The 57,671-nt window shown below is 42.5% G+C and carries 46 protein-coding genes and 3 pseudogenes (1 of these 49 running past the window's edge); 31 read left to right on the top strand and 18 right to left on the bottom strand.

Annotation, left to right across the window (positions count from 1 at the left end; all coding sequences use genetic code 11):
• Positions 1 to 420: 420 nt before the first annotated feature.
• Positions 421 to 986, bottom strand: a pseudogene (locus LRL21_RS46935) (YdcF family protein).
• A gap of 174 nt (positions 987 to 1,160) precedes the next feature.
• Complete coding sequence (locus LRL21_RS30655; protein ID WP_338044703.1) at positions 1,161 to 1,400, bottom strand: diguanylate cyclase domain-containing protein; 240 nt, start codon at positions 1,398 to 1,400, stop codon at positions 1,161 to 1,163.
• Between LRL21_RS30655 and LRL21_RS30660 the strand changes: the two genes are divergently transcribed.
• The 10 genes and pseudogenes from LRL21_RS30660 to LRL21_RS30705 form a co-directional block, all read left to right on the top strand.
• Complete coding sequence (locus LRL21_RS30660; protein ID WP_240419743.1) at positions 1,385 to 1,540, top strand: hypothetical protein; 156 nt, start codon at positions 1,385 to 1,387, stop codon at positions 1,538 to 1,540. The genes LRL21_RS30655 and LRL21_RS30660 overlap by 16 nt on opposite strands.
• A gap of 2 nt (positions 1,541 to 1,542) precedes the next feature.
• Positions 1,543 to 1,854, top strand: coding sequence for a transporter permease (locus LRL21_RS30665; RefSeq protein ID WP_240419582.1), 312 nt, complete (start codon positions 1,543 to 1,545; stop codon positions 1,852 to 1,854).
• A gap of 407 nt (positions 1,855 to 2,261) precedes the next feature.
• Positions 2,262 to 3,797, top strand: a complete 1,536-nt coding sequence (locus LRL21_RS30670) for an extracellular solute-binding protein (RefSeq protein ID WP_240419583.1) — start codon at positions 2,262 to 2,264, stop codon at positions 3,795 to 3,797.
• A gap of 115 nt (positions 3,798 to 3,912) precedes the next feature.
• Positions 3,913 to 5,007 carry a mandelate racemase/muconate lactonizing enzyme family protein gene (locus tag LRL21_RS30675; protein WP_240419584.1) on the top strand — a complete coding sequence of 365 codons (1,095 nt, stop codon included), beginning with the start codon at positions 3,913 to 3,915 and terminating at the stop codon, positions 5,005 to 5,007.
• Between the two features lie 61 nt (positions 5,008 to 5,068).
• Entirely contained in the window at positions 5,069 to 7,405 is a 2,337-nt protein-coding gene (locus LRL21_RS30680) for a helix-turn-helix domain-containing protein (protein WP_240419585.1), read from the top strand.
• 54 nt (positions 7,406 to 7,459) lie between these two features.
• Positions 7,460 to 8,428 carry an ABC transporter permease gene (locus LRL21_RS30685; RefSeq protein ID WP_240419586.1) on the top strand — a complete coding sequence of 323 codons (969 nt, stop codon included), beginning with the start codon at positions 7,460 to 7,462 and terminating at the stop codon, positions 8,426 to 8,428.
• A gap of 18 nt (positions 8,429 to 8,446) precedes the next feature.
• Positions 8,447 to 9,325, top strand: a complete 879-nt coding sequence (locus LRL21_RS30690; protein ID WP_240419587.1) for a carbohydrate ABC transporter permease — start codon at positions 8,447 to 8,449, stop codon at positions 9,323 to 9,325.
• A gap of 40 nt (positions 9,326 to 9,365) precedes the next feature.
• Positions 9,366 to 10,493, top strand: coding sequence for a galactonate dehydratase (gene dgoD / locus LRL21_RS30695; protein WP_240419588.1), 1,128 nt, complete (start codon positions 9,366 to 9,368; stop codon positions 10,491 to 10,493).
• Between the two features lie 108 nt (positions 10,494 to 10,601).
• On the top strand, positions 10,602 to 11,342 hold the full coding sequence (locus LRL21_RS30700; RefSeq protein ID WP_240419589.1) for a YheC/YheD family protein: 741 nt from the start codon (positions 10,602 to 10,604) through the stop codon (positions 11,340 to 11,342).
• Positions 11,343 to 11,529: 187 nt separating this feature from the next.
• Positions 11,530 to 11,834, top strand: a pseudogene (locus tag LRL21_RS30705) (YoaP domain-containing protein); the annotation flags it as partial.
• Here LRL21_RS30705 and LRL21_RS30710 read toward each other — a convergent pair.
• The 3 genes from LRL21_RS30710 to LRL21_RS30715 all read right to left on the bottom strand — a co-directional run bounded on the left by LRL21_RS30710 (position 11,812) and on the right by LRL21_RS30715 (position 14,699).
• Positions 11,812 to 12,414 (bottom strand): YdcF family protein, encoded by a 603-nt coding sequence (locus LRL21_RS30710; protein WP_240419590.1) that lies wholly within the window; start codon positions 12,412 to 12,414, stop codon positions 11,812 to 11,814. The pseudogene LRL21_RS30705 and the gene LRL21_RS30710 overlap by 23 nt on opposite strands.
• Before the next feature lie 335 nt (positions 12,415 to 12,749).
• Positions 12,750 to 12,851: a diguanylate cyclase gene (locus tag LRL21_RS46940; RefSeq protein ID WP_420832508.1), complete on the bottom strand. Its 102-nt coding sequence runs from the start codon at positions 12,849 to 12,851 to the stop codon at positions 12,750 to 12,752.
• Between the two features lie 24 nt (positions 12,852 to 12,875).
• Entirely contained in the window at positions 12,876 to 14,699 is a 1,824-nt protein-coding gene (locus tag LRL21_RS30715; protein WP_240419591.1) for a carboxypeptidase-like regulatory domain-containing protein, read from the bottom strand.
• A 265-nt stretch (positions 14,700 to 14,964) separates the two neighbouring features.
• Here LRL21_RS30715 and LRL21_RS30720 point away from each other — a divergent pair, with 265 nt between their 5' ends.
• Both LRL21_RS30720 and LRL21_RS30725 read left to right on the top strand, forming a co-directional pair.
• Entirely contained in the window at positions 14,965 to 15,633 is a 669-nt protein-coding gene (locus LRL21_RS30720) for a carboxylesterase family protein (RefSeq protein ID WP_240419592.1), read from the top strand.
• 90 nt (positions 15,634 to 15,723) lie between these two features.
• Positions 15,724 to 15,942, top strand: a complete 219-nt coding sequence (locus LRL21_RS30725) for a hypothetical protein (RefSeq protein WP_240419593.1) — start codon at positions 15,724 to 15,726, stop codon at positions 15,940 to 15,942.
• A gap of 57 nt (positions 15,943 to 15,999) precedes the next feature.
• Here LRL21_RS30725 and LRL21_RS30730 read toward each other — a convergent pair whose 3' ends face one another.
• Complete coding sequence (locus LRL21_RS30730) at positions 16,000 to 16,434, bottom strand: retroviral-like aspartic protease family protein (RefSeq protein WP_240419594.1); 435 nt, start codon at positions 16,432 to 16,434, stop codon at positions 16,000 to 16,002.
• Positions 16,364 to 16,624, bottom strand: coding sequence for a hypothetical protein (locus tag LRL21_RS30735; protein ID WP_240419595.1), 261 nt, complete (start codon positions 16,622 to 16,624; stop codon positions 16,364 to 16,366). The genes LRL21_RS30730 and LRL21_RS30735 overlap by 71 nt, the downstream gene beginning before the upstream one ends.
• A 1,236-nt stretch (positions 16,625 to 17,860) precedes the next feature.
• On the opposite strand from LRL21_RS30735, the pseudogene LRL21_RS46945 reads away from it, so the two are divergent.
• From LRL21_RS46945 to LRL21_RS30790, 12 genes and pseudogenes are all read left to right on the top strand, one after another.
• A pseudogene (locus LRL21_RS46945) lies at positions 17,861 to 18,166 on the top strand (TIR domain-containing protein); the annotation flags it as partial.
• A gap of 46 nt (positions 18,167 to 18,212) precedes the next feature.
• On the top strand, positions 18,213 to 19,748 hold the full coding sequence (locus LRL21_RS30740; RefSeq protein WP_240419596.1) for a TIGR02677 family protein: 1,536 nt from the start codon (positions 18,213 to 18,215) through the stop codon (positions 19,746 to 19,748).
• Between the two features lie 21 nt (positions 19,749 to 19,769).
• Complete coding sequence (locus tag LRL21_RS30745; RefSeq protein WP_240419597.1) at positions 19,770 to 20,996, top strand: TIGR02678 family protein; 1,227 nt, start codon at positions 19,770 to 19,772, stop codon at positions 20,994 to 20,996.
• A gap of 11 nt (positions 20,997 to 21,007) precedes the next feature.
• Complete coding sequence (locus tag LRL21_RS30750) at positions 21,008 to 25,120, top strand: TIGR02680 family protein (RefSeq protein ID WP_240419598.1); 4,113 nt, start codon at positions 21,008 to 21,010, stop codon at positions 25,118 to 25,120.
• A gap of 9 nt (positions 25,121 to 25,129) precedes the next feature.
• Positions 25,130 to 26,548: a DUF2399 domain-containing protein gene (locus LRL21_RS30755; RefSeq protein ID WP_240419599.1), complete on the top strand. Its 1,419-nt coding sequence runs from the start codon at positions 25,130 to 25,132 to the stop codon at positions 26,546 to 26,548.
• Positions 26,549 to 27,446: 898 nt separating this feature from the next.
• A complete protein-coding gene (locus LRL21_RS30760; protein ID WP_240419600.1) occupies positions 27,447 to 28,301 on the top strand; it encodes a hypothetical protein in 855 nt (284 codons plus the stop codon).
• Positions 28,294 to 29,547, top strand: a complete 1,254-nt coding sequence (locus LRL21_RS30765) for a hypothetical protein (protein ID WP_240419601.1) — start codon at positions 28,294 to 28,296, stop codon at positions 29,545 to 29,547. The genes LRL21_RS30760 and LRL21_RS30765 overlap by 8 nt, the downstream gene beginning before the upstream one ends.
• Before the next feature lie 293 nt (positions 29,548 to 29,840).
• Complete coding sequence (locus LRL21_RS30770; protein WP_240419602.1) at positions 29,841 to 31,907, top strand: thioredoxin domain-containing protein; 2,067 nt, start codon at positions 29,841 to 29,843, stop codon at positions 31,905 to 31,907.
• Positions 31,908 to 32,249: 342 nt separating this feature from the next.
• A complete protein-coding gene (locus LRL21_RS30775; RefSeq protein ID WP_240419603.1) occupies positions 32,250 to 33,833 on the top strand; it encodes a methyl-accepting chemotaxis protein in 1,584 nt (527 codons plus the stop codon).
• Between the two features lie 19 nt (positions 33,834 to 33,852).
• Entirely contained in the window at positions 33,853 to 34,281 is a 429-nt protein-coding gene (locus LRL21_RS30780; protein ID WP_076228459.1) for a chemotaxis protein CheW, read from the top strand.
• A gap of 15 nt (positions 34,282 to 34,296) precedes the next feature.
• Positions 34,297 to 36,303: a chemotaxis protein CheA gene (locus LRL21_RS30785; RefSeq protein ID WP_240419604.1), complete on the top strand. Its 2,007-nt coding sequence runs from the start codon at positions 34,297 to 34,299 to the stop codon at positions 36,301 to 36,303.
• Between the two features lie 78 nt (positions 36,304 to 36,381).
• Positions 36,382 to 36,753, top strand: coding sequence for an ArsR/SmtB family transcription factor (locus tag LRL21_RS30790; protein WP_076228463.1), 372 nt, complete (start codon positions 36,382 to 36,384; stop codon positions 36,751 to 36,753).
• Positions 36,754 to 36,890: 137 nt separating this feature from the next.
• Here LRL21_RS30790 and LRL21_RS30795 read toward each other — a convergent pair whose 3' ends face one another.
• The gene (locus tag LRL21_RS30795; RefSeq protein WP_240419605.1) at positions 36,891 to 38,804 is read right to left on the bottom strand and encodes a glycosyl hydrolase family 18 protein; all 1,914 of its coding nucleotides are present in this window, start codon (positions 38,802 to 38,804) and stop codon (positions 36,891 to 36,893) included.
• A gap of 219 nt (positions 38,805 to 39,023) precedes the next feature.
• Here LRL21_RS30795 and LRL21_RS30800 point away from each other — a divergent pair, with 219 nt between their 5' ends.
• From LRL21_RS30800 to LRL21_RS30810, 3 genes are read left to right on the top strand one after another with little or no spacing between them, the layout of a single operon-like run.
• Entirely contained in the window at positions 39,024 to 39,563 is a 540-nt protein-coding gene (locus LRL21_RS30800; protein WP_240419606.1) for a DUF309 domain-containing protein, read from the top strand.
• Positions 39,560 to 40,300, top strand: coding sequence for a response regulator transcription factor (locus LRL21_RS30805; protein ID WP_240419607.1), 741 nt, complete (start codon positions 39,560 to 39,562; stop codon positions 40,298 to 40,300). The genes LRL21_RS30800 and LRL21_RS30805 overlap by 4 nt, the downstream gene beginning before the upstream one ends.
• The gene (locus LRL21_RS30810; protein WP_240419608.1) at positions 40,293 to 41,738 is read left to right on the top strand and encodes a sensor histidine kinase; all 1,446 of its coding nucleotides are present in this window, start codon (positions 40,293 to 40,295) and stop codon (positions 41,736 to 41,738) included. Before LRL21_RS30805 ends, LRL21_RS30810 begins: the two co-directional genes overlap by 8 nt.
• A gap of 41 nt (positions 41,739 to 41,779) precedes the next feature.
• Here the strand turns inward: LRL21_RS30810 and LRL21_RS30815 are convergent, their stop codons facing one another.
• A complete protein-coding gene (locus LRL21_RS30815) occupies positions 41,780 to 43,081 on the bottom strand; it encodes a VWA domain-containing protein (protein ID WP_240419609.1) in 1,302 nt (433 codons plus the stop codon).
• A gap of 337 nt (positions 43,082 to 43,418) precedes the next feature.
• On the opposite strand from LRL21_RS30815, the gene LRL21_RS30820 reads away from it, so the two are divergent.
• Entirely contained in the window at positions 43,419 to 44,036 is a 618-nt protein-coding gene (locus LRL21_RS30820; RefSeq protein ID WP_240419610.1) for a hypothetical protein, read from the top strand.
• A 55-nt stretch (positions 44,037 to 44,091) separates the two neighbouring features.
• Here the strand turns inward: LRL21_RS30820 and LRL21_RS30825 are convergent, their stop codons facing one another.
• Positions 44,092 to 44,676 carry a beta-class carbonic anhydrase gene (locus tag LRL21_RS30825; RefSeq protein WP_240419611.1) on the bottom strand — a complete coding sequence of 195 codons (585 nt, stop codon included), beginning with the start codon at positions 44,674 to 44,676 and terminating at the stop codon, positions 44,092 to 44,094.
• 56 nt (positions 44,677 to 44,732) lie between these two features.
• Positions 44,733 to 45,068, bottom strand: a complete 336-nt coding sequence (locus LRL21_RS30830) for an iron-sulfur cluster biosynthesis family protein (protein WP_240419612.1) — start codon at positions 45,066 to 45,068, stop codon at positions 44,733 to 44,735.
• 154 nt (positions 45,069 to 45,222) lie between these two features.
• Here LRL21_RS30830 and LRL21_RS30835 point away from each other — a divergent pair, with 154 nt between their 5' ends.
• On the top strand, positions 45,223 to 46,743 hold the full coding sequence (locus LRL21_RS30835) for a carboxypeptidase M32 (protein WP_240419613.1): 1,521 nt from the start codon (positions 45,223 to 45,225) through the stop codon (positions 46,741 to 46,743).
• A gap of 74 nt (positions 46,744 to 46,817) precedes the next feature.
• On the opposite strand, the gene LRL21_RS30840 is transcribed toward LRL21_RS30835, so the two are convergent.
• The 3 genes from LRL21_RS30840 to LRL21_RS30850 all read right to left on the bottom strand — a co-directional run bounded on the left by LRL21_RS30840 (position 46,818) and on the right by LRL21_RS30850 (position 49,762).
• Positions 46,818 to 47,642: an ABC transporter ATP-binding protein gene (locus LRL21_RS30840; protein ID WP_240419614.1), complete on the bottom strand. Its 825-nt coding sequence runs from the start codon at positions 47,640 to 47,642 to the stop codon at positions 46,818 to 46,820.
• A 65-nt stretch (positions 47,643 to 47,707) separates the two neighbouring features.
• Positions 47,708 to 48,754 (bottom strand): FecCD family ABC transporter permease, encoded by a 1,047-nt coding sequence (locus tag LRL21_RS30845; protein ID WP_240419615.1) that lies wholly within the window; start codon positions 48,752 to 48,754, stop codon positions 47,708 to 47,710.
• Positions 48,755 to 49,762 carry a FecCD family ABC transporter permease gene (locus LRL21_RS30850; RefSeq protein WP_076228863.1) on the bottom strand — a complete coding sequence of 336 codons (1,008 nt, stop codon included), beginning with the start codon at positions 49,760 to 49,762 and terminating at the stop codon, positions 48,755 to 48,757.
• Positions 49,763 to 50,121: 359 nt separating this feature from the next.
• On the opposite strand from LRL21_RS30850, the gene LRL21_RS30855 reads away from it, so the two are divergent.
• The gene (locus tag LRL21_RS30855) at positions 50,122 to 51,129 is read left to right on the top strand and encodes an ABC transporter substrate-binding protein (protein WP_240419616.1); all 1,008 of its coding nucleotides are present in this window, start codon (positions 50,122 to 50,124) and stop codon (positions 51,127 to 51,129) included.
• 93 nt (positions 51,130 to 51,222) lie between these two features.
• Here LRL21_RS30855 and LRL21_RS30860 read toward each other — a convergent pair whose 3' ends face one another.
• The 4 genes from LRL21_RS30860 to LRL21_RS30875 all read right to left on the bottom strand — a co-directional run bounded on the left by LRL21_RS30860 (position 51,223) and on the right by LRL21_RS30875 (position 56,561).
• Positions 51,223 to 53,040, bottom strand: coding sequence for an ABC transporter ATP-binding protein (locus LRL21_RS30860; protein WP_420832510.1), 1,818 nt, complete (start codon positions 53,038 to 53,040; stop codon positions 51,223 to 51,225).
• Between the two features lie 67 nt (positions 53,041 to 53,107).
• Positions 53,108 to 54,874, bottom strand: coding sequence for an ABC transporter ATP-binding protein (locus tag LRL21_RS30865; protein WP_240419617.1), 1,767 nt, complete (start codon positions 54,872 to 54,874; stop codon positions 53,108 to 53,110).
• Between the two features lie 62 nt (positions 54,875 to 54,936).
• Entirely contained in the window at positions 54,937 to 55,419 is a 483-nt protein-coding gene (locus LRL21_RS30870; protein ID WP_240419618.1) for a MarR family winged helix-turn-helix transcriptional regulator, read from the bottom strand.
• An 80-nt stretch (positions 55,420 to 55,499) separates the two neighbouring features.
• Positions 55,500 to 56,561 (bottom strand): FUSC family protein, encoded by a 1,062-nt coding sequence (locus LRL21_RS30875; RefSeq protein ID WP_240419619.1) that lies wholly within the window; start codon positions 56,559 to 56,561, stop codon positions 55,500 to 55,502.
• 426 nt (positions 56,562 to 56,987) lie between these two features.
• Between LRL21_RS30875 and LRL21_RS30880 the strand changes: the two genes are divergently transcribed.
• Positions 56,988 to 57,671, top strand: partial view of an ABC transporter substrate-binding protein gene (locus LRL21_RS30880; protein WP_240419620.1) — the 5' portion only. It continues 330 nt past the right edge of the window; only the first 684 of its 1,014 coding nucleotides appear in the window; it begins with the start codon at positions 56,988 to 56,990; its stop codon lies off the right edge, out of view.

A 57,671-nucleotide genomic window follows, 5' to 3' on the forward strand; every position in this document is an offset into this window, starting at 1 on the left:
TTTTCATAAGTATTATGTCATCCGTACTCATGTCGCAGCTTTCATGAAACGGGTTAATCAGAGCCCTCTTGAATTGATTGATCGGCTACTGGTTCGGGCGTAAAGATTTTCAGTTCAATCTATATAGCAAATACATTTATTCTGAACAATGGGTGTATAGGGGTAGTAATTTTAATAATAGTTATCTTTACTTTGATGAAACGAAAAAAGTTACAAGTATTCAAAATTAATGAATTGTTTTCATAGTCATCACTATAACAATTCCAACCATGTAGCCGAACTCTAGCTAGATGGTTTTTAATTTATTATCTCAAAAATCTTTTACTAAGTGTGACGAATTCATTATCGTCTTGCATTAAGTGTAACTTGGCGGGGGCGTATTTATATATGATTTCTTTCAGATTTTGAGGATATTTGTCGCTATAGGCCCAGCCAATTTTTTAGTCTTTTAAATAATTGTTTATCTTCCACTCCATTAAATCCCAGGGCGTTCCCTATGATTTTAGTATACTCATCGAGAGTAGTGTTCATATTGCGTCTGCTTGAAAACCAATATTTTGAGCTATATGCAGTTTCAGCAGCACAATAAGTTAGTTGGATATCTGAGCCCCTAAAAACACTGTTAAAATTAAATTTGACTCTTCGCATATGATAATCTGATGACACGACTAGAGCGGACTTTAAATTATGTACATTCATAATTTCTAATGAGTATTGTGCATTCGTATGGTACTATCTGCCTTTGTTTCCTTTATGATATGACTTGCAGGGACACCATGTTGAATAATGAATTCGTAGATACCGTCTTCACGAGCATTGGAAATGATTATAGTTGGCGCAAAACCTTCTTTATACAAGGATATTGCTGTTTGAGAACGTTCTTGCCCTCCTCCAGTTAAAACTATTATGGCATCAGACTCTATGGGTCTATCATTAACAATTAAAAATTGCCCTAAAAAAAACAGCGAAATGATTACCCCTATCACTAGTGATACCGCTATAAGTTTCCTGTTTTTTTCATATTTGCAATCTCCTAATAAATGGGTTGATTATTAAGGATATTATCTCATTGAATATTTATATATACAACTTTAGGGAGGAATATGATTAGCAATGAAGCTCATAGTTTATTGGAAGCAGGACAAGATGATGAAATCAATTTACATAAAATAGAAAAAAACTACCACAGCATGTGTGATAGTTACGTGGGAACAACAAGTTCTTCCATTTGCTTTTTCCTGATACAAGGCCTTATCTGCACGTTCGATTAGTTGGTCTAACGATTCTTCTGTGCGTTGTACGACTCCAATGCTGATAGTTGCACGAATGATTTCACCTAGTGAGTTTACACAATGGAAGCAGTCTAGAGATGGGGGCAACGGGCATGGATAGTACAGCAAAAATAAGTTCTCGCAAATGGTTTAAAATGCCTCATACCTTTGTCATATTAATTATTTTGGTTTTCTTTGCCGCGGCACTAACCTATACAATCCCATCAGGGAAATTCGAACGAGTAAAAGATAAAGTGACTAAGTATTAGGGATGTATGTCTTTCAAAATGTCATGAACGTGTTCATTACCTCGGGAACGGGGATGGCTGTCACAACGATGCCGATCATGACACCGCTGTCCGATTTGCTTGGCATAACTCGGCAAACAACCGTACTTGCTTTCCAGTTGGGTGACGGCATCACCAATATGATCCTTCCTACTTCTTCCGCATTGATGGGCAGCCTGGCCGTATCGGTAATTACTTATCAAAAATGGGTAAGATTCTTCTGGCCGTTAATGAGCATGTGGTTTATTATTGGTGCCGTATTTGTCATCGTGGCCAATATTATTAAGTATACCTAAGAGTCATAAAGGCGAATTTTTATTCAATTTGAATAAGAACTCGCCTTTTTACGCGAGCACACTCATTGAAATGAGGAAATATATCACTTGTATAGGAACACATTCCCAAAATGTGTTAATATAAACTGTATAATGAATCAGGTTCAAAATTTTGAACATGACAATTCGTCGCTAACGGCATCCCAATTAAAAATTCTTAAGGACAATTTTTGTAGTAGCTTTTTTCTTAATATTGATTCAAATTGTACTTGGTACCTCAACATGATCTTCAAGCAATCTTGTATAGCAAGACATTATTTAACTACAGTTACACACATCAAAAACTGTCTGTTTCTATTCAAACGGATATGCTTTATTTTTATGAAAGCGGTTTAATCTACTCCTGCCGCAAATTAAAGGGGGGAAAAATGAGTGTGAAACGGAATAAAATAGTGTCTGCATTATTGCCCTTAGGGTTATCCATCTCTTTGCTTGCAGCATGTTCCCAAGAAGGGTCTGCGCCGGCAGCGATTGGAAACACGAATCAGAAAGATAAGAAAGACGAGCCATTAAAAATCAGTATGGCATGGGGGCTGTATAACGAGCTTCCGGATATGAACAACAGTTTTTGGAAGGAATTTAAGAAAAAAACCAATGTGGATTTGGATATTCAGTGGATACCGAGTGCTAATTATCAGCAGAAATTAGAGCTCATGTTGGCAACGGGAGATATTCCAGAAGTTGTTTTGGGGGTAGGCTACAACGTACCTACTTTTTACAAAGCAATTGAGAATGGAATGTTTTGGGATTTAACACCTTTTTTGGGCGATTTTAGCAAATATCCAAATTTGAAAAAAAACAAAGAGACCGGGGTATTCGATTATAACAGAGTAAATGGAAAAATTTACACTCTGCCCCGTATGAGATCACAGGTCCATTCCAGCCTGTTGATGCGTAAGGATTGGTTGGACAATTTGAAAATCCCGATGCCGACGACGCTGGATGAGTATAAGGCTGCTTTACAAACGATTGTCAAAGCCAATCCGACTGGACAAAATCCCATTGGATTAACCACTCACGGAGTATTAGGTGGGGCAAGAGACGTATTTATGCCTGGCTTTGGTGTCTACGACCCAACATACGATAAAGATGGAGGGCTTATCCGCGGATTACTAACGCCGCAGTATGCCGATATGGTGGAATGGTTCCGGGGATTGTATGCTGACGGGCTGCTGCCCAAGGAATTCTCCACGATGAAAGAGCCGCAGTCTCTGGATCTGATTGGCTCTGGTAAAGCCGCGTCCTTGGGATATGTTGTCAGAGCTGACTGGCAGTACACGGAATCGAATAGAAAAATCGATCCGAATGCTCTTGTTAGATCCGCAGTACTAAAGGGTCCTAAAGGCTATGCGATTAATTTACGGTCAAATTTTGCACCAGGGATGTTCATTTCTAAAAAGGTTCCAGAGGAAAAGCTAAAGCGTATTCTTGACTTTTATGAGTCTACGGCTACGGCTGAATTCCTGAAATTTGGTGAATACGGTGTTGAAGGTATCCATTACACTATGGTGAACGGTTATCCCAAGATGACCGAGCTTGGAAGTAAAGAAATGGTCATTTCCAGCTATGATCCTTGGGTCTTGACTTATGACCCCGGCTTTAAAATCAGAAACGTAAACGCACCGCCAGAATTCAATAAAGAAACAGAAAGCCTGGTAAAAGATTGGACGGAAAAGGGGAAGTTGGACCCATTCAGCTACCTCATATCTGATACGTTCAATGATATCTGGCCGAAATATCAGGATGAATTTGATACTAAGACGGTTCAGGCTATCATCGGTAAAATCTCAACAAACGATTTCAGGGCTTATCAAGAACAATTAAGAAATTTGCCCGAGATGAAAAAGGCTTTTCAGGAATTTACTAAATCAGAGAAAGAATTTGCAGCAAATAAAGGAAAATAAACGTGTAATCAGCATAAGGCTAACTGCCAGAAACCAGATTGAAAGCGTTACAGTTAGCTTTATGCTTCCAGTGTATAAATGAAACTAGTAGATCATGCCGAGGAGGACGGAAAATATGAGTAAAATAATAAGTATTGAAACATTTACCACGCAATCGGTCGGTATCGTTCGTGTACGAACCGAAGACGGGTTGGAGGGATATGGTCAAGTAGCATCTTATCATTCAGATATCTCCGCCAAAGTGCTGCACCGGCAAATCGCTCCTTATGTATTAGGCGCCGATTCAGACGATATTGCAAGCTTGGCTGAACGGATTGTGATCGGCGAGCATAAATTCCCAGGTTCGTATATATGCCGCGCTGTCGGAGGCGTGGACACAGCTCTCTGGGATCTCCGCGGTAAACGGGAAGGCAAGAGCGTGTGTGAGCTTCTGGGTGGAAAGCCACGCCGATTATCAGTTTACGGTTCCAGCATGAGCCGTAACATTAAACCCGAGGAAGAAGCCGAGCGATTGGTCCGATTACAGGATAAATATGGAATACGGGCATTTAAAATTCGGATTGCCGACAATTTCGGCAACGATGTCGATCGCTGGCCAGGTCGTACAGAAGCAATTGTACCTACTGTTCGTAAAGCAATTGGAGATGATACGATTCTGCTGGTGGATGCAAACAGCGGTTACACACCCAAAAGGGCGATTGAAGTCGGCCGCATGCTGGAGCAGTACAATGTAGGCCACTTTGAAGAACCATGCCCCTATCCCGAATTGGAATGGACAGCAGAGGTGGCTGCAGCGTTAACGGTTCCGGTATCTGGCGGCGAACAGGATTGCGATTTGGCGCAATTCAGAAGGATGATCCAGATGAAAGCAGTCGATATCGTACAGCCGGATATCTGTTATTTGGGCGGAATCAGCAGGGCGCTGAGTGTGGCTAGGATGGCTGAAGAAGCAGGGTTACCCTGCACACCACATGCGGCCAACCATTCCATGGTGACCTTGTTTACGATGCATTTACTGGGTGCACTCCCTAACGGAGGGCCTTTTATGGAATACAGCATTGAGGAAACAAAGTGGTTGAATGGTCTGTATACTTCAGATCCTTTTGCAATCAGAGATGGAGAAGTGAGCATTCCTGATGAACCTGGATGGGGTGTAACCATTCATCCCGATTGGCTGGATAAAGCCGAGTATACCCTTAGTTCCCCGTAATGTGCATTTGCCGAAGGTATAGCTGACTTGCTAGGTTTCAACGTAGTTTGGAGGGTTCCTAATGGCAATATGGTTGCGTAGAAAATGGTCTGGGATCATTTCTGCTTGGTCTGATATGCGAGGTCATTTTTTCTACCGCCTCATCTGGTTGGGTATGATTTCGGCATGTATTCCGATCATCTTGGCGGGAATGGGTTACTATCAAATTGCAGTCAAGGAAGCTTACCTAAAGACCGAAGAGGAAAGCCGTGTTTCGCTGAAATTTGTGTCGGATCGAATCGATTCCTTATTGGCCGCGATTGAGCTGGAATCGTTCCAATTAGCCTTGGACCCTTCAATTGTAGATTTCCTTTCTGGCTATCGTAATGGAAATGATTATCTCATCAACAAACAGATGCTCGCTGCATTGGACCGAAAAAAACACACAAATGACTTCATCGGGGAAATTCTGCTATATCAAGAAGGCAATAAAATGCTGAATTCGGTATATTACGGGCAAATACCTATTACGAATTATCCCTACATTGAAGATATCGAGTCCGTATTAAGCATGGATTCCCGGGAAGCTCAATGGCTGTATCTGCCGAGATCTGAAAAAAGCGGATACATTACTTTTGTTCGAAGATTGCCGTTGATGAGCGCTGCTAAAGGTATGGATAGATTGATCATTCACATTCGTGTCGATAAGCTGAAAAGTTACATGAACGACAGTTTTTTTTCATTTACTGATAAATCGTTACTTGTGACGGATGCCAAAGGCCTGACTTTATTCCATTCTCAGGGAAAAAGTATTCTGGATACAGACGAGCACCACGATCAAAATATAAAACGAGTTGTAGAAGATCAAAAGTCATCGGACATGTTCCTTGCCACAGGCCCGAATGGGAGTGAGACACTCTACTCTTATCAAAAAACTACCTCGGGACGTATTTATATTTCTTTGATCCCGAAGGAGGCATTTGCCAAACAATTGGGTTGGATCCGCTGGATGACGATATGTGCCGTTTTGATCTTAATCCTTGTCGCGGTGTTATTAACATTTTTCAACTCTATGCGGGTATATAGTCCGATTCAACAATTATTGAAACAGGGCCGAGATTTAAGTCTTGGAACGGAACCAAATCATAATCCAAACGAAATTACTTACATCAAAGAATGTCTTAACTATTTAAACCGAGAAACGAAATCATTATCTACTTATTTAAGAAAAATGGAACCGAATTTGCGTGAACGTTTTTTTCACAAGCTTTTGGAAAAAGGTTACGCGGATCAAAGCTTGTTGCAGAAGGAGTGCTCTGATTTGGGCATCTCTGTCTCCGGAAGCTACATCGTATTGGTTGTTGAGTTGGAAAATGTTCATAAAGAAAAGCGGTTCCTGCCAGAGGACAAAGCAATAATTGGGTTTGCCATAACCAACGTAATGGAAGAACTGCTGGAAGAGTATAAATCATTGAGCGGTTATACCTTTAACCTAAATAAGGGAAACGGTATTGCTGTTGTTAGTTGTACGGACATGTCGCTGCTGGCTAAGGAGTCCCACAAATATGCAATTGCCGTATGCAATGCATTGAATCGATTCCTGAAGTTCAAAGTTTCTATTGGAATGGGTACCGTTTGCACCCATATTTTTGATGTACCGGTGTCTTATCAAGAGGCCTTATTAGCCCTTGAGTACCGTTTGATTGATGATTCCAATCCTGTGCTTTACATTGAGGATTTGGAAAATCCACAAAGAAAGATGGTATCACTCTATCCGCATCAACATGTAGAATCGATGGTTTCAGCACTCCTGTCTAAGGATGCTATAGCGGCAAAGCAGGCGTTAAAATCATTTTCTCAAACTGCCCGTCTTTCCCAATCTCATATGATTACTTATCAATCTTATCATCTGCTTTTGGCTTCCCTTATTCAGTCTGTGGAAAGTCAGGGAGGCAGTATCTTTACTGTATTGGAGAACAATTTGTTTGATCAATTGATGGAGAGAAAGACATCCACAGAAATATGTGATTGGTTTACGGATGTGTGCTTCCCCCTGATCCAAAGAATAACCGCTCAAAACGATCTGAATCAACTAGCTAAGGGCAAGTCCGATATTATGCGTGTATGCCAATATATTAGAGAAAACGTCCAGTGCGACATTTCGTTAACACAATGCTCGGAGATGCTTTCTATGACTCCGCCTTATGTCAGCCGGTTATTTAAGAAAATAATGGGGATTTCGTTTGTAGAATACGTAACGAACTGCAAGATGGAGGAGGCACAAAGGATGCTTCTGGAATCCGATTGCACACTTCAAGAAATTGCGGCAAGTATTGGATATACGGAGCGAAATCTTAGTCGTGTTTTTCATCGCTACATCCATCTGACACCAGGCCAGTTTCGAATCAAGCATCGCTGAATGGCAACTTGTATTCTCTATCCCCCAACTACCAGAAAGGAGTACTAATATCTCATGAAGCATTCGACTGAAGTTCCTTCCGTTGCATCAATGTCCGGAATCCTAAGCCGATATTCTTCGAGCAGGCTATGGAGGCAAATTATTAAAGGGAGATATATTTATTTGTTGGCGATGCCGGGTTTTCTTTTTCTTTTTTTATTCAAATTCGTACCGATGTGGGGACTGCTGCTTGCTTTTCAAGAATACAACCCGTTTAAAGGCCTGATGGGTAGCCAATGGGTCGGTTTAAAGCATTTTACGGATTTACTGAATGATGCCAATTTTTATCGTATGCTTCGCAATACATTACTCATTAATTTGTTCGGTCTCATTTTTTATTTTCCGATTCCTATTTTCCTGGCTTTGATGGTAAATGAAGTCAGGCATGAGTTTTTTAAAAAGATCAATCAATCGATTGTATATATGCCGCATTTTTTATCTTGGGTTATTATAGCCAGCATGACATTTTTCATCTTGTCGACAGATATCGGAATTGTCAATAAACTGTTCACTTCGTTTGGGATAGCACCCATTCCGTTCTTAACTCAATCTCAATTTTTTTGGGGTTTGATCACAGGACAAACCATTTGGAAGGAAGCAGGCTGGGGAACGATTATTTTCCTTGCCGCTATTGCAGGCGTCGATCCACAACGCTATGAAGCAGCGGTGGTTGACGGTGCTACACGCTTTCGCCAGATTTGGCATATTACTCTGCCGGCGATCCGCCCCACCATTGTAGTGCTGCTGATTTTGCGACTGGGTCATATGGCCGATGTCGGTTTTGAACAAATTTTGTTAATGATGAATCCGCTTGTAAGGGAAGTAGGCGAGGTTTTTGACACCTACGCGTATACACAGGGGATTTTGCGTGGCAAGTTCAGCATCGGTGTTTCTATCGGATTATTTAAAGGGCTAGTGGGATTGGTTTTCGTGGTATCAGCTAATTATATTGTCAAGAAATTAGGTTATGAAGGTATTTATTAAGAAAGGTGGGGAGAACCCATGAGTTTTGTGCATAAGAAAAATTTAACGATATTTGATTATGTAAACTACACACTTCTTTTGATCATATCCCTCACCAGTATATTTCCTTTTATATATGTGTTCAGTGTATCCCTGACGGATCCAGCTACCTATATTCCATTCAAATTTTATTTGTTTCCGCAGGACTTTTCACTGGCTTCATACAAGTACATTTTGTCAACTAACAGTTTTATGAATTCGCTGAAAAGCACGATGTTCGTCACTGTCGTCGGTACGGCGCTCAACCTGGTTTTTACGTTCACTCTTGCCTATGCATTGACCAAAAAGCATGTGATTGGAAGGAATTTCATGCTCGGATGCGTTATATTCACCTTGTTGTTCAATGCTGGAATTGTCCCTAACTATTTGTTAGTGAAAGAGTTAGGGCTGCTTAATTCGTATTGGGCGCTGATCTTAAGCAGTTTGACGAATGCATGGACGTTGATTGTGGTGAAAAGCTTTATGGATGCCCTTCCCGAAGAACTGGAGGATGCGGCAAGAATCGATGGATGCAATGATTTGATGGTGTTTTTACGTATTGTGCTCCCCCTTTCTATGCCAGCGATTGCCACGTTTACGCTATTTTTTGCGGTGTCACACTGGAATACATATTTTAATGCATTGATTTATTTGACGGATGCGAAAAAGTGGACGCTACAGGTACTGGTCAAAACCCTCGTCATCGATTCAGAATCGTCGGGGATTGCCGCAGCGGGCTCCGCAGAGGATAAAATGATTCCGCAGGAAACGATTCGGATGGCTGCCGTTGTAGTAGCTATGCTTCCAATTCTTATCGTGTATCCGTTTTTGCAAAAATATTTTGCCAAAGGCGTTATGCTGGGCTCCATCAAGGGATAGGGAAGAAAATCAGTAATCCAAAAACAGGAGGTAGAATAGCATGAAAATTACAAATGTTACATGTATCCGGGCGAATGGTGTATTTGTCAAAATTGAGACGGATGAAGGGATTACCGGCTACGGTGAAGGTTCGAATTTTACTCCTCTAGCAGTTATAGGCATGGTGGAGGAATTAAAACCGTATATCCTCGGGGAAGATCCGCATCGTATCGAATATTTATGGCAGGCTTGCTTCCGTCGTCTATTTGCGAGAGGTGGTCCAGTGACGGGATCTGCAATTTCTGCTATCGATATGGCTTTGTGGGATATTAAGGGTAAAGCACTAAATGTGCCCGTTTATCAATTACTTGGAGGGTTAGCACGCGAAAAGGTGAGATTATACGGACATATCATAGGTAATTCTGCGGAAGAAATAGCCGCAAATGCCAAGAGGCTTGCAGCAAAAGGAGTAACTGCTATTCGCTATCGAGGCTTTCACGATACCGACGATATGGACTTGCATGATCACAAGCGGGCGGTTAGACAGCAAATTGAATATACGGAAGCCATTCGTGCTGCGGTTGGCGACGATGTTGACCTCATTCTTGAATGCCACGGGCGCTATGATCCTGATTTTGCTGTAATGCTTGCAGAAGGTGTTGCGAAGTTTAAACCCCTTTACATTGAAGATCCCATTCGTCACGAAAATCCCCAAGCGTTGGTGAGGTACAGGCAGCATACGAACATCCCGTTAGCAACCGGAGAACGCGGACATAACAAGTATGATTTCCGTGAATTTGTAGTTGACGGTCATGTCGATTATTTGCGACCCGATGTATGCTGGTGCGGCGGCATTACGGAAATAAAAAAAATTGCCGCATTTGCTGAAGTATATAATATTAATGTTGTCCCGCACAATAATTGGGGACCACTCGGGACCTCCGCAAGTGTACACATTTCTTTGGCAATTCCTAACATTACACTGATGGAAGGATTCTGGGTTGATTCCGCAAAGCCGACGGACGTAGTAACACCATGGCCAAAAATAGTGGACGGCTATGCCTACCCGCCCGTTGGTCCTGGACTGGGAGTGGAGTTTAACGAAGAGATCGCCGCTTCCATTCCGCAAAAGCCTACAAGAGTATTGCCCAAGCTGAATGGATTTGATGGATCTGTAAGAGACTGGTAGGGCTCTGCGGTGTCCTTTTATAATAAGTGCCTGTTTTCTTATCAGCCTGTACCCTAAATTATTTGTGCACATAAAATAATCTGGCGAAGATGTAGGGAGGTTGATTATGTGAAAAAGGTTAAGTACAAGATGGGTAAATTAGGGAAACATAATTTCATGAAAAGATTTAATGCTATAAACACTTTCCTGCCTGATACTCGAATAGCCTCTAAATCTAATATAAAAACTATGATAAGATTATACGAATCACTTTATTTAAAACCTGATGAGGGTACCGGAGGTCATGGGATATATAAAATAACAAAAACTAAAAAAGGGTATTCGTTAAGAAGTGGGACTGCCACTAGATATTTCAATTCAATTGATACTTTATATCGTTCACTTCATATATTACTCACTAAAGAAAAGTATGTAGTCCAGAAAGGGATTGATTTGCTAAAACATAACAAACGAGGATTTGATATCAGAGTCATGGTGCAAAAGAACAGAAATAATATATTGATCCCGACAGGTATTATTGGAAGGTTAGCGAAGCCTAAAAAAATAGTAACTAATTATCATTCTGGAGGCACTCCTTTGCCAATAGACAAGTTACTCAAATCACATCTTAAAGGAGACTCTCGGATCAAATATATTAAAAATATGGAATCATTGAGTAAAAAAGCAAGTCATGTCCTTGGTAAAAGTTATAGAAGGAAGCGAGCTTTCGGTGTTGATATAGCAATTGATTCCAAACTGAAGCCATGGATTCTGGAGATTAATACTGAACCTGATATGAGTATTTTTAACACTTTGAAGAATAAAACGATGTACAGGAGGATTCTTGGATACTCTAAAATAAAAGGATAACAGGTTATATTAAACAGTCCGCACGGTTGGTGAAAACCCCTTTTAGTAGACATCTAAAAAAGACTCTAGAGAGCAAGCTGTCGTCGGTACTCAACCGGCGTCAGCTTCTTTAGTTCTCTTTTGTGCAAATCTAAGCTGCAATCGAAAATAGTCAAAATAATTACAATTAGGTTACTTTTCAATACACCACGGAAAACAATTGTTGGAAAAGTGTAAGAAAGACGCAATGGCGCCTGGGATGGATGGTATAGTACATATTATTGGTAAGAAAAAGCTTCCCTACCTAAGCGACAAGAACTACTTCGAACACATGGGTTTTAAGAGGTTGCGAGTAATCGAGGATTTGCATTCCACACTCATCGTATCCAATCTAGAGAAGAAGCTCAAAAGGCTCCTACTGCTTGGACAACCTTTAGTTTGTTTTATAATGGGAGATTTGTTACACACGAAATATTAAGTCCCAACAAGTTTACAGACCTAACCAATTCTTAAGCCTTTTAAATATCTGTTTATCCTCCACTCCATTAAAACCCAATGCATTCCCTATGATTTTTGTATATTCGTCGAAAGTATTGTTAAGATTGCGTCTGGTTGAAAACCAATACTTGGAGCTATATTCAGTCTGTGCAGCACAGTAAGTTAGTCTGATTCCAGAGCTGCTGAAAATATGGTTAAAATTGAATTTAACTCTTCGCATATGATAATCGGATGAAACGACTAGAGCTGACTTTAAATTGTGTTCATTCATAATATTTAGTGTGTACTGCGCATTCGTATAGGTACTATTAGCCTTTGTTTCCTTTATGATGTTACTTGCAGGGACACCAAGCTTAATAATGGATTCGTAGATACCATCTTCACGAGCATTAGAAATAATAACAAGCGGCGCAAAGCCTTCCCTATACAATGAAATAGCTGCATGAATACGTTCCTGGCCGCCTCCCGTTAATACTATAATGGCATCAGACTCGATCGGCTTATCATTAACAATTAGAAATTTCCCTAAAAAAAACAGCACAATAATCATCCCCACCACTAGTGATAACCCTATAAGCTTCCAGCTTATCTTCATAATTATAATCTCCTAATAAATGGGTTAATTGTTAAGAGTATTATCTCATTGAATATTTATATATACAACTTTAGAAGAATATGCTTGGCATTGAAGCTTATGCTATATTGGAAGCTGGACATGATGAGGAACACAATTTACATAAAATAGAAAAAACTATCACAGCAGGTGTGATAGCTACATAGGAACAACAAGATTTCTTCCATTAGTTTTTGCCTGATACAAGGCCTTATCTGCACGTTCGATTAGTTGGTCTAACCTTCCTGTAGAGTTGCATTGGGAATAATGATTGCGAATTCTTCGCCTCCCAATCTTATTAGAACGTCACAATTTCACTAAGTATTTTGAACGATCTGAGACATCTTCTGCAAAACAGCATCACCAGCAGAATGCCCATAGGTATCATTAATTTTCTTAAAGTAATTGTATAAATCCATATTCGCTTAAACATTGTTCCCCTTTTAATGAACGATAAGCGGTTCAATAAGTGAGAGAAACAATTGCAAATCCCTTTTATCGAAGCTGTACAGGTTAGCAGATTGCTTCAAGAAAACCGTGATATTGCTTACATCCAAATGGCCTGTATTCGGAAAATAAACAGTTCTTACGGCAGCATTAACTTCCTCTTGTCTATTATTATCGGTAATTATAATGGTTGTATAATTTGTAGAGTTTTTTCCTGCCATATCTTTGACGCCGATGCCGATACGGGTTGCTGTATCTGGAATCGGTAGTCCCCAAGGCAAAGTGAACTGAGGCACATTTCCTTTGGGGACTTCTCCAATTAGGCTAATTGGTTGGTTGTTACTGTCTAGAAAATAGATCTGATAACTGACGAGGCTTGATTCATCATTAGCTCTGCTCCAAGTTAAGAAGCCATGCAATTTTTGGGGTTGCTCGTCCATATCGAGAAAATTCAGATTCTTAGGGAGCTTCGAACTCGGCACAGTGTTGGTATACATTTTGATAGGAAGATAAGTTGGCGCGCTCTCATTGCCGTTGTTGTCATACGAATATAGAGCAAATTGAGTGGCGCCGCTGGGTACTGGCTGCAAATTATCTAAATAATAAGATAGCTGAGAAACAAATTGGGCCGTAAATATCGTACCGATTGCTTGTTTTTTAGCACCATTAGATGTACTAAAATATAGATTATAGCCTTTGATTGCGCTTCGATCTGAGGGTAGAGTAAAACCAATCTGTCCTGAAATCGTATTCGGTGTAGATGAATATGTAAAGTCTTGATTAATAATAGGTGCAGGAAGGGTAGCCAAATAAGTAGCCGTAAGATTCGTGTCGTCTTGACGATTATCAATCACATTGACAGTGGGGTAAGAATTAAACTCTTCTCCTGCACTATTGACGCTCCCAACTAAGATACTTCCGGTGTTTATTGCAGGGAGTGAATCAAATACATATTGGTACGTCTTGTCTGCGCGTTTGGCTATAGTGTCCCAATATCTCCACGTATTGTCGCCCATTACCCAATAATAAATATTGTACCCGGCCACCAAGCTTTCGTCGTTGGCTCCGGTCCATGAAACAACAGCCTCAATAGAATTTCCGTTAGCATTGTTATCATGGAACACTAGTGATTGAACAGAATGCAAAGTATAGCTCCACAAAGGCGTTGATCGGATATCAATCACAGCCGAGTTGCTGTCGAACAAAATAACACCGATCCGTGTTGCGCCGGAAGGTAACGAAGTTTTTGGCACCATAAACGAATAATAGTTATTGGCATCGGAATAGACGGACGCAATTACGGAACCTATGGGGTTATTCGTATTATCCAGGAACTGAAGCTTCATTTCGGAGTGAACAGGTATTGTGCCGTAGAACGACCATGATACGTTACCCTCAAACTTTGTCACATCCAATGAGTTATTGTAAGCATTGAAGGAAGCAATCCCTTTCAAAGATACATTTGACGTGAGATTGATGGTTTGGTTAAATACTTGACCGGCGGAGAGAATTCCGGTGCTTGTCGGAGAGCTAGCGGTGTAGCCAATTAATGAAGCAGTAACCGTATAAGCTCCAACCTGCAAATTGGATAAGGAAGCCACTCCATAAGTATTCGTTTTAACAGTTACTGGGAATGGGAGCGCGGCTGAGGTAAAAGTCACATCTGCATTGGAGAGTGGAGATCCCGAATTAGATGTAACCGTAATGTCGGCCGATGCTTTAGTTGGTGCGGCGCCATAGACAGTCGGAACGTTGCCCACCAATGTGAAGAACAGCATGAATAAAAAAATGATAGACACTAGATTCTTGATAGCTTTCATGACTTACCCCCACATCTGAAATAATATCATCATAACATAGGTCTTAAGACTTAGTCATTATCATACCGATTATTATTTTGTCGAAATTCGGAAATAGTCAAAATAATTACAATTAGGTCAGTACTACACATTTACGAGCGGTGGTTCGCACTCTATACTAAAGGCAATTCAAGTTGAACACTATTGGTATCGGTAATATCAAGCCTATCAGGAACGTGCTAAATTAAGCAGCAAATAGACTACTCTACGTAAGGAGACAACTTTATTGAAACAGCAAGCATGCAAGCTTGACAAAGAAATAACAAAGCAAGTAAAGCTTGATTACCTGCTTTATTTGCCAAACGGGTACGAAGAAACCAACCGTGAATGGCCGCTCATTCTCTTCCTGCATGGGCGTGGTGAGCGAGGTACGGATCTGAGCCGTCTACAACAATATGGACTCCCGAAGCTAGTCGAGGAACAAGAGGATTTTCCATTTATCGTCGTATCACCGCAATGTCCGTTATACACGACATGGGGTTTAGAAAGTGATGCTTTACTTGCACTGCTTGATGATGTGTCTGCGCGATATGCGGTGGACAGAAGCAGGATTTATTTGACGGGAATTAGCATGGGCGGCTTTGGCACGTGGAATTTAGCAACGGATGCTCCGGCAAGATTCGCTGCCATCGCCCCAATTTGCTCCACAGGACCAACGGAAAAAGTCCATATGCTGAAGGATGTTCCGGTATGGGTGTTTCATGGTGCAAAAGATACAACTGTACCCGTGCATCATGCAGAAGAAATGGTTGAGAAGCTCAAAGCATACGGTGGCAATCCGCGTCTGACGATTTATCCGGAAGCCGATCATGCTGGCTTGACACCCGTTTTCTTCAATATGGAGATTTACGACTGGTTTATGCAGCATAGGAGGAGTGTGTCGAGTTCTGAGTAGGTAATTTTAAGAGAAAAGAGACTAATCGGAGCGTGTTGGATACGCTCCGTTTTTTTGTCTTTGCAGACTGATACTTGTAAGGGGACAGGAATGGAAGATATGGTATCCGAAGCATGGGATCATGTATCTGGAACCTCTTCAATGGAAGCAAGAGAGAAATTGGATTCTAACCAGGAGACTTTAGTCAGTGACATTCAAGATGGTGTGGAACCTTGGTGCTATTTTATCTCCGGCGACTTTTACAACTCGTTTGGGTTTTCTTATCTATTGGGTATAGTTTATTTGTTACCTACCGGTACTGATCATTGATGAGATATTCGTGTGAATCATTAATATGGTTAATTGAATGAGATGCCCTATGTTGAATTATATCTCTAGCTTTAAGTTCCTTAAATCAATAACCGCATTTAATTCCATAAGGATATCCAGACCTAAAAGTCCATTTATATGTCCTTGAGGATCAATTACTCCGAAATCCAGCTTTAATGGTTTTAAAACTACTGATCCTAAGCTTATTCCATCTACCTGCTTTGTAAAAAAATTATGTATACTACCTCCAACTCCATAAAATGAATTCACATAGTCATCAAGCTCCGCAAATATGCCAATATCTTCAACAACATCTGGTGAAAGTATCGTCTCTGCGGCTCCAGTGTCTATAACTATGTTATCAATGACTATGGATTTTCCCCGAAAAAATATTTCCATCGATGTAAATAAAAGGCCGTTTTCAAAGGTTAGGTTGATCATTTTGCCCTCTATATCCGAAAATTTGTTTGATTTGAATCTCGATTTTTTCATTACCCGTATGATAAACAAGCAGATCATCCTTCGCACGAACTAGCTCCCGAGTTGCTTCCTTCTCATCATCAAAAGCTTGAATAACTGCCACATCATCCATATATCTGACTTGGTTCTCAATATGAGATTTTAGAATCTGAAGTTTCACAAACCGATTGGGATACAACTTCCGAACTTCTTCCCATTGCATGGTACAGCCCTCCCTAACAATGAATTGGTTAAATTAATAATAGCATGTAGAAAAATCAAAATACAATGATGAAGATATATTGCAGGAGTGATAGATCTTATCCAAATCAGTAAGTTTTTTAATCTAACATTACGTTAATTCCTTTAGTTAAGGGAAATTTTTGCCACTGCTTATCAATACCTAGACTCAATATGATAGCTTTAGAGAACAGTGAGAGATACTCCGTTTTAATAATAGATGGACCTAAACGACTATATGAAAAAGTGGCTAGAAGAATAGTAGTCTTATGTGAGCAAGCTAATGACTTACGGGGGCTTTGGGATCAGATTAACAAATAAATAGATATAAATAGATTTAGTATTGGCTTTATAAATACAATATTTCTATTATAAGTAAAAAATATATAACAAGTTTAATAAAAAAATTTGAATGACCAAAAATAAATTTTATAGTGATTACAAGCTAAAAATATAGGTAAGAAAGAGAAGTTAGCAGGTTTTAATGCTTCTTTTCAAAGTGAGGGGTAAGGAAAGGAAGTACATCTAAGATTTCTTTTTTCCATTTATAGTATGTGTTGCTCGATAATTTAAGTTCGTTTAGGACTTCAGGGTTTCTCTTATCTGTTTTATAAATCAAATAGATGAGGTCGAGCATTTTTTGTGGGTAATGTTTGTTGTGGAAAAGGTGGGGTTTGTTTAGGCTGATAGAATAAGAACGGCTACAATCCAGGCAGCAGTCTCGTTTTTGTTTCTTTCCATTCCTTTTCGTATTACTACTGCGGCATCGAGGGCAAAGGCTGCGTTTACCTGAGTTAGGATACTGTGAACTTAAGCGCTGGTCCACTTGATCAAGAAACTGCCATGCACGTTTCCGGAGTTCCCTTAAACTTCGTTCAGAGTCACAGATTTTTAAATATTTATTTGCATCCTCATGAAAATCCATCACTTTCACCTCGATTATTGATATGGAAATAATGTCTTTACTTCAATATTATAATAACCATATTATACTTGTGTTAAATTAGAAGAACAAGTAGAGGATGGAAAAATAATGTAGTTTCTTGTAAAATAAAGTAACATTAGTACTTTTGGAGGGAGCCCTATTGAGATGGTTAAGATATTTCTTGGAAGTGCGAATACACCAAGCGCACTTGACGATTTAAGAAAGATAGCAATGCTTATTGAAGAAGTAGAATTCGGTGTAATTCCATGAAATTCCCCAAGGGTATTTCCTCTTGGAAACCATATGAGTGAGAGCTTGGACAACATCTGCAAACAAGTAGATGCCGCAATTCTTATATTCAGTGAAGATAACTACGTTTTGTTTGGCAATGAGTTCAGTTCGCATCCTAAACCTAATGTCCTTTATGAATATGGTCTATTTAAAGGTCATTTGGGTGCTGATCGAACGATCATTTGCAGAAGGGGCTCATTATCAATCCCGTCGGATCTAAGCGGAATAATCTACTGTAATTTGGACAAAGAATACAGGGCAGAAAGAGAACTGCTTGCGTGGTTAAGGCAACTGAGTCCTAAAAAGTAAAGAGAGAAGAACAGGTTGAATTTTTACAAAGAATCAGGAGGCTATTGTGAGTAAAATCCCTAACTTGCAAACGTTGCGCGGCATCTCGGAATTAAAGTATGTAAACGCAGATAACGTTACACGCTATCGGGCAATCATGCGCTATGTTTATCAGCAGTATCAAAAATTGAACTATTGGCTTAAGCCAGAACAGATTTATGAAGGGCTGATGGAATGGAACGTACAAAAAAATTATACATTGGAGCAATGTCAAATTGATCTTGCGCAATTGGCGGATTGGGGGAATCTGACTCCACAGCATGATGGGGAACGTGCGGTAACCGTTGAAGAATATCTTCGTAAAAAGTATCGTTACCTTCTCACTCCTTATTCCATTGAGATCGAACGAATGCTAGAGAGTCTAGAATCCATTCGTGGATATGGGGGTTCGTTGGAACCGACTCTTTTTGATACAATTGCAGATACCTTATTTAAAATCAGAGAGAATGCAGGTATTTATGAGCTTGGTAAAGCTTTGGAATATTGGAAGAAATTATTTAACTCGTTTCAAACATTACATGAAGCATCTGTAGATTATATTGCAAGTCTTCAAACGGGCATGGCTGAGAATTTGATGGTCACAGATGCCTTTTTATTATATAAGGACTCTATCACTCACTATTTACAAGATTTCATACAGGCACTACAAAGACGGTCTTATAAAATTGAAGGTAATTTAAATCAGATAACAGCAGGAGTTCGAGAATTGTTTTTAAATGCAGTAGCAGATGATGAATGGCGGATTCCTAAACTGGAGCAACTATTGCCAAAAGAGCAATACTTAGATGAACTTCAGGATAAATGGAGTAGTCTAAGCAGATGGTTTCTCGGTGATCAAAATTCCATTAGTGATTCTGTTTTACTGGAGCGAGCAACTAAAGAAGCCATCGTGAAGGTAGTACGGAGTGCGGTACGCATTCAGGACAAGAAACGTTCCAGTATCAGCAGGAAGAATGATCTTGATTATTTAGGAAAATGGTTTTATGAAACTCCAGATATTGATACATCTCATAAATTGTCGGCATTTGTATTTGGCCTATTTCATGCCCGTCACCTGCAAGGTGAAGATTCGCGGGGGTCAGATAGTAAAGAAATGTCAATGTGGCAAGAATCCGCAATTCCACGAACAATACGTTCACGAAGCAGAAAAAGAAATGAACGGCAGGATACGGTGGCAGCCATTAACAATAGCGCATTAAAAGAACAATTCAGGAAAGCATTTTTGATTAAACAAAAGCAAGAATTAAAATTTTTGATTCAAATGGTTGATGTTGGAGAAATTTGCATCTCGGAATTGGAACCTATAAAGGAAATAACCAGGCTGCAATTGTTAGGTTGGATTAGTCGTTGTAACGCTTCTGCTAACTATTCTTTTCAAACCTCAGAAGGTATTAAAATCGAATTGGTGCATCCTCCTAACAAGGAACGTGCTCTATTGCTTTGTGAAGATGGCAAACTAGAACTTTTGAATTACCGTTGCAAATTTATGGTCATTAATCATAAAGCTTGGAGTCAGCAGGTTGCTTGGTTTTATGAGCTTTAAAAAGAGGTGGAGGATATGCGCATGGTGAAGATAAAAGTCGGTAAGCTGAGTGCCAGAAGATATCGAATGTATCGTTCAGATCGTAATGAGATTGAGGAAAAAAAACAAATCTGTATGAATGCCCTCTTGAATCGTCCATGGATTGATAAGAAGAAGAATGCTGAAATCTATTACTGGATTAAAGATCAATATTTTGAAATAAAAGATTGGTTCATGCATTATGGGGGCTATTCCATCATTATGAACAGAAATTTTATTAAACTGGATAAAGTTCCGGCTATCGCGTTCCCTTGGATGGGATTTCAGGAGTTTCGTGAACCATTAGATTACGCTTTATTCACCTATAGTCTGTGGTATTTGGAGAACAAAACCGAGGGTGAACAATTTTTGCTGACCCAGTTAGTGATTGAGATCAGGCGATACATGGTCGAACAAGGGATGGATGTGGACTGGGGAAATTATTACCACCGCTTGTCCATGGCCAGAGCGTTGAAAAAATTGAAAAGTTTGAATATCGTTCAAGCGGTAGATGGAGAAGAAGCGAACTGGGCTTTGAATTATGAACATTATGATGTGTTGTATGAATGTACTTTATATTCACGTTACATCTTAAGAAGTTTCCCGGCAGAGCTATCCAGTTATACAAATATGGATGAATTGAAAGACACAATGAATTATGGGAGGGATCCCGAGGAAATAGAAATGAAGAAGAGGCATGATCTTTACCGTCGTTTTTTGTTGGAACCTATATTGCTTAATCATCAGTGGCATGGAGACTTGTCATACCTTCAACATGAAGCTGATTTCTTGATTAATAATTTGAAAACAATGTTTGGTTGGGAAGGGAGCCGCTACAGAGAGGGAATTCTTTTGTTTGAAACCAACACTACGTCAGAATCAGAAACATTTCCAACACAGTTTGCTTTATCAGACTTGGGAATGCTTTTATGCGGAGAAGTTCGCAGTATGGGGATAAACTCTGAACTAAGTATGAAGGCTGAGTTGAATGGATGCTTACGTTTAACCAAAAATGAAATTGAACGTGTACTCATTCATTTAAAAGCACAGTTTGGAGAGTTCTGGACTAACGAGCACAAAAAGATGAAATCGGCGGTATTGGCTGAACAAATATGCAATCATTTGAGTGAATGGGGATTCGGGCACTGGGAAGATCATATGTTTTTTGTATTAAATGGCGCTGGAGGAAGATGGGAAGTTCAATATGGATTAATAGAGCAGGCTGATTAGGAGGACTTGAGGTGGAGCGTTGGCAAATGAACAGGGCTGGAATTCTGAATTTTTGGTACTACGATGAAGAAGAATTTCTTTTTGAACAGGGCAGATTAATCTTACGTGGAACCAATGGATCTGGCAAATCAGTCACCATGCAGAGTTTTATTCCGCTTGTGCTGGATGGGGATAAGAGACCGGAACGTCTGGATCCATTTGGGTCGCGTGACCGACGTCTGGAGTATTATCTGTTAGGTGATACTAATCAGGGCCATACGGATAGAACGGGCTATCTTTGGCTTGAGTTTTATCATCCTGTGAAGATGTTGTTTAAGACGATTGGTATTGGCATTAGGGCTCGTCGTGGTGTGCCACAGCTTGGTTTTTGGGGATTTCTGCTCGAAGATAACCGAAGAATAGGCGAAGACTTTTATTTGTATGATCGAAATCAGTGGCTGGAAGAAGGTAGAAAGGTTCCCCTCCATCGTAAAGCTTTAGAAGAAAAAATAAATTCCGGTGGGCAAGTTGTTCAGGAGCAAAGTGCATATCGGGAAATGGTGAACAAGGCATTATTCGGATTTAGAGAAACGGAGTCCTATAAAGATTTATTAAAGCTGCTGTTGGAGTTGCGAAGTCCCAAGTTGTCCAAAGATCTAAAGCCTTCGTCGATCTATGAAATCCTGAACAAATCACTTCCCCCTCTTATGGAAGAAGAATTAAGCTCTTTATCGGATGTTCTTGAAGATATGGATCAAATTACCGACCGGCTGGATGAACTTCAATTACATGTAAGGGAACTGTCTAATCTTGAACAAAGTTATAACAGCTACAATCAGTTTCTATTAAAACAAGCATCCAATAATGCAGTTCAAAAGTGTGAAGCCTACAAAAAAAGCTTGAGTCAATTAAAACAAGTGGAAAAGCAATTAAAAGAAATAGAAGAGAAGAAAAATAAAATTGTTCAAAAATTAATTGATTGTGAACAACGTCTTGGAGTTGTGGAAGTAGACTTAGAAGTTTTAACCCAGGGTGAGGCCATGGGAAAACAAAGAGAACTGGAACTCAAGGAAGAACAATTACGGGACATTCATAAGCACCTTCAGACTCTTAGAGAGAGAATTGCTTCCGGTCAATCTAAATTGGAACAACTAAAGCAAGAGATTTCAAGATCAGCCGAATCGTTAAGCCAAATTGTAAAAGAACAAAATGAAACGATTGACGAGTTGGAAGACATGGCGCGTATGATCGAGTTTAATGGGCATGATGTTTATCATGGCATTTGGAGTCGTGGTATTCCTGAAGAAAATCAATGGTATAAAAAATGGATGCAAGATCTGGATACTCATAAGAAGCAGCTAATCGCCACTCAACAGACTGCAAGAGAAGAAGGGGAGTCAGAAAGAGCGGCGAAAGAAATGGAAATACAGCTTGGAGAAGTCCTTCAACAACGGCATCAAACTGAAGAAGAGCAGAACATACAAGAGTATAAACTGGAAACAATTAAAGAAAATATGAGAGATGAGTTAGTTCCCTGGTATCAGAGACTGCAGTACTTGCCTGCGCAAGGAGAGCAACTGAGAGAAAGTTTGCGCGCTCTAACTCTACTAAATATTAATAATCGCCAGTATGAACCTGTACGGAGGCCAATTGTCCAAGCCTATGAGCGGCAAAAAGAATCATATATGCAGCAAAAGGCCTACTTGAAGCAAAAAAGAGTTACTATTCAAAATGAGCAACTCAAATTGGAACAGGAACTGGATGAATGGAAGATCGCCAAGGAACCTGAACCTAGAAGAACCGAAAGTAGAAACTTTGCTCGGAAAGAAAGAAGACCTGGCCTAGGGGCACCATTGTATAAAGTATGTGAATTTAGTGAAACTTTGACCGAAAGTCAACAAGCACAACTGGAAGAAACATTAGATCAGGCAGGACTGTTGGATGCGTGGATTCTGCCTGGGGGGCAGGTAGGTATATTCGAACAGCAGAACAATGAAGAAGAAGTCTGGATTCAAATTCAACCTTTGCATCTAGATAAGGCTAAAACACTGAGCACGGTTCTGCATGCCACTCCTACAGAAAAAAGCGGCTTATCAGTAGAAGATATCAATTATGCGTTAAATGCTATAGGTTGGAAGGATCAAAACGATCCATTTAGAAGCTATAGTGAAGCACCAGGAACGTTAATCACAGAGTCAGGACGATTTAATATCGGTCCGTTATCCGGAAAGAACAATTCCAAACTACGTTCTGAATTTATCGGAGAGGCGAATCGTTTACGCACAAAACAATTGGAAATGACCAAGCTGGAGGAAAAAATACACAATTTAAATAGAGAGTTGGAGGACGTTGATCATCAAATTCATATGTTAACTATCAATCAACAAAATATGGATATTGAAATAAATACTTTCCCTCAGGATATTGAACTGCAGAATCAGCTTGAAGTGGTATTAAAAACGACAATTCGTATGGAACATTTAATGGAACATGAGCAAAAAGTAGAGGAACGCTACAAGATAAAGGTATTCGACTGGAGGACTTTGCAAGTAAAATTAATGGAACAAACAGCGGATTGGTCCCGATTAAAAAACGAGTCACAGATTAACCAAGCAATAGAACTTTGTTCCCTCTATCAAGGATGTATCTCCGATTTGTACTCTCAGTGGGGACAGTATCGAAGTACGTTACAGATCAAGGTGAACCACGAAGAGCAGCACATCAGCTTACTCATCTCAGTGGAAGATGATCAATCAGAATTAGAGGATAAGATTATTCAACAAGTGAGACTGACAGCTCAGGTCAAGGTGCTTAGTGAAATCGTTAAAGATATGGGAATTGAGGACATTCACAGACGAATCACAGAATGTAAACAGAAAAAAGATTTGTTAGGCAAAGAAATTCCCCGATTGCGTGAGCTTAAAGAAGAGCAAAATATTCAACTTGGTAAAGCAGAAGGAAACCTCGAAAATTGTCATGAAAAGTTGATTGAAAGCCAAAACCTGCTTAATAATACGCTTGAACAATGGAAAGAGGAAATACGTTTGGGCTTACTGCCTATTTCGAGAAGATTTATTGAATCAATTACAAAGGAAATTCCTTTAGAAGATATAGTGATTTATTGTGAACAAGTTGTAAAAGAGTATGTCAACTTGTTCTCTAATGTTACTCAAGAGCGGATGGTTAATGATTTGACAAGAGAGTTTCATAAATCAAAAGCAAATCTGCAGGAGTATGCAATTGACTTGGATTATGGAGAGTCTGACTCCAGCCGAATTACTATTCTCTCAAAAAGGGATCGCCTCCACCCGATTTCTCCAACCATATTATTAAATGAATTAACTCAACAAATGGAAGAGCAAAAAATTCTGCTAACAGTTAAAGACCGAGAACTTTATGAGGAAATCATCATTGGAAGTGTAGGCAAAGCAATTCGTAAACGAATCCACCGTGCAAAGGCTTGGGTTGAAAGAATGGCTGAATTAATGAAGCAGAGAAATACATCGAGTGGTTTAAAGCTTTCATTAAAGTGGCTTCCTTTAGAACGCAATAACGAAGATGAGCTGGATACAGAAAAATTGGTCAGTCTATTGATGCTAGATCAACATCGTATGGATGATGAACAGATACAACAGGTCATAAATCATTTTCGGACGAGGATCTTACAAGCAAAGCAAGATTCCCAAAGAGAGGATGGATTGCTACGTAACTATATATACTCACAGTTGGATTATCGTTCCTGGTTCGAGTTTAGATTGGAACATATTAAAGGGGACAGAACTAATTATACGGAACTAACGGACCAGAAGTTTAATGTTTTAAGTGGTGGTGAGAAGGCCATGGCGATGTATATCCCTTTATTTGCAGCTGTGTACTCTAGGTATAGTGAGGCTAACTTGGATGCGCCCAAAATAATCTCGTTAGATGAAGCATTTGCGGGTGTGGACGATGCTAATATTCGTGACATGTTTCATTTGCTGACTGATATGGGCTTCGATTATATAATGACATCACAAGTGTTATGGGGCTGTTACGATACCGTGCCAAGTCTGGCCATCTATGAGATCTATAGGCCTAAAGATACAGAGTTTGTTACCTTATTCCACTATCGTTGGGATGGAGAAAGTAAAGTATTAATCGATTAGAGGTGAGCTATGGAACTATTGAATCGTAAAACAGCCAAGCATTATTATTCAGATCCTTTACTTGAAAACTTGTTGAATGCAGTGTTTAAAAAATACAAGGGACAGAACGGTGTAAGAGGGAATGCTCGTTTTATAGTTCAAACGCAGGTAGAAGCCGAAAGATTACAAGATTATTTTGGAGAACGTGTAAAGCAATTCATTATTGTAGGAGCAGAAATTGAAGTGCACTTGACAATTTTTGCTGAAGAATTAAAGCAGGGATATAACTTAACAATTACTGAACTTTATGAACTTTTGCATAGCAAGCAATTGCTCACAAAACGTGAAGAAAAAGACTTGAAATTATCAGCTTGGACCAAACTCTTTGTTAAAGTTGAGCAAGACTTTATTAATAAATTCAATGTTTCTAAAACGGATTTTGACGAATTTGTTCTGAAGACGTTTAACTGGTTTCAAAGATTGAAGAACGCAGAATCCAAGGGTTATATGGTGCTAAAAAACGTTTTTGATCAAGATAAGGGTACGAATGCTTACTGGGATCTGTTAACTTGCTTAAGCGCCTTATGGCAACTATTAATGAGAAAAGAGGAGATGTTTGAAGATAGAGGTATCTCTGCTGGAAAAATCAGATTGCCTATCTTTGCAGACGCTGTTACGAAGGACCCACATGCCTTTGATAAAAAAAGGTCAGTAGGAAGATTATTGTGGCACGCTCTTTATGACATAGATATCCAGAGGATAAAGATGAATGGAGACGAGAAAAACGATATAACAGTCATCCCAGACTATTTATTTGAGCGTCAAATTTATAGGAACTTTGATGTTTGGGACGATGATCTTAGTTCTATTTCTCATGTTTTTGTACCCAATCTAATAAAGGGTAATTCTCCTCGCACGTTAAATTTGCGGGAGATTGAGGAAATTGAACAGTTTCCAAAATACTCATTATTATATATTATTGAGAATCCTGCTATTATTTCTCAACTAGCAGATGAAACCATTCACTTTCTTAATACAAATGGGCTTTCTTTAGAGCAGCTTCCGTTAGATTTTCCAATCCTTCTTTGCACCATTGGGCAATCCAGAACTGCTTCGAGAGTTTTTATAGAGAAATGCCTTGCTTCAAATCGGGATTGCGTGATTTACTACTCTGGCGATCTTGATGTTCCAGGAATACAGATGTTACATGGTATGAAGAAACAGTTTGTAGCACAATTTTATGCATGGCGGATGGATACTTTTATATACCATAAGTATGTTACTCCAAACAGCAAAAAATTTTCTGATCAGGATTTGAAACTCCTTAAAGAAGCAGAAGGTGGCTTGAAAAAAGAGATGGTACAATTTGGAGCCAAAGTTTATCAGGAAGCGTTTATTAAAGAGTTGAAGATGGATTGGATCAAGGCAATACGTGAGGTGATTGATTAGAAGATTTATTCTATCGTGCTTTGTGAGAAATGTTACAAAAAGGGATAAATAAGCATATATTACAACTATTCCTATACCCAATGGTTTTATCGCTGGAAATCGCCATATTTGCTTCAACAACCTACGATTCCGTGAATTGGTTCCCGTGGAGTGAGAAGCATTTGATACAGCGAGATGAGAAAATAAGCTCATTTCTTATCTATTGGGTAGAGGTAACGTTTACTGACACATACCTACAGGTCCCAGATGTACATACAAAAGCAACTGATGACGATTTAAGAAATGAAGTTATATTGTTTAGGAGATGTTTCATATCGTAATACTTTCACCCTGTTCATTTAAAGTAGAAATATGAGAACATACTAATAAAATTATGAGCTTTCTTAATTTGTATGTAATCGAAACAAAACTGAGAAAAGGTGGGCGAGGTAGATATGATAGATGAAGATGATGTTACTAAAGAAGAATACTTGAAATCACTAAATATTGACCAAATCAATTTATCTTTACTACGAAAAAGTATAAAATCGATAGAACCCTTTCCTTTCCTTTGTATTTAAATGATGCTTTTAAATTTGTAGGTGAATCCATTGGGATAAAACAATTTGAAATATTTAGTAGAATGGATGATGCAAATACTTGGATAAAAAAATGTAATTATTTATTTGAAGGTATTAATAGGAGCTTTTTAGTAGCTTCTGATTTTATTGATCAAAACGAAAAACTATTCGTTCCATTAAACTATTCGTTCCATTCCATGTTACACAGGAAGATCGAACCGCTTACTATTTTGTAAAAATGGCATTTATCGTTTGTTTTCTTTATGGGATACTCTTGTTCACTTGTAATAGAAATTTTATCGGTCGCAAATTGTTTGTTTTATGAGAGGAGTATAATAATGGATATCGTAGAGAGTGGTTCATTTCATAAATTACTTGCGGCTTTATTTCTTTGTAGCGTCTGTTTTATCGCAGTTTTATATTTAGTAATCAGTATCATAAGAAATAATTTTGATTCAAAGGCTATGAAATTTTTCGGGATATTAGTGATATCTGGGTTTGCACTTTTTATAAATAACTGGACTATTTATGTTCTTGTAACACTCGTTGCTTCAACTTTAATTACTGTTCAAAAATTTTTGGAACGAATTTTAGAGATTATATTCAGACACAAAAATTATACTCTATCAGATGGTACTAATAGAGGTCGAGTTAATAAAAATTTGAAAGAAGTTGAACAAATATCTACAGCAGAAGCCGGTATTCTGATACCGGAGCAAATTATGGATAGTGAATTTAGTCCTTCTGCAACTCCTTTGGAAGAACAAGTGAATTTTATAATGTCTATTGAAGATAAAATGTTACATGCAATGGAACTTGAGAAGGAAGTAATTAAATTTGATGAGATAAAATTCAATCAAATCCTGACAACAACTAGTCGAAAAGAACTTCTACTTGATGCTATTTTAATCAGTGATAGTAAGATAATTATTCTAGAAGTTCAACCAGCTATTAAAGAAGATTTACTTTATAAATCAATTGGTCAATTAAAAAAACAATGTTATTTCTTAAAAAAATACCTAAAAAGAGATAACGATTACAGTGAAGTGAGTGGGATATTATGTACGTTGAATTATCCTGAATTCACTGAGAGTGTCGTTAATGGAGTGGGCTTATTAAAGTACGACTTAGAGCGGCAATGTTTTGTGAATTTATATGAAGTTCTTGAGTGGTTAGGGAGAGAAAATGAGTAAAATCTATTCTCTGATTTCTTTAATATATTTCTGGGGGATTTGTTGGATTGTAAGCTTATTTCCGAAAATCTTTATTTTAGTAATGATGCAAAATAAAGAGCTAGATAAGTTATGGTATTGGCTGATAACATTCGGTACAGCACTCGTACTTTTAAGTAAATTTAGGAGAAAATGGAATCAACCTTTAGCTTCTGAGGATAATGAAGTACCTTTGTTTGAATTGTATCCTTCACTTAAAGATGAGATATTGCAATTAGTGCAAAAGCTTGATATTAAGCAGGATATTAGGTTTTATACAAATGACTTTCAAGGCATTAATGGGAAAGCAAGAAGTAATAAGAGTTATGCGAGTGTTACTTTAAGCAGAGGGCTTCTTCAACTTGAAACGCAGGATATCAATGTCATATTGCTTCACGAGCTTTTCCATGTGAAGCATTGGACAATTCATTTCATTAATTTCGAATTTGCTTCTATGCTTGAAGAAATGAATTTAAAAATGAGAAAATATCATGAGAAAAGGAAGCGAAAACTTCTATATCGTTATTTTCAAATTGATTATTTTCTACAAACTCTTAGCTATTTTTCAACTATGTTTCTTTTGTTTTTAAATATGATAACAAATATGTTCAGAATGATTTTTGATGAGTCTATGGCAGACAAATTCGCAATTGATTGGAATAAAAGCTTAAGAATTGTAAATGTACTTAAAAAAAGCAAACATACGAATGGACGAATAAATAAGATTTCAGACGATTTCAGATTTAGCCAACATTTAGATATAGATATTCGATGTTGGTTACTAAGTAAATATTATTATCTTAAATATGTTAGACCAAAGTGGAATACAACAAAAATTATAATAATTTCAACAACTTTGCTCCTTTTTATTACATACTTTTATTACATGCCTTATTTGCTCAGAGATATGCAAATTTTTCTTGATATTGGTGCTGAAAAATTAAAAAAATTATGGATCAGTTTATTTAACGACGATGATAATTTGGCGAAAACCGTATTTGTATTGATTATTTCTAGTGTTAGTTTTGTTTGGATTTTCATAAAGCTCATTATACTTTGGTCTCTAGGTGCGCGTTGGAAAATACGGTTGCGTTATTTTTCTTATTTGGCAATATTAGGTATGATAATAACTACGTTCACAAATACACTTATTTCTTTACCGCCTGGGCTTATTCTTACAAATGCTATATTTGTTGTACTTTTAGGCTCTTCTGCCTATAAACAATAAGATTTAAAATAATATTATTTTTTAGGCTCAATCTCAAAATCAGTACTTGATTATTCATTCCAAAACCGTTTACGGTTGCATTCGACTAAAATCCCTGCTATATAATGATCACGATTCGGTGTGAAGTAGTGCCGATGTTGATAAGCCTTGATTCCTATAAACTACATTCAATAGAGCAAAGAAGTTTTCAAACTCTTAGCTACCACGGCAAGAATTTTTCCTTTTTACCAACTCTATGCTAAACTAACCCCATCAACATCAAAAATATCCCAGAACCAAGGAGGTGATGCCCTATGACAACGAATCCCATACCCAATAGATTAATCGCTGAAAAATCCCCCTATTTGCTCCAGCACGCCTACAACCCCGTGAAATGGTTCCCGTGGAGTGACGAAGCATTCGAATCAGCGAGAAGAGAAAATAAACCCATCTTCCTATCTATTGGCTACTCCACCTGCCATTGGTGTCACGTCATGAATCACGAATCCTTCGAAGACGAGGAAGTCGCAGCTCTCTTAAATAAAGATTACATATCGATCAAAGTAGACCGTGAGGAACGTCCGGATGTCGATCACCTGTACATGTCGGTCTGCCAGGCGCTAACCGGGCAGGGTGGATGGCCGCTGACGATCATCATGACGCCGGAAAAGAAGCCCTTCTTCGCGGGAACGTATTTCCCCAAAGGCCGCAAGTACGGCCGTAAAGGTTTGATGGACATCCTGCCGCAGATTGCGGGCAAGTGGGATGAAGACAGCGCCCAAATATCGCAGATGGGTGATCAGATCATTGCGGAGACGCAGAGCCGTCTTATAGCCAATCTGCAGGGGGAGATCTCGGAGGAATCGTTGGAGCAGGCTTTTCAAATGTACGACAATATGTTTGACCCGCAATATGGCGGCTTCGGAGACGCGCCCAAGTTTCCGACCTCGCATAACTTGTCTTATTTGCTTCGCTACTATACGAGGACTGGCAATGAGCAGGCACTGACGATGGTGGAGAAGACACTGGATAGCATGTATCGCGGTGGGATGTACGATCATATCGGATGGGGTTTTGCGCGGTATTCAACGGATGAACGGTGGTTGGTGCCACATTTTGAGAAGATGCTTTATGATAATGCGCTACTGACGATGACCTACATCGAGGCCTATCAGTTTACCGGTAAACAGCAATATGCTGAGGTAGCTGAGCAGATTATTGCTTATGTGCTGCGGGATATGACGGATGAACACGGTGCCTTTTATTGTGCCGAGGATGCGGATTCAGAGGGTGAGGAAGGAAAGTTCTATGTATGGAAACCCGCGGAAATCATTCAGCTGCTGGGTGAAGAAGAGGGCGAGCTGTATTGCAGTGTATATGATATCACCGACAGCGGGAACTTTGAAGGAAACAGCATTCCGAACCTGATCGAATGGACGATCGAGGATGCTGCCCGATTACAAGGAATACCGCTTAACGAGTTGAGAGCAAGACTGGAAGCTTCGCGGCGCAAGCTGTTCGAGCATCGGGAGAAGCGGATTCATCCTCATAAGGATGATAAGATACTCACCTCTTGGAATGGGCTGATGATCATGGCTCTGGCCAAAGCGGCCAAGGCGCTTAACAAGCCGGAGTATGCGGAGGCAGCGCGTCGTGCTTCGGATTTCATAGCTCGGGAGCTTCGCCGTGAGGATGGGCGGATACTTGCCCGTTATCGTGATGGAGAGGCCGCTTACCTCGGGTATGTGGACGATTATGCGTTCTATGTATGGGGGCTGATCGAGCTGTATGAGGCGACATTTGATATTGAGCTGTTGCAGCTGGCCGTGGAGCTGAATGCAGACATGCTGACGTTGTTTGGGGACCAGGAGCAGGGTGGATTATTCTTCTATGGCCATGATGGTGAGCAGCTGTTCACACGTCCGAAGGAAATCTATGATGGCGCGATGCCATCGGGTAATTCCGCTGCTGCACTCAATATGGCCAAGCTGGCCAGATATACGTATGATGCGGGTTTATCCCAAAAGACGGACGAGCAGCTCCAGGCGTTCGCGGGCTCTGTACAGAAATACCCATCTGGTCATGCCTTGTTCCTGATTGCGTTGGATTATGTCAATAGCGCGCCTTCGGAGATTGTTCTAGCAGGTGATCCGAATAAGCCGGATTTGCAGGCAATGAAGGAGAAGCTGCAGCGCAGATTTATGCCACATGCGATCTATATGCTGCATCCAAGTACAGAGCAAGGGGAAGCAGCGAGGAAGCTAATTCCGCTCTTGAGGGATAAGGTTGTGTTAGGCGGTAGGGCAACCGCCTACATTTGTGAAAATTTTGCCTGCCATGCTCCTGTTACCGATTTGGATGAGCTGGATGATATAGAATAATTGTTCGGAATATTAGCGTGAGGATTTTTATGATTCTCACGTTTTTTGCTATGTCTGTAAAGATGACAATGGTCCTATATGCTGCCTAAGTACATAACCGAAAAGTGATAAAAACCTTCAAAATTAATATTAGATAGTGAGTGACCATTAGTCATCGTAAAATTTAAATAAATATGTAGAACTATGTAGAAAAAAGTCGAATATAGGTACAAAGAACCATATTATATTTGCGGAATTTTTTGTAAAATCCTCTTATCTCGAGATGACATTTACATAGATGATGAAGTCAAATCTAATGGAACAAGCATCAGGAAAACAATCTAACTTACAGAGGGTGAGACTATGAAATGGTTTATGAATTTGAAAACATCGGTGAAATTAATTTCCGCATTTGGTATTGTAGCAGTCATCGTAGCGGTTGTAGGATTGTACGCTATATCTAATCTGAGCATGATGAACGGCAATATTAGTGAAATGTATAACAACAATCTTACATCGATTCAAAGACTGTCTGCGGGACTTAATAGCTATCAAAATATGCGTGTAGCCACGCGTGACATCGCTCTGAATGATACTTCAACAGGGAATAAACTGCAGACGGATATTGAAGGCTACATGAAGGAAATGCAGGACCAGATTGACGTCTACCGAGGTACAACCATTACCCCTGTGGAGAAGGAACAGCTTAAAACTTATGACACCGTTTTTGCGGCATATACCAAGACTCTTGCTTCAGCAATGAAATTGGCCGAAAAAGACGATAAGAACGAATATAACAAGTTTCTTAACAGCGAGCTGGTTCCTGCCGGATCGAAGGTTAGGGAAAGCTTAACGAAGCTAATCGACATCAACGTAAAGCTGGCCGAAGGCAAGAATGTCGAATCAGCTGGTGCCTATACGTCCGCACGTACGACGACAATCATTATTGTTGTCATTGCCTTTATTCTTAGCATTGCAATGGGCTACGCAATCGCACAATCGATCGCTCGTCCACTGCACCGGATCGTAAGTTTGGTTACCAAGGTGGCACACGGCGATTTACGGGAGAAGGCTGATATTCATACGAAGGATGAAGTCGGGCAATTGGCAGCTTCTATGAATCAAATGATCAACAGTCTGCAAAATCTGATTAGTGGCATCATCCAATCCTCGCAAAGTGTCGCTGCCGCATCCGAGGAAATATCGGCGAGCACAGAAGAAATTGCTGGCAGCAGCATCAGTCAGGCGCAGTCCGCGCAATCCATCACAGAACTGTTCAAAGAATTGAGTGTAGCCATTAACTCTGTTGCCGAAAGTGCAGAGCAAGCTGCAGAGCTATCCAACATAACGGTCAAAACCGCCAGTGAAGGCGATAAAGTGATACAGGCTTCTATAGTGGGAATGCAAGCCGTGAACCAGACGATGACACGGTTAGAAGAAGACTCCTTGAAAATAGGCGACATTATTGAAGTAATTGATGATATTGCCGATCAAACTAATTTGTTGGCGTTGAATGCAGCAATCGAAGCGGCACGAGCTGGCGATCAAGGCAGAGGTTTTGCCGTTGTAGCTGATGAGGTCCGTAAGCTAGCTGAACGAAGCAGCGAAGCGACTAAGGAAATATCCTCCATTATTAAAGTGATGCAGTCAAATACGAAGCAAAGTGTGAATGCCGTGCTGGACAGCGTAGCGCAATCGTCTCAAACCGGCGAAGCCTTCCAAAATATTATTCATATGGTCAACGATTCTTCACAGAAAGTGAACGAGATCGCGGCGGCCTGCGAGGAAGAAGCGGCCCAGGCATCTGAAGTTATGCATTCGGTTGAGTCCATAGCCGCCTCCAGCCAGGAATCGGCTGCAGCCTCTGAAGAAACAGCGGCAACGTGCCAATCACTTGCACAGCTTGCGGACGAGTTGAATACCTCCGTCTCGATTTTCAAAATTTAAGCATACGGATGTGATTCTTATGGCAACAGTACAGCAGGACCAATATATTGAGATGACCGTCGGACTTGAAGCATATGCCGTCAGAATTGAAGAAATTCATGAAATTATTAAGATGCAGACGATAACGGAAATTCCTCATTGTAAGCCTTATGTGAAGGGTGTCATTAATTTAAGAGGCAAGGTTGTCCCTGTTGTCAGCTTCAGGAATTTGTTCGGTTTGCCGGAACAGCAGGATACGAAAACAACACGCATTGTGGTTGTCAAGCATCGGGAAGAATCGGTTGGAATCATAGTTGATCAAGTAAACAAAGTTACCACATTTCCCGATATTCAGCCGCCGCCGGACCATGTAGGAGGTGTGAGCGGGGCCTATTTCTTAGGGATCGGACTTCGTGAAAACAAGCTGGTCGGGATTTTAAAACTGGATGAAGTGCTGCTGCGCGACTAGGGGAGGCTGTTACGCATGAACGATTTGTCAGCCTATCGGGAAGCCTTTATTGAAGAATTGGTGGATCAGCTTGACCGAATGGAGCAGGAACTGCTTTCGATGGAAAAGGAGGCAGCGGAAGAAACCGTCCAATCTATTTTCCGTGCCGCACACACGATTAAAGGCTCCTCAGCTGCGATGGGCTTTGATGAAATGAAGTCTGTGACACATGAAGTCGAGCATTTGCTGGATATGATCAGGGGAAAGAAGCTTGAGGTCGATGGGTCGCTTATTAATTTGCTGTTCAGCGCATTGGATGTTTTGAAAGCATTACGGGACGAGTATATGCGAGGACTTTCTTATTCCGATATTTCAAAATTGGTGTATGATCTTCAGAATTTCACGAAAGCACCGATAAAACCGACTCCATTCAAAAGCTTGCCGGAGCTAACTCTGGAGCAATCGCTGCAGGTGGAGGAAGCTGTGGAATCAGGGCTGCAGCTGTTGAAAGTCCAGATCAACCTGAGTGACGATTGTCCGATGATGGCTGCGCGGTTCCAGCTCACGACTCAGGAAATAACTGCAAGCTACGGTACGGTAATTTGTTCCGATCCGTCTTCTGTGGATTACCATGAGACCGAGGATAGTGTATATTCAGAATCCATATTTCTCATAAGCACCTCTCTCGATATGAAGGACGTTCAGGAGCAGTTATCCACACTGACCGATGTCAGGCTGGTTAAGGTAGAAAGCTACAAGCCGTCAAGTAAGCCGAGCAGCGCAGTATCTGTTCCCAAAGTCCAGGTGCAGGAGGATAAGAGCAAGCAAGGACCACAAACTATACGCGTCAGTGTGGAGCGTCTGGAGCATCTGATGAATCTTGTAGGAGAGCTGCTCATTGATCAGACATCGCTTTCCCAGCTGAAGCAGTCGGTATCGAGCCGATTTGCAAACGAGGAATTTGTGGAAAGACTTAGCGACATCAGTGATCATATGTCAAGCATCGTGGAAGAGCTGCAAGAAAGTGTGATGAAAGCGCGGATGCTGCCCATTGAGCATTTATTCAACCGTTTCCCAAGGATGGTTAGAGACTTGTCACAGAAGCTGGGCAAAGAAATTGAGCTGGTGCTGGAAGGAATGGAAACGGAGCTCGACCGTACGCTGATCGAAGAAATCGGGGACCCCTTGATCCATCTCATACGCAACGCAGTGGACCACGGTATTGAAGCAGCTGAAGTGCGTGCGAGCCAAGGAAAAAGAGTAAAAGGGCGCGTCCGATTAAATTCGTTTCATGAGGACAATCAGGTTGTCATTACGGTAGAGGATGATGGGGCAGGCATCCTGCCTGACAAGATGAAAGCTTCCGCACTGCGTAAAGGGATTATTACCGAAGAAGAGGCGGAACGCCTTTCGGACTATCATGCGATGTGCCTGATCTTTAGACCGGGATTTTCCACGGCTGCGGCGGTTAGCGAGGTATCGGGGCGCGGCGTTGGAATGGATATTGTCCGCAACCAGATTGAGCGGTTGAATGGATTGATTGATATCGACTCAAAAGCAGGTCAGGGAACTTGCTTTACAGTGCGAATCCCGTTGACTCTGGCCATTATTACAGGACTTATGGTAAAGGTTAGCGGCCGTGATTATGTCATTCCGATGAATAACGTCATTGAGATCGTCCGCATACCGATGGAGCATATTCAGACCGTTCATGGGGAAAATGTCATTGTTATCCGCGATAAGGTGATTCCACTCATATGGCTCCATGATGCGCTGCAATTGGACAAAAGCAAGTTAGTAGGTAAATTCATTCCAATCGTAGTGGTCGGGTCCGCTGAGAAGAAGCTTGCTCTCGCAGTGGATGAATTGTTAGGCAATCAAGAAATCGTGATCAAAACACTCGGTACTTTTTTAGGCAAAATTCCGTTTATAACGGGAGCGACCATACTGGGCAACGGCAGGGTAGCGCTTATTCTGGAAATCGCGTATTTGATACAAATGATGAATAAGCATACCATCGGGCAGCCGGCATATACCATGTAGCATATAAGAATGATTCCGTTCGCTTGATTAATTTGCTATAATACAGGGATAGTTGTCTGGATTGGAAGGTGTGATCATATGGAACCGTCCCTTGGTACAGTCGAGGATTGTGAATCATCGTGTTTTGGCTCGGAAGCAGATCTCAATCAAGTTAGGGAAAAGATGATTGATGAGGAGTCGGCCGTTCAGCTTGCCGATTGGTTTAAAGCATTCAGCGACCCGACCCGTGTAAAATTAATTGGTGCACTGCTTCAAAAGGAGCTCTGTGTTCACGACTTATCCGTACTATTGGATATGGGACAATCTGCAGTATCCCATCAGCTGCGTTATCTTCGCAATATGAGAATCGTGAAGCGTCGTAAAGCCGGCAAAACCGTCTTTTACTCACTGGATGATTCACATATCGAAGAGATTTTTGTGCAGACCCTGCAGCATACGAAGCATGGTTAATTGTTAACCAGCCCTGCACCTTCATGGGGATGGACTTGCTCATGACAAAGCCCGCAAGTAAACGGCCATTACCGATACTTGCGGGCTTTGTGATTTCGTTCTTGGTAATGAACAGGGTTCATTAAGCTAAGATAAGCTTATTTTTGCTGAATCATCATTTTCCACAGATCGGCTGAATCGTACCCGAGTCTCCAGGCTGCGACGCCGCCGAGATCATATTTTTTGGCGATATCGATACGGGCTTTAACGGTGGCCTCATCCTCCAGCCAAAATACCCGTTTGTTCCCATCCTGCTCATACTCGACCCGATATTGGCCGAATTTGTTATCCCAGGTTTGTGTAGCTTTTTTACTTTTGATCAAAGCAGGTAAATCCTTCATCAGCAATGCGCGGTTATCAACGAGCTGACCGCTTTCATCGATCTGCCATTCACGCACGTAGAAAGGAATTCCCATAATAAGCTTGTCTCTCGGGATACCGTAAGACAGGAACTCTTGAACACCCTCCTCGACCCACTGCAGCCCGGCTACCGAGCCAGCCTCCGGTCCGGTTCTCCAATGCTGATCATACGTCATCGTGATGATGTAATCAACGGTTTCTCCCAGCTTCTCATGATCATAGGCTGTCTGTGCATTCCATTTCACACTGCCACGCGGCAAATCGATAGAAATCTTAAGACCTTCAGCACGCGCGGCAGCCGTCAAATTTTTGACAAAGGCTGTGAACGGAGCGCGATCCTTACCGGCAACACTTTCAAAATCGATGTTCAAGCCTTCGACACCCAATTGGGCACCTTTACTTACCAGCGCTTGGATAAACTTTTTTTGTGCCTCAGCATTAGCTAAAAATTTGGTCGTTAACGCGGCGTCAAACTGATTGTTAATTAATGGATAGACACGAACGTTTTGCGCTTTCAGCCAAGCAACGGTGTCCTTATTGGACGTATCCGTCAAAGTGCCTGATGCATCAGCAAGCGTAAAATACGTTGGTGATACCACGTCCAGCCCTACCGTATTATTCACATGCCCGCGGATCGTATCATTGTTGGAGCTTCCGTTCCATCCCCAGAATTGCAGCATCCGGAAGTTGTCCCATACCTTAAAGCTATCATCCAACAAGCGGATAGAGGCATTGCTGAAGCCCAGCGCGTAATTAACAGCATCCGGCAAAATGGATGAGTCGGAGATCCACTTATCATTTTGGAACACCTGATAGTAGGGATAATTAGTCCAAATGTCTTTCGGTGAATCATTCTTAGTAATACGAGTATGGTCAAAAGACTTTGCGTAGGCTATGGCGTCATCAAGGCTAAGAAAGGCATTTAGCAGTGACGAATATTGATAAACCTTATATATTTTTTCATTGGATAAAATGGTCTGGTTGTTCTTATCTGATCTGACAACACTGGAATTTCCCCACGCTGCAGCCTCACGAACAGCATCCTCCAAATAAGCGAAGGACCAGCTATCCTGCGTGGACTTGCCTTGATATACCTGGTACACCTTGGGTCCTGCACGAAGCTCGCCTTTGCTGGATTCCGGAATGTTGTCCCAAATCCACTGATGGTCGCGAAGATCGAGGATATGTACATTGCCCCATTTAGCACCTTCTGCTTTAGCTTGGGCCAAAGTAGTGAATTCCCAGGAATCCAGTGTGATATCACCTTGATATAAGCGGTACAGAGGATAGTTATTCCAGACCCATCCATCGGAACGAAGATCGCGAATACTGGCATGACCCCAATTGGAAGCTTCACGAATGGCTTGATCAAGGGTGGCAAATTCCCAAGCGGAGCTGCTTATTCCATTCTGATACATTTTATAACGAGGATAGTTATTCCACAGCCATTTACGTGTACTGATTTCCTCAACATGCGTGCTTGTATACTGCTTGGCATAATTTTCGGCGGAGCTATAATCGGAGGTTTCTACTAAGATTCGGTCATCCTGATAAACCCGATATTTGGACGTCTTATCTGCGGCAAGAGCCGTACCGGATGAAGTGAGGAGCAGCGCCAATATGGAGACGACCAGAACGGTGTTGCGCTTCAAGTTGCATCAGCCTCTTTCTACTAGTTACTAATCTATTAAACGCAATATAGTACATAGAAGTTGCGAGGAAAATAATAGAAAGGAAAATTATTCCGGTCAAAAGTAACAAATATGTGGACGAATTGGAATCTGTAGTTTCCGTTTTCTAGCCTTCTTGATACAATAAGAATAACCCGTAGCTACGGCTATGTCGGATGTATGGAAAAGGCGGTTATCGGTATGCAGAAATATCCACAGGCTTATATCAATTATCTGATACATTTTCATGCGGAAAGAGATTATTTTGAATGTCATGAGGTATTGGAAGAGTACTGGAAGGAACATCCCGGCGATCTATGGGCCTCCACTTATGTGGGACTGATTCAGGTTGCCGTTTCGTTATATCACTGGCGCAGGCATAATTACGCAGGAGCTGAGAAGATGCTGCGCAGCGCACTCACCCAGTTGAAGGATACAGATTTGGTACAGTTGGGCATAGAGGCAGAAGTATTTCGTACAACACTTTCGCGGCGTTTGGAAATACTGGACAATCCTGATGATAGACAATACGAGGATTTGGATATCCCGCTTGCAGACCCGCAGCTTGAGGCACTTTGTTTGGAGCATTGCAGTGAGAATGAGCTGACATGGCGGTGCCCCAGTGATCTCAGCAACACACAACTTATCCATAAGCATACCCTGCGGGATCGTGCACCCGTTATACTGGAGCGGGAGCGCAGCAGGCAGATGAAATTGTTAGCAAAGAGGGACAAAGGATGAGTAAAGAGAATAAGCACGGTAAAATTATGATCGTTGATGATGAACCGAACATTGTTGAAGTAATCCGGTTGTATCTGGAGCATGCAGGCTACGAGCCGATCATTGCTTACCGGGGTGGTGAGGTACTGCAAACCGTACGGGTTCAGCAGCCTGATCTGGTGCTTCTGGATGTGATGCTTCCGGATCATTCCGGCTTTGAGCTGTGCAGCCGCATTCGCAGTGAATCGGGAGCCCTTGCGCATACGCCGATTATTTTTCTCACGGCCAAAGGCGAATCGATAGACAAGCTGAGAGCCTTCAACCTGGGTATTGACGATTACATTGTGAAACCCTTTGATCCCAATGAGCTGATTGCCCGAATTAAAGCCGTATTACGTCGGACACAATTGCAAAATACGAGTGCGAATATGGGTGCCGAGCAGGATCGGGAGAAGCTGCTGCGAATGGGTGCTCTGATGATCGATCCAGGCCAATATAAGGTCACCTTGGATGGTAAACGAGTCGATTTAACTCCTAAGGAGATCGAGCTGCTGTATTTTCTGGCCTCAAATCCGGGAAGGGTTTACTCGCGAGAGGACTTGCTTGGTTATGTATGGAACTTCGATTTTAGCGGCGGCACACGTACCGTAGACGCTCATGTCAAAAATTTACGTAAAAAGCTTGGGGCCAGTACGGATTGGGCAATCCAAACCCTCTGGGGGATCGGTTATTCTTTTGAGGTCATGCAGCATGCGTAAACCATGGTTCAGCAGCTTTTATATCAAAATTTTCTTAACGTTCCTGGTCACATGTATTTTATTTTTTCTCGGACTGGCCTTGTTCTGGAACTACTACTTTACTGATTTATTTTATAAGGATAAAAAAGAGATGCTTTCCTCCCGTTTCGGTGAGGTCGCCAAGCTGCTGCCATCTATTCAGGAAGGTACGATTTCAACACGGGAAATGCGATTTGGAGTACGGATTATTGCCCGAAGCATTAATGGTCAGGTGTGGCTTGTGGATAGCTCGGGTATGATTCTCAATGGTTCATCGGAGCGTGAGGGCACGCTGATACCGAAGGTTGTAGATACTTTGTTCATCGATGGCCTAAAGGGCCAGACAGGCTTCGTGGCGGGTGAATATAAGCTGGATGAGCGGGCGAGAGGGGGAACCTTAACCTATTATGCGCCTTCACAATTGAATGGGAAGCCGATTGTGATTTTTCTGAATGTGCCTGCCATTGAGGTTAGTGAAGCGCTTGCTGCCGTTCGCTGGAATATTTCAGTCCCCTTGCTATTTTCGTTATTGACAGTAGGGTTGATTTTGTACGTGATCTCCCGTAAGCTGGCAGGGCCTTTACAGCAGATGAACCGGGCGGCGCTTGAGCTTGCAGGAGGAGATTTTACAGTGAGAGTGCCCGTGACCTCCAAGGACGAAGTAGGGGAGCTGGCCAGCAGCTTTAATTTCATGGTGGATCAGCTGGTGAATTGGGAGGATTCGAGGCAGGAGTTTTTGGCTAATGTATCCCACGAGCTACGTTCACCTCTGACCTCACTGAGAGGGCTCATCATCGCGATGAATGACAAAATTATTCCCGAGGAAAAGTACGGTCATTATTTAAAGATATGCGATTACGAGGTTCAGCGCCTGCAGCGTCTTGTCAATGATTTGCTGGATCTGGCCAGAATTCAAAATGGTATGGATGTCTTTCTGACTTATCCGATAGACATCGTAGGCAAAACCCGTGAAGTGCTGGATCTGATCAAGCCGACCTTGGCTGACAAAAAAATCACCTTGCTGGAGCAGCTTCCGGAAGAAAGCTATAGTCCGATCGTATCCAATTTGGACGATGACCGATTTGCACAAATTTTACAAAACCTTCTGCACAATGCGATTCAGTTTACTCCATCGGGAGGGACGATTACAGTTCGTGTAGGTGAAGAGGAGGGTCACGGAACGATCTATATTCTGGATACGGGCATTGGCATATCGGACGATGAGCTGCAGCGGATTTGGGAGCGATTTTATAAAGCCGAGCATTCACGGATTTCCCGTTCTGAGGGTACGGGGCTTGGGCTTACTATCGTGAAGCATCTGGTTAACGGGATGAAAGGTACGATTGAGGTTGCGAGTGAGGTAGGCGTTGGAACGGAGTTTAAGCTGTCATTTCCACTCAGCGAGCATGAAGGAGCTTAGTCTTCATACTCGCTTGTTTTTTGTTATAAGCCATGCAGCTGCTACGATTTGAGAATTCGTTTTTGTCTCGCTTGTACAAGCCATTGCGGGTATTCATTAAACAATCTGTCATATAGTTCACTATCGCTGACGGTATCGATATCATCAAGTGCAAAGAAGTCGGCATTATCAATGAATCTACCAGGCAGGTCATCCAGCTTTTCCAATATACCATAGTAAGATTGTCCCAATCCTACAAACTGCCAAAAGATCCCCAGCTTTGAGCTCTTAATCAAAATCTTCGATATTTCTTCAGTTTCATAGATGCCACCGTCACTGAAAAAGATAACATAAACGGGCAGGCGATTATTAGGTTCTTCTTTGCTATATTTTTTGATTACGTCACGCATGACATCCGGCTCATTGTTGCTGCCTCCAGCATCACCTAAAGTATAGGAGCGTTCAACATAGTTTTCATAACCAGTGGCAGTAACACTACGGGTACGTATGCTTCTATCAGCAAAAAACCATACATCCAGCTGCCCGTCATCATCCATGCTGGAGGCAATGGCTAACACTTTTTCAAAGGCACGTTGTACGGTGCCATTTTCATACAGGTCGAACATGGAACCGGAAGCGTCAAAGACTACGGCAACACGGGCCTTTTCATTCGCAATCTTATTTTTGGCAAGTGAGATTTCTACTTTCTTTTTCAGCAGATCGATTTTGTTGAGATTAATTTTCGATTCTACAGGGGGCGCGGCAGCAGCGGCAGATTCAGCTACAACAGCGTCATGACCTGCATCGTCTTGGCTGTCTATAACCTCAAGTCCGTAATGCTTGCATAAATCGTCCAATCCTCCGAAAAACCCGCTGCCTATCGCGCTGAACTTCCATTCCCCGTTATGTAGATAAAACTCTCCAACTACAATCGCTGTTTCTTTAGTGAGATCCTTACCGAACTCAAATTTGATTGTCGTTTCTTTACCACTAGGGTCAATAATCTCCAGATAGGTGTTGGATACTTGATTAAAATATTGGTTTAATTTCTTGCCTTCATGGATCGTTAGTGTGAGCGCAATTTTATGGATCGAGTGAGATAGTCGGCTCCAATCCATGATGAATTGTCCACTTTGAGCGTTACTGGCTGCAGTATACGACACAGAATGATCAGAGCTCACAGGATTTCCGTAAAAAATGAAGTCCTCATCACGCTCACATTTACCTGAGCTGGATAATAAAAATGCGGAAGCGTCCACCTCAAGCTGAGTCCCAGCCGTTGTCCAGCCAATATGAACCCGTACATTTTTATGATTTCGATTTTTGGTGACATCGATTTTCTGTCCTTTTTGCAGCATCATCATGCGTTCCTCCTAGCGAGTCCTAATTGGCCTTAGGTAATGGGGATGTAGTATCAATTCCAACTATATCAAAAATAGGAATCTAGCACCATATTTAATGTGTGCAGCTTTAACATAGACGCTGAATAAGATTTTACATAATATTCACAAATCTCTCATAGTTTCATCGAAATTGCGCTATATGCTGTTGATAACAGATGGAACGTGTGATTGGAAAAGCAAGCTGACCATGCAGATTTCTCGAAGGGTCGCAGTATATGCGGATGATTCTGACTTCTTGAAAATAGGCATGATAATCTACTATGCGGTCGATTTTGCGTAAATGGAAGGAGGCGATCCCATGAGAAATTGGCGGCTGCGATGGATAGGCATCAGCTTCTTCGTGCTGTTAAACGGGTGCACCCATCCAGCACCGGCAAGTCTCCAACTGCCGGAAGCTGTCGTTCAAAGGGATGAAATTCAGAATACGTTCGAACGGCAAATGGTCATTTTATTTCAAAGCCTGATTCAGATGGATCGTCGTGAAAATTTGGGTTTAAGCATCAAGCAAGCCAAAGAGCTGCTGCCAATGGTTGAACGCAACAGTCGTGTCGGAGAGCTGGAACTAGCGGATCAACTGCTCATTATCGGTCTTCTCTCACCCGAGCAGAAGGGGTTTGTTAATGAATTTCAGGAACGTATTCGCATCAAGGAGCAAAACATGAAGGAATTCAAGAAAAAGGATCCTTCCAGTGTCGAGGAACGTGAAGCCATGATCCATGAGTTTGAATTGCGGCGGCGTGAACGGGATGCTGAATTTGACAAAAAACCGGTGATGCCATCCATGGAGGGTACTCGCGAAAATACATCACACCCGCCATCTTCGTCTGGTGGAATCGGGAGTGGTAAAAATGTCGAGCAGCAGCTCATCGATTTACTTCAAGCGAAGATCAGGAAGGAAACAATAACTGAACGTTAAAAAGGACTGTTTGGCTAATAACGCCGACAGTCCTTTGTGTATGTAGATCCATGGTTCAGACGGTAGTTGTAGTTCCCCAGTCATATCCGTTATCTACGACGTCCAGCTTACCGGTTTCAGGGTGGATAATTAAACCGTGAACTGGCAGATTTTTGGGTAACAAGGGATGGTTGCGAATCAGCTTCACACTGCTGAGCACGCTGTCCTGAACATCATCGAAGCCTCTTAGGAATCCTGCCAGATCGATACCTGCATGATGCAGGGTCTCAATCATATCCTCGGTTACTCCGCGCTCTTTGGCTTTCTCCAAAACCTCAGGTGCGTTCAGACCGATCATGCCGCATTGATGGTGGCCAACAACGAAAATTTCCTTGGCTTTGAGCTCATATACAGCGACTATAATACTCCGCATAATACTTCCGAATGGATGGGTAACGACGGCACCCGCATTTTTAATAACTTTGGCATCGCCGTTACGCAAATTCATGGCCCGCGGCAGCAGCTCAGTCAGTCTTGTATCCATACATGTAACGATAACCATCCGTTTATCGGGAAATCTGGTTGTAAGATATTGTTCATAATCTTTATTTTCAACAAACTGCTGATTGTGGTTAATAATGGTTGTCATTAATGAATCCATGGTATCCCTCCGATTACTGGTGTGCAGACTAGCTTTGTGTTTCTATCCTGTCTGAATCAGTTTGTATTTTCTCTTTTATCAATCAGCTGTATGAGACTGTTGTAAATTTGTCCGTTACTCTTTAGGATATAGCTTCTATTGGTGCTGCGGTAGTCCAATGTCATGTTGTCCTCAAAATATACCTCTTGCTTTTTTTCATACCACAATTCAAAGGGAGAACCGCCTGCTTTAAGATCATTCTCTTCGGGCTTGTCGACGATCCACAAGGAAGGCACACCGTTGGCTGAGCAGCCGCAGCCTTCAGAATCAAATACGAGCTTGAGCTCACCCGATCCAGCAGGCAATTGATGAGTAATTTGTTGAACGGCTTCGTCCGTAAATGTAATATGCATATGGTTTCCTCCATAATGTTGTGTGAAGTAGAACTGAATGGATATGCTTTGACATCAGTTTACATCCTTATATTTTACCACAATCTCAAAGGGTTTGCTTCTCTTTTAGTTAAGAAGTATGATCAATAGTAACTTGAATAAAGGGGGAAGTTCAATGACAACCAATCCGTTTGAGCACAAATTGCATGAATTCAAGCAGTATCTCCAAAAAATGAAAAGCTATGAGGAAGCCATTGGTCTGATTTATTGGGATATGCGAACCGGCGCTCCCAAGAAAGGAATAGCTACCCGTTCTGAAGTCGTCGGAGTGCTGTCCGGTGAGCATTTCAAAATGTCGGTTGCAAGCGAAATGGGAGAATGGCTGGATTACTTTTCAGAGCCGGAGCAGGATGCCAGGTTAAACCGCGTCGAGCGTAAGATCGTTGCCGAATGTAAAAAGGATTACGACCGCAGCAAACGCATTCCCCCGCAAAAATACCAGGATTATGTGGTGTTGACCTCACAGTCTGAATCGGTCTGGGAGGAGGCCAAGCATAACTCCGACTATGCGATTTTTCAGCCTTATTTGGAAAAAATCGTGGCAGCCAATCTCGAATTTATCGACTTGTGGGGATATCAGGGGCACAAATATAACACGCTGCTGGACATGTACGAGCCGGGTATGACCGTAGCTAAGCTGGATCAAGTATTCGGCGCACTGCGTGAGAAGGTAGTCCCATTGCTAAGTGCCATTCAAGCCTCTAAGCATAAGCCGGAAACCGGATTTTTAAAGCAGACCTTTGATAAGGAACAGCAAAAGAAATTCAGTTTGTTTATTTTGGGACAGATGGGCTATGACTTTGACGCGGGAAGACTTGATGAGACCGTGCATCCATTTGCAACAGGCTTAAATCCGGGAGATGTGCGAATCACGACCAGGTATTTACTGGATGATGTGAACAGCGCTTTATTCGGTACGATCCATGAGGGCGGTCATGCCTTGTATGAGCAAAATATTTCGCCTGATTTGATCGGCACACCGCTGTGTACCGGCACTTCGATGGGGATTCATGAATCGCAGTCGCGTTTTTGGGAAAATATGATCGGACGCAGCCGCCCATTCTGGAATCGATATTACCAGGATGTGCAGAAGCATTACCCTGGACAATTTGACTCTGTACGTGTGGAGGATTTTTATCGGGCTACGAACGAGGTTAAGCCTTCCCTGATCCGAATTGAAGCAGATGAGCTGACTTATAATTTACATATTATGGTCCGTTATGAAATTGAAAAAGAACTGTTTAGCGAATCGGTTCGGGTGGCGGATCTGCCTGAGGTCTGGAACGAGAAATATCGGGATTATTTGGGTATTGCACCCACTACTAATGGGGAAGGTGTGCTGCAGGACGTTCACTGGTCTGGTGGAGCCTTCGGTTATTTCCCTTCCTATGCGCTGGGGAATATGTACGCGGCTCAGATGATGAGGACGATCCGCAAGGAGCTGCCGGATTTTGATGGCTTATTGGAGGCAGGGAATCTGATTCCAATCAAGGAGTGGCTATCTGAGAAGGTATATCGTCATGGCAAGCTGCTCACGCCGACCGAAATTATTACTGAGGTAACAGGCGAAGAGCTGAATCCCGATTATTTGGTTGACTATTTCCAGGAGAAGTACGGAGATATTTACAAGCTGTAAGCTCAATGATAAAAGCCGGTCAAAAGGGACATAAGTCTCTTTCGATCGGCTTTTGCAATTTCTTTCTGTACTATTTAACGGGCACTGACTGGCTCTAGCTGCTGTTGGGTCGGTTTGACACCTTTGCCATATGGGACAACTAATGGAGTCTGGAACAAAGGGTCCTGAATGATTTGGCAGGGCAGATCGAACACGTCCAGAATGAGCTTTTCATTGATTACTTGCTCCGGACGTCCTTCGGCATACACCCTGCGGTCCTTGATCGCGACCACGTGATGGGCGTAACGGCAGGCAAGGTTAATATCATGCAGCACCATTACGATCGTTCTCTGCTCCTTTTGGTTCAAATCGTAGAGGAGGTCCAGTACTTCAATCTGATGAGCCAGATCCAGATAAGTCGTAGGCTCATCCAGCAATATCGTCGGTGTGCCTTGGGCTAATGTCATCGCAATCCAGGCCCGCTGCCGCTGTCCCCCAGATAGTGAATCCACGGTACGCTCAGATAATGAATCCATATGGGTCAACTCCAAAGCGCGGCGGACTTCTTTTTCATCCTCAACTGACCATTGCTGGAGCCAATTCTGATAAGGATATCTGCCTTGTTTCACCAGCTGCAGCACAGTCAACCCTTCAGGAGCGGATGGCCCCTGCGGCAAAATGGACATACGTCGGGCAACCTCTTTGGTGGAGAGTGTGGCAATATCGCTGCCAGCCAGCACGACCTGTCCGCTCTTCGGTTTGAGCAGTCTTGCAAGTGAGCGGAGCAGTGTAGACTTACCGCAGCCGTTGCTGCCGATAAATACGGTGATTTTTCCTTTTGGAATGGCTATATCCAGATCTTTGAAAATGCATGTGTCCCCGTAAAATAAACTCAAATCCTTAGATTGAATAGCCGTCATGTTCAGATCTCCTTATATAAAGCAGTATGGTTAAAAGGTTTAGTTACGCCGCAGCACACTGTTAACTACCGATTGCGAGTACGATAGAGCAAATAAATAAAGAATGGAGCGCCGATACAAGCTGTAAACACGCCAGCAGGAATATCGAGCGGCGTAAATATCGTTCTGCCGATCAAATCAGCGACCAGCAGCACAATGGCTCCCATCAGTGCGGATACCGGCAGCAGAGCACCAAAGCTTGGACCAACAAGCTTACGGGCAATATGTGGACCCATCAGTCCGATGAATCCGATAGCCCCACCGAAGGCAACAGCCGCACCTGCGAGAGCTACACTGAAAATTAATAACAGGAATCTTTGACGTTGCACATGGCTGCCCACACTGCGGGCAATATCATCACCGAATTCCTGAATGTTAATATGTCGTGAATAGACGAACATCAGAGGGAGCAGCACGACAATCCAAGGCAGCAGAGGGATGACAGACTTGGCCCAGGATACGCCATACACACTGCCCGTCATGAAGGTCATGGACTGATTGGCAAGAATAATAGGTCCTGAAATCATCATCATATACGACAGAGCACTCATAGCTGCCGAGAAGCCGATACCGATCAGCACCAGCCGCAGCGGTGTCACACCCTGCTTCCAGGATAATACATATACGATCAGTGCAGCCGCGAAGGCCCCAGCTACAGCAAAAACCGGCAGCAGATGAATACTGATTTTGTCAGAAAAGAAATAAAAGAATGAGACGGCTCCCAGTGTAGCTCCTCCAGTAATACCAACGGTATCAGGAGAGGCTAATGGATTGCGAATAACCCCTTGCAGCAATGCGCCGGCTACCGCGAGAGCAGCACCGACCATTACAGCAACAACAATACGTGGAAGCCGCAGAGAACGAACAATCATCATATTGGAGTCTTCACCCGAGCCGAATATAGAGCGAATAACCTGGATAGGCGATATGTATACACTGCCGATGCCTGTACTCAGAATGAAAATCACGATTACAGCTATGAAGAGCGCTAGAGAAACGATTATTGCTTTTTTACTGACGAGAAACGAATACGCTTTGCTGCGAACCGTCATATATTTGCTGGATGTGGTCATTTAGAAGCGCCCTCCTTTGCGAGCAATATATACAAAGAAAGGAACACCAATCAATGCAGTCGTCACACCAACATGTACTTCCTTCGGCATGGCAATAAAACGGGAGCCCACATCGGCACTAACGAGCAGCAGCGCCCCGAGAACGGCACAATAAGGGATGAGCCATCGATGATCCCCGCCAACGAGAAATCGTGCAATATGGGGGATGATGATGCCGATAAATACAACAGGACCTGCGAGAGCAACGGAGCCCCCGGCAAGTATGACAATGACAATAGCGGCGGACGCTTTAATAAAGATCGTGCTTTGTCCAAGCCCCTTGGCAACATCGTCTCCCATCGCCAACACGTTAATGTGCGGTGCGAGCACAATAGCACCGATTAAGGCTGCGAGCATATAAAGGAAGACCGAATCAAACATCTCCATCGTACGCCCTGCAACCGAGCCGACCAGCCATACCAGCACCTGATCAAATGCTTTGCCGTTGGAGAGCAGTACTCCCTGTGTCAAGGATGCGAAGAAGGCAGTCATCGCTGAACCGGCAAGTGTAATCTTGATAGGTGTCAAGCCGTCGCGCCCAATTGAACCTAATAGATATACGCCTCCAGCACTAATCGCTGCTCCGAAAAAAGCGATCCACGTATATTGTGTCAAATTGGTGACGTTAAAAAACACGACAGCCAACACAATGGCAAAAGCGGCTCCGGCATTCACTCCAAAAATACTGGGAGATGCCAACGGATTGCGGGTAATGGCTTGCATTAGAGCTCCGGCTACAGCCAGGCTTCCACCGACAAGCGCCCCGATTAATGCCCGCGGCATGCGGGTTGTCTGGATAATGATGTGCTCGTTGGACCCATTAAATGCTGTGTAGGCTTCAACAATCTTGGCCCACGAATACGTGTTAATACCGAACTTAAGGCTGCAGACAAATGCAACTGCCAATAAGAGAAGGGCAATCACCAAGCCTGCGATTTTAAAGGGGGATGTTAGAAGTTCTTTTCGCATCATTCAGTCGTTTGCCTGCTTCCTGTCTGAGTTAAGCTTATTGATAAATAATAAGAAAAGCTTTTGATCGAAGCCTATTCGGTGAAGATACATTCGTGTCCAATAGGTTGCTTTTCTTGCAATATCAGAATATTCAGCTCTGCTGAAAACTTATCCATTCTGATATTATAAAATTAGATGATCCAGCTTACGTATATTGTAATGAGGCTAGTGATCCCCTGTCAATGACTTTGAGAATCATTATCAAAAAAAGATTGACAAGCGGCATGTGCTTCCCCTAAAATGAACCGTGATAAATGATAATTATTATCATTTATTTACTGTGCATCTTTTGATGAGAAAAATAGGGGGTTCATTACATGTTTTCTGGAAATGGTTCATTTCGAATCAAATCGGCAGCACTGATTGCCGTCGTCTTTGTATTATCTATCGTATTAGCAGCTTGCGGACAATCTGCGGCACCTCAGCCGGCAGACACCTCCAAGCCAGGAGCGGCACCTGCGGCTGCAACTGCTGAAGGTCCTCGTAAAATTAAGCATATTATGGGTGAGACAGAAGTACCTGCACAACCTAAGAAGGTCATCGTACTGACAAATGAGGGAACGGAAGCTCTGCTTGCACTGGGAGTTAAACCGATTGCTGCAGTAGATTCCTATTATGGAAACCCTTGGTACGATCATATTAAAGCTGATATGGAAGGCGTTAAAAACATCGGTGGCGAATCACAACCTAATCTGGAGCTTATTGCTTCATTAAAGCCGGATTTGATCCTCGGCAACAAAATGCGCCATGAGAAAATTTACGAGCAATTGAAGGCGATCGCGCCTACGGTTTATACAGAAACACTTCGTGGTGAGTGGAAGAGCAATTTTCAAGTTTATGCCGACGCTTTGAACAAAAAGGCTGAAGGCGATAAAGTCATCAGCGCATTCGATAAACGTATCGACGATTTCAAACAAAAAGCTGGCGACAAGCTGAAGGAAAAAGTAGCGGTAGTTCGCTTCATGGGCGGCAAAACGAGATATTATTACGGTGAAATGTTTACAGGCGTAATATTCAAGCAAATCGGTATTCATCGGAACGATCCGAAAAGCGATGAGAAATCGTTTGAGGATATTACGAAGGAGCGCCTGACTGAGTTGAATACAGCCGATAAGGTGTTTTACTTCACCTACGATGTTGGGGATGGCAAAGGCAAAAAGCAAGAAGAAGAATGGATGAACGACCCGCTTTGGAAAAACCTCAAGGTTGTGAAAGAGAACAAGCTGGTCAAGGTTAGTGATGCAACGTGGAATACATCAGGAGGCGTCAAAGCAGCGAATCTGATGCTGGACGATATGTACAAAATTTACGATGTGAAGCCATAATCGGATAACAAGCATAGGACAAGAAAAAGCCTTCAGTAACCACGATATCGTGGCCTGAAGGCTTTTGTTTGGTCTGAGTAGGTGGGTAACGGGCTAACCAGCCCGATTAAACTGGCTCGTATACAAATCGTAGTAGAATCCTTTAACCTCTAGTAATTCCTTGTGCGAGCCGCGCTCAATAATTTCCCCGCCGTTCATTACCAGAATGAGATCGGCCTCTCGAATCGTGCTGAGTCGATGCGCAATTACGAAGCTGGTGCGGCCTTTCATCAGCAGGTTCATCGCTTCCTGAATGATCATCTCGGTTCTTGTATCCACTGAGCTGGTAGCTTCATCGAGAATCAGAATAGCAGGATCAGCCAGAATGGCTCGTGCAATTGTAATCAGCTGGCGTTGTCCTTGACTGAGATTACTGCCCTCGGCGCTCAGCAGTGTATCATAGCCTTGAGGCAGCTTGCGGATGAAGCTGTCAGCATTGGCCATCTGAGCGGCTTTCTCGACTTCAGCTTCGGTTGCATCCAGTCTTCCATACCGGATATTTTCACGTATCGTATCCGAGAACAAGTAGGCATCCTGCAGAACGATTCCGAGCTGACTGCGCAGACTGTCTTTTTCCAGATTACGCAGGTTCTCTCCATCTATAGTAATGATCCCGTTATCAATATCATAAAAGCGTGTGAGCAGATTAACGATTGTGGTTTTGCCGGCACCGGTAGGTCCAACAAGGGCAATTGTCTGCCCTGGCAGTGCTGTTAACGAGATATGCTTGAGAATGGGAACTTCTTTTTTATAGCTGAAGGACACATCGTTGAAAATAACCTCGCCCTTGACCGCCTGCAGCTGCTTCTCATGATCATCGTTACTTTCATATTCGGTTGGTGTATCCATAACCTCGAACACTCTTTCCGCACCGGCCAAGGCTGACTGGATCATATTAAACTGGTTTGCAAGCTCATTGATCGGTCTTCCCAGCTGCTTCGAGTAATTCAGGAAGCTGACAATAACACCAATGGTAACCAGGCCGTTAAATGCCATCCAGCCGCCTACGGTAGCAACCAATGCGAAGCTAATATTGTTAATAACGTTCATCACAGGGCCGATAAAACCGGATAGGATCTGCGCCTTGCTGCCAACATCCCTAAGCTTTGAATTAATGGCATGAAACTGCTCGGTTGCTTTGGCTTCACGATTAAAGGTTTTGACAACCTTTTGTCCGGAAACCGTTTCTTCAATAAATCCATTCAATTCACCGAGACTTTTCTGCTGACTGGAAAAATGCTTTCGTGTCCTCTTGGCAATTTGCCTTGTTAGCAGCATCGCCATCGGTATGACCACAAGACTAACGAGCGTCAGCCATACGTTCAGACTAAGCATTAAAACAATCGCTCCAATTACCGTTAAAAAGCTGGAAAGCAGCTGTGTCACCGTCTGATTCAAGGTGTTGCTCACGTTCTCGATATCATTGGTCGTCCGGCTCATGAGCTCGCCATGTGTCTTGCTATCAAAATAAGGGAGCGGCAGCTGCTGCAGGTGCTCGAACAAGTCATTGCGCAGCTCCCAGACCGTACGCTGCGACACGCCGGTCATGACATACAGCTGTATCCAGGACATGGCTGAACTGAGCACATACACACCGAGTAGAGAGAGGCACAGCCAGAGCAGGCCGCTATAATTTCGCGGAATGATATATTGATCGATAGCAACTCCGATCAGGTAAGGTCCAGCCAGCGTCAGGCATGTACTGCAAAGGGTAAGCACAACGATGGCAATCAGACCGAGACGTTGACGCCGCAAATAATTCCATAGCCGCAGCAGCGTTCCCTTGGTGTTCTTGGCACGTGCCTTCTGCATCATCATGCCGCGGCCGGGACCGCCACCCATCGGGCCACCGCCCATCCCCATCGGAGGCATGCCGCCAGGAGGTCCACCTGCAGGTCTTGCAGTGATTTCTTCGTGCCCGCGCTGCCGATTATTATCGTTAGCCACTGACAACAGCCTCCTTTCCTAATTGGGATTTGTAAATTTCCTGATAGACAGGACTTGATTCCATCAGCTCATTATGTGTGCCCTGAGCAACAACTTTGCCTTCGTCCAGCACTACGATTGTGTCTGCCTCCAGCACGGAAGAAATCCGCTGTGCAATGATGATTCGCGTGCTTCGTTTGGTTTGGTTTTTTAATGCTTTTTGAATCCGTGATTCCGTTCCAAGATCAACCGCACTCGTACTGTCGTCGAGTATAAGAATGGCAGGCTGGACTAGGATGGCACGTGAGATCGATACCCGCTGCTTTTGACCACCGGACAGGTTCACGCCACGTTGACCTATGATCGTTTGATAACCATCAGGGAGACTAACTATATAATCATGGATCTGCGCTGCCTTGGCCGCTTCCTCAATCTCTTCCTGTGAGGCATTGGGTTTGCCAAAGGCAATATTTTCGCTGATCGTCCCTGTAAAGAGAATAGCTTCCTGTAAAACGACTCCGATTTCACTGCGCAAATGGGTCAGATCCATATCACGGACATCGATACCGTCAATACGTACCGTCCCTTCAGTTGCATCATAGAGCCTTGGGATCAGGTTCACCAGCGAGCTTTTGCCGGAGCCAGTTGCCCCGAGGATAGCGACAGTTTGACCAGGTTCAAATACGAGATTAATGTCGGTCAGCGCATTTTCCTGTCGTGTAGGCCCGTTAGGGTCCTTATTATCGGTGTAAGTGTCGTAAGCAAACGATACATGATCAAATTCAACCTTGCCTGCGCGGATCACATTGGATTGTGCATGTGCTTTGTTCGTAATTTCCGGCTCGGTTTCCATCACTTCATGAATCCGCTCAGCCGAAGCTTTGGCACGGGACACGTTCATCAGCACCATGCTGACCATCATCAGGGAGAACAGAACCTGTGTGACGTAATTGATAAAAGCGACCAGATCGCCTACCTGAAGCGTTCCTTGCCAGGTTTGCAGGCCTCCGAACCAAATAACCGCTGCTATGCTTGCGTTCATGATGAGCATCATAATCGGCATGATCAGCATGACAATCCGCGTAGCTTTAATCGATATATCCATCAAAGCATCGTTGGATTTTCGAAAGCGCTTAATTTCATAATTAGCACGAACAAATGCTTTGACGACACGAATACCTGTCAAGTTTTCCTGTAGAACGGTATTGACGGTATCGAGCTTCTTTTGAACCTTACTGAATAACGGAAAACCCTTGCGAATAATGATGACCAGGACCAGAACCAGCAATGGAATAACGACTGCCAGTATCAATGCAAGGCGAGGACTGATTATAATTGCCATAAGAATACTGCCAATGGCCAGCAGAGGAGCACGTACCAGCATCCTCAGCGTCATCAGCACGACCCCCTGGACTTGAACCACATCGTTCGTTAAGCGGGTGACAAGTGATCCTGCCTTGAACGTATCCAGAACACCAAAGGAAAACGATTGAACCTTGGTAAACAAATCCTTGCGCACGTCGGCTCCAAAATTTTGTGAAGCGGTACTGGAAAAGACCGTACATCCGATACCGCCGATCAGTCCAATTAATGCGACACCGAGCATGATTGCGCCTGTCTTTTGGATGTGGGCAAGGTCTCCTGTCAGGATACCTTGATCGACGATGCTGGCCATGTACTTGGGCTGCAGAAGATCCATATAAACCTCTAACAGCATGAACAATGGGGCCAGCAGGGTAGCTTTCCAGTAAGGCTTTAAATAAGGTAAAAGCTTTAGCATGTGTCAACTCCTCGTAATCATTGTAGACTGCTTCATGTAGTGGCTTGCGCTATGACTTGATTCTATTTAGTCTCATCGGTTGTGGCTGATGGTTTCCCCGAACATCTCGTATCCTGATCGTTAGTAAGGTTCTCGTACACCTGCAGCATTAATCTGCGAAGCAGTACCTTATCCTCCTCGGAAAAGTTGCCAAAGCATTGGGCATCCATGGCGCGGAAGGTTTCTCTGACCTCCGTATGGGCAAGCTTGCCTTTCTCCGTGAGATATACTCTTGAAACCCGCTGATCCTTAGCATCCTGCCTGCGTTCAACTAGTCCGGTCTTAACCATGCGGTTCAGCATGACTGTGATGGTAGCTGGTTGTATATGCAGCTGTTCAGCCAGCTCCTTCTGACTTTGTCCGTCCTTGCGTTTCAACGCAAACAGCAGCGGAGGCTGGCCAGGGTATACTTCTTGATCCTGCAGCAGCTCATGCATCTTGTGCCAATGTGTTCGCATAACCTTGGAAAACACAAAATGCAGCGAATCGGACGTATAAATATCCATGGGTCACCTCTTTTATTTAGTCGGCTAACTATATTATTGCCACGATTTCGTGGCGGCGTCAATAGGTGAAAGTGAGATTGTTATTTTTTCATCCAAAAAAACAGGGCGCCGAGCGGCTCTTTTTCATCTTGTCCGCGATTGAACTGTTCGATCAGCTTGTCGAGTCGGGCGATTTGTATACAGTAATCGTACATTCCAGCAGCGACGATGGAAAGGCGCAAAGCATCCTTATGACCCTGGGTATAGTTCGCAATCATCGTTTCCATGAACTGATCGTTAATCTCTTCCATTTTTGCAGCCTCGGAAATTTCCGGTTTGAGCATATTTTCAAATTTAAGCAGCACATGCTCATGGTACTTGATCAGCTTTTCCAAATGGTGATCAAAATTTATATTCGTTTCGGCTGTCCGCGTTGACCTGAAGTAGTGCTGTTCGACTGATTCGAGTGTTTCCAACCCCTTTTGCAGCGTAAGCAGCATCTGCTTGAACACAACCAGATGCTGTGTCGTGCTGTATTTGGCGCGTTTGAGCTTTTTGAATTCTTCCTCAAATAAATGATATTTGGCTGTGAGCGATTTGAACGAGTCTTCCAATGCCTGCAGCTCATCGCGGAATACCTTTTCCTTGATTTCATCGGATATAGCGGTCCGCAGCAGCAGTGACATTTTGGCAAATACGGTATGAATTTGTTTCACGATCTGTTCCTTCGGATTAGGCGGGAAAAACAAAATATTGATCAAAAAGGCCGAACCAATGCCAATCAGGCTGAGAAGAAAACGGTTGAGCGCGAAATCCCATTGACCTGATGCCTCCATAACTGCAATGACCGTAACCAGAGTCAGACCGATTGTTTCTTCCATCTTGAGCTTCAGGCAAATCATAATAACAAGAATACACACAAGTCCAATTGCTATCGGTTCCTTGGATAAAAAAGTACCTGCAAGCATGGCCAATGCCGCACCAAGCGTATTAGTCTGAATTTGATCCAAAAAATAGCGCCACGATCGATAAATAGAAGGCTGCATGGCAAAGATCGCGGCTACTGCGGCAATAACCGGAAGTGAAAAGTGCAGCCAAATACTAATGTAGAGGGACAACGTCACTGCAATCCCTGTTTTTAATACCCTTGCGCCAAAAGACATGGTCAGCCCCTCCTGAAAAATTTCGTAGAAAACTTACTTCGTAAGTCTCCACCCTCTATGTATTTTCTTAAGAGATAAGAATGTATAAGTTTTCAGCGAAGCTGAACGATTCTTATCTCGCAAGAAAAGCTACATGTAAAACACGGATGTATCTTCACCGAATCGGCTTCGATCAGAAGCTTTTCTTATAATATCAGAATTTATAGTTTTCAGCAGAGCTGAATATTCTGATATTGCAAGAAAAGCTACATGTAAAACACGGATGTATCTTCACCGAATCGGCTTCGATCAGAAGCTTTTCTTATCATACACAGGTTGGGCTGTGATTTGCAAAAATATAGTCCTCTAACTATGTCTTTAACCTTTTTATGGGCTTCCGCATACGATAAAGCATTCAAAGAAGCACGAATATGGAGGGACTGGCCTATGAACAAGAAAAGCTTAGGCATCGTACTTACGGTCACGCTGATACTATCCTTGCTGATAACGGCATGCGGACCGAAAAAAGCGGAAGAGAAAACGAAGGTAAGAATTGGTGAAGTCACCAGGTCTATCTTTTATGCACCACAGTATGCAGCTATATCCAAAGGTTTTTTTGCAGAGCAGGGATTGGATGTGGAGCTTACGACAACTCCAGGTGGAGACAAAACAATGACAGCCTTGCTTTCCGGCGGTATTGATGTGGCTCTCGTCGGGTCTGAAACCTCGATCTATGTCCAGCAGCAGGGAAGTGGGGATCCGGTAATCAATTTCTCTCAGCTCACCCAAACGGACGGTACTTTTCTCGTTACACGCAAGCCCCTGCAAGGTAAGTTTGATTGGAGCCAGTTAAAAGGCAGTGTGTTTCTTGGTCAGCGTGTAGGCGGTATGCCGCAAATGGCCGGTGAATTCACATTGAAGAAGTATGGCATTAATCCCAAGCAGGATTTGAAGCTGATCCAGAATATCGATTTTGCCAATATTCCATCGGCGTTTGTATCCGGTACGGGGGATTATGTGCAGTTGTTTGAGCCTCAGGCGACGATGCTGGAAAAGGAAGGAAAGGGCTATGTAATTGCCTCCTTCGGTGTGGAAAGCGGTAAGCTGCCTTATACGGCATTTATGGCAAAG

Source organism: Paenibacillus periandrae, from assembly GCF_022458865.1.
Lineage (GTDB): Bacteria > Bacillota > Bacilli > Paenibacillales > NBRC-103111 > Paenibacillus_S > Paenibacillus_S periandrae.

Bases quoted from the DNA above. Each gene is read 5' to 3' on its own strand.
- LRL21_RS30670 (WP_240419583.1), top strand. From the start codon at position 2,262: ATGAGTGTGAAACGGAATAAAATAGTGTCTGCATTATTGCCCTTAGGG.
- LRL21_RS30685 (WP_240419586.1), top strand. From the start codon at position 7,460: ATGAAGCATTCGACTGAAGTTCCTTCCGTTGCATCAATGTCCGGAATC.
- LRL21_RS30785 (WP_240419604.1), top strand. From the start codon at position 34,297: ATGAACGATTTGTCAGCCTATCGGGAAGCCTTTATTGAAGAATTGGTG.
- LRL21_RS30790 (WP_076228463.1), top strand. From the start codon at position 36,382: ATGGAACCGTCCCTTGGTACAGTCGAGGATTGTGAATCATCGTGTTTT.
- LRL21_RS30730 (WP_240419594.1), bottom strand. From the start codon at position 16,434: ATGAAAAAATCGAGATTCAAATCAAACAAATTTTCGGATATAGAGGGC.
- LRL21_RS30755 (WP_240419599.1), top strand. From the start codon at position 25,130: ATGGAACTATTGAATCGTAAAACAGCCAAGCATTATTATTCAGATCCT.
- LRL21_RS30825 (WP_240419611.1), bottom strand. From the start codon at position 44,676: ATGGATTCATTAATGACAACCATTATTAACCACAATCAGCAGTTTGTT.
- LRL21_RS30860 (WP_420832510.1), bottom strand. From the start codon at position 53,040: ATGCCTCCGATGGGGATGGGCGGTGGCCCGATGGGTGGCGGTCCCGGC.
- LRL21_RS30810 (WP_240419608.1), top strand. From the start codon at position 40,293: ATGCGTAAACCATGGTTCAGCAGCTTTTATATCAAAATTTTCTTAACG.
- LRL21_RS30855 (WP_240419616.1), top strand. From the start codon at position 50,122: ATGTTTTCTGGAAATGGTTCATTTCGAATCAAATCGGCAGCACTGATT.
- LRL21_RS30830 (WP_240419612.1), bottom strand. From the start codon at position 45,068: ATGCATATTACATTTACGGACGAAGCCGTTCAACAAATTACTCATCAA.
- LRL21_RS30770 (WP_240419602.1), top strand. From the start codon at position 29,841: ATGACAACGAATCCCATACCCAATAGATTAATCGCTGAAAAATCCCCC.
- LRL21_RS30715 (WP_240419591.1), bottom strand. From the start codon at position 14,699: ATGAAAGCTATCAAGAATCTAGTGTCTATCATTTTTTTATTCATGCTG.
- LRL21_RS30820 (WP_240419610.1), top strand. From the start codon at position 43,419: ATGAGAAATTGGCGGCTGCGATGGATAGGCATCAGCTTCTTCGTGCTG.
- LRL21_RS30835 (WP_240419613.1), top strand. From the start codon at position 45,223: ATGACAACCAATCCGTTTGAGCACAAATTGCATGAATTCAAGCAGTAT.
- LRL21_RS30865 (WP_240419617.1), bottom strand. From the start codon at position 54,874: ATGCTAAAGCTTTTACCTTATTTAAAGCCTTACTGGAAAGCTACCCTG.
- LRL21_RS30665 (WP_240419582.1), top strand. From the start codon at position 1,543: ATGTATGTCTTTCAAAATGTCATGAACGTGTTCATTACCTCGGGAACG.
- LRL21_RS30745 (WP_240419597.1), top strand. From the start codon at position 19,770: ATGGTGAAGATAAAAGTCGGTAAGCTGAGTGCCAGAAGATATCGAATG.
- LRL21_RS30775 (WP_240419603.1), top strand. From the start codon at position 32,250: ATGAAATGGTTTATGAATTTGAAAACATCGGTGAAATTAATTTCCGCA.
- LRL21_RS30840 (WP_240419614.1), bottom strand. From the start codon at position 47,642: ATGACGGCTATTCAATCTAAGGATTTGAGTTTATTTTACGGGGACACA.
- LRL21_RS30760 (WP_240419600.1), top strand. From the start codon at position 27,447: ATGGATATCGTAGAGAGTGGTTCATTTCATAAATTACTTGCGGCTTTA.
- LRL21_RS30815 (WP_240419609.1), bottom strand. From the start codon at position 43,081: ATGATGATGCTGCAAAAAGGACAGAAAATCGATGTCACCAAAAATCGA.
- LRL21_RS30725 (WP_240419593.1), top strand. From the start codon at position 15,724: ATGGAAGATATGGTATCCGAAGCATGGGATCATGTATCTGGAACCTCT.
- LRL21_RS30735 (WP_240419595.1), bottom strand. From the start codon at position 16,624: ATGCAATGGGAAGAAGTTCGGAAGTTGTATCCCAATCGGTTTGTGAAA.
- LRL21_RS30660 (WP_240419743.1), top strand. From the start codon at position 1,385: ATGGATAGTACAGCAAAAATAAGTTCTCGCAAATGGTTTAAAATGCCT.
- LRL21_RS30780 (WP_076228459.1), top strand. From the start codon at position 33,853: ATGGCAACAGTACAGCAGGACCAATATATTGAGATGACCGTCGGACTT.
- LRL21_RS30805 (WP_240419607.1), top strand. From the start codon at position 39,560: ATGAGTAAAGAGAATAAGCACGGTAAAATTATGATCGTTGATGATGAA.
- LRL21_RS30675 (WP_240419584.1), top strand. From the start codon at position 3,913: ATGAGTAAAATAATAAGTATTGAAACATTTACCACGCAATCGGTCGGT.
- LRL21_RS30800 (WP_240419606.1), top strand. From the start codon at position 39,024: ATGCAGAAATATCCACAGGCTTATATCAATTATCTGATACATTTTCAT.
- LRL21_RS30710 (WP_240419590.1), bottom strand. From the start codon at position 12,414: ATGAAGATAAGCTGGAAGCTTATAGGGTTATCACTAGTGGTGGGGATG.
- LRL21_RS46940 (WP_420832508.1), bottom strand. From the start codon at position 12,851: ATGGATTTATACAATTACTTTAAGAAAATTAATGATACCTATGGGCAT.
- LRL21_RS30680 (WP_240419585.1), top strand. From the start codon at position 5,069: ATGGCAATATGGTTGCGTAGAAAATGGTCTGGGATCATTTCTGCTTGG.
- LRL21_RS30875 (WP_240419619.1), bottom strand. From the start codon at position 56,561: ATGTCTTTTGGCGCAAGGGTATTAAAAACAGGGATTGCAGTGACGTTG.
- dgoD (WP_240419588.1), top strand. From the start codon at position 9,366: ATGAAAATTACAAATGTTACATGTATCCGGGCGAATGGTGTATTTGTC.
- LRL21_RS30870 (WP_240419618.1), bottom strand. From the start codon at position 55,419: ATGGATATTTATACGTCCGATTCGCTGCATTTTGTGTTTTCCAAGGTT.
- LRL21_RS30690 (WP_240419587.1), top strand. From the start codon at position 8,447: ATGAGTTTTGTGCATAAGAAAAATTTAACGATATTTGATTATGTAAAC.
- LRL21_RS30850 (WP_076228863.1), bottom strand. From the start codon at position 49,762: ATGCGAAAAGAACTTCTAACATCCCCCTTTAAAATCGCAGGCTTGGTG.
- LRL21_RS30765 (WP_240419601.1), top strand. From the start codon at position 28,294: ATGAGTAAAATCTATTCTCTGATTTCTTTAATATATTTCTGGGGGATT.
- LRL21_RS30845 (WP_240419615.1), bottom strand. From the start codon at position 48,754: ATGACCACATCCAGCAAATATATGACGGTTCGCAGCAAAGCGTATTCG.